Genomic DNA, 57,671 nt, shown 5'->3' with positions numbered 1-57,671 from the left:
TAATTATTAGTAATAACTCCCCATGAAGAAGCTTCCGTATCTCCTAAAATATAGGCACCACCTTCTCCCCAATTATAAACCACATTATTGACAAACTGATTCAATCCTTTTACTTTAGGATTACGAGTTTTATTATCAATATAAAGATTACGATACAAAGTAACTCCCCCATTTGTTTGGATAAGACCTCCGCATGCATGTACCATAATTCCTTGCCCAATGATAGAATTCTGAATAGTAATATTATAAGGCTCAAAACCTTTACTATCCCAGTTTATTGAGAAGTTCTCATCCAATCCCCATGTAGCAGATACATGATCAAATATCATATTACCACCATTAGCAATGCCAGCAGCATCGGCTCCACTGGTACCACCAATGCCCATTCGTATACGCAAATAACGAACAATGATATTCTCGGCAGCAGAAAAGGAAACTCCATTACCATAAACCACCACTCCTTCTCCTGGAGCCGTTTGTCCGGCAATTGTAAGATTCTTTGAAAATACCAGACGAGATTTCAGTTTTATCACTCCTGCCACATCAAATACGATAATGCGATTGGGTTGACTTACAGCATCACGTAAGGAACCTTTACCTGAATCATCAAGATTGGTTACATGGTATATTTCCGGAGATTCACTGGCTCTTGCCCCTTTGGCAAAACGTCCATAGCCTTCAGCACCAGGAAAGGCCAACTGTTGTGCATACATTGTTCCCATACAAAGAGGGAAGAGCAATGTGATAACAAGTCTCTTATATAACATAGTTTTATCAATAATTATTTGAAGAATAATACGCAGGAAAGAAATAACATGTTTCTCATTAGTACGTAATAATATTTCCAAGGTTACAAAAAATAAGTATCAGAAATAAGAATAAAAAGAGGAGACGGTTCTATTTTCACAACCGCCTCTCTTTACCCTTTAAACAAAAGACTTATAACACAATCTTTTTAACAACTATACCTTTATTTGTTTTCACTTTTACAAGATACATTCCATTTTTCATTGCATTTACCGGAATAAGTGTCGAATCGGAGTTTGCAACCGGCATACCTTGGTTGTTTAATACTGTCACATATTCAATCCCTGTACCATTCACTACAATATTACCATCTTGTACATAAACAGATACTTCGTTAGCAACTTCAGAAGCTTCAATACCTGTACCGGACCCGGAACCACTTGCTGTCAATACTATTTTATAACCCATAACCGGAACTTCTACGGCATCGTCGCCTTCACCTTCTGTTTTTGTACCTGATTGGTATTCTACCTTTTCAGCAGTAAAAGTCAAGCTGGCCGGAAATCCCTGATACTCGATCTTATATGTGTCGTCAGCCGGATTAACGGCAGCATCCAAAATAGTAAATGTATCACCGTTCTTCACATCTAAAGACTCAGCTGCTTTCACTACAATTGTATTGCCATTGAATGTAGCAGTACTATTGGTAGTCAATTTATCATAACTTGTTACTGAAGATATCTCAAACTCAACCACACCATCATTCTTCACTGTCAATGGAGATTTCTGAGTACCATTATTAATATCAGCCAACATCAGTTCTCCGATACCCATATAGCCAACCTCAAGCTTACCACCTTCGACAACAATACCTCCGACAAGGCGTCCATTACCACCTCCTACTGCATTTGAATAAATAGTCATTGCAGCAGGTCCTTTCGTTACTCTATCAAGTGCCACACCAGTTTCGGTAATAGGGATGTTTATGTAAGCACAACCTTTATTTATAAACAAACCTTTAAATACAGCCGACGGTTTCTCATTCACACCTGTAAAAGTATAAGTACCTGTACCCATTTTTATTAAGCGAACCCAGTTGTAAGCCTTTGCTCCTGGATCAAAAATTGTAACCGGAAGTGTCACATCCGTATTAGAATATCCCAATGCATAAGTAATATCCGGAGAATTAGAATTCTTCACATATCCACCTAGCCAAGCACCTTCTTCTGCATTCAATTCACCAATTGCATAACAACGGTTACCACTGCCACTTGTAAAGCCAGCTCCCTCCAACAAAGTAACTTTCGTATTTACAAAAGTAGAATCCACTCCATACAAATCTCCACTAAAGTCTCCTGCCGCAATAAAATCATCAAATTTCTTTGTAGAGTTCAAAAATAGAGCTCTATAAGAAGGTGCAAGAGCAGCATCATGATTCGCCCCAACCAATAATTCACCTTCAAAACCATCCAGACCTACCATATTGGTTTTTCCTGCAAAGTCTTCGGTAAAACCGACACGTTCACCACCTGAATTAATGGTCAATTTCCCTTTACCAGAAAACTCATTTAACAAATATACATAGCGTCCAGCTGTTATACTTCCCGTCTTTTCCTCTGGAACAATAATAGGAGCAGCAGAATATTTAAGAGTATTCTTATTATCACTCATAGCTAAACCTATTGTACCACCTTCAAGTGAAACTTTACTTCCAAAAGCATTAGGAGAGTCAGCTTTATCCATAATAACACGTCCGTTGCGTACAACAGTACCACCCTTTAATTCATTTAAAATATTTAAAACAAAGTCTCCTGTACCTTCTTTCAAAAGCATACCTTCACCCACTATTTTATCAGTAGTCTTTTCTGCCTGATAAGAAATAGAGTAATTCTTATCTCCACTAACTTTTATATCAGCAACTTCCATTTCACCATTCAACTTAATAGACTCTGTTGCTACAGAATTCCCTTCTTCATCAGTAAATTTTCCACTACCATTAAAAATAGCCGTAGAACCATTATCCCATCCGTTAGGAAGGAGAAAGCCACCTCCGTAATCTTTTCCCCACTCTGACGATGAAACTCCCCAAACACCTGTCCCATACGAATTTTGCCAAACAAGTTCCTGCGCATTGACAATTGATACAGACGCTACTAAAAGCGCTACACTAAGAAAAGTATTCTTTCTCATAGTTTTTAAATTATTAGTTTAACAATAGCTCAATATTAGTTATATTGATACCGCTACAAAAATACGCAGTTATCGAACACGGCACCATGTAAATTTTGGCTGAATTGATACAAAAATTGATTTTTATGATTTAAAATTAAGAAGGAAGATATCAAACCACTCAAAATTCCTAAAACTTCTTAATGAGTTTTCAGCAACAACAAAAACCGTTTTATACAGGAATAGATAGTTCTAATACAGATTAGTATGAAAGTTGTGCTTCCAGCACGGGAGAAAGAGAAAGTTGTATCCACCAGCTATTTTGCAACATCCCCTCACACCATGATAAAACATCCATATGCAGGAGATACATAGCATGAGGGGAGGAAAATAAAAGTAAACGGCATCAGAAATAGAATGATTGTTAATCTATAGGGTATACTTTGTTTTATACCGGAGTACATTTTATGCCTTAAAACACCGGATATCCTAAAGATACAGTCTACTTTCCTACAGAATATTGTCTTATTTATTTTTGAGTACCTCCCGTACGGGAAGACACAATAAGCAATGATTGTTATTGAAACGTAAGATCAATATGGATTTTCGTAAAAAGTAACACAAATTATATACCCTTCGAATTATCATTCTACTTTAAATCTTTATCGGAGATTCCGATTCCGGTAAAAATAACCCGAGTAAATCAATAAGTAAAACATCTTATTTTTTCAAAGCTGTTTTACTCATTATACCTGTAGAAGTTTCTACAGATACAACATAAATACCACCAGCCAATTCATTCAACTCACCGATATAAGCTGTACCATTATCAGCTTTTACTTCACGGGATAATGCCAGCCGACCAGAAGCGTCATATAGGCACACCTTTACCAAAACCTCTTCTTGCGGAACTACTACATAGAAGTGATTGAAGAACGGAGAAGGATAAATGCCCAGCTCACCGTTTGTAGCGAGTTCCTGGTTAATACCGGTAGGAATACCTGCTGTATTTCCTGTTTCAAACAGATTGGCAGCTTCCTCTGCTATCAAAGTTCCACGGAACAGCTTTAGTTCGTCTAATGTTCCGGCAAACGGTTCATTGAGGTTTTCCATCACATTACCAAAAACAATACCCACTTCAGAATTCATATAAGCACGATTGGAATCTCTTTTTCCCAAGAGTTTGCCATCACAATAAGCAATCAATGCCTGATCTTCATGGCTACGTACAAATACTAAATGATGCCACTCATTATTAAAGATATTTTTGAATACATCACCTGATGCCAACTTTACCTCATGCTTTGTTCCATTCTGACTAACTGCAAAGTAAAGTTCATTGTTACGTATTTCCGCACCACACCATCTTGCCTTGCCTTTACTATCTTTAAATGTACCTTTATGGAATAAGAATCCTTTTCCATCTACGGGACAAAAACCGTCAGACTTCACCCACATAGATACAGAGAACGAAGCTGCCGGGTCTGCCGTGCCACTACCTCCTTCAAATTTCATTCCTTCATAATAGGGTACGGAGATACAAGAGCCAGTCACCACGTTTTCCAACAAAAGTCCCTGTTCATTTTTTCCTGCTACGTAAGTTGGCTCCAGTTCAACCAATTCGGCATCTTTTGCTCCGGTAACATCTGCAGAATTCTTTAATGTCCCGTCTAATGATAAATACATGACCGGTTCTTTTGCATCCAATGTTTGAGTCATGAAACTCCAAACTGTGCCTGTTGTTACTTCATTTTTCACATTAAGAGCATCAACACGCCAATAATAAGTCTTTGAAGGATCAGCTTTCAATGTAAATGAAGCAGCTTCCTGTGCTTCTGCACCAGAGATACATTCCAATTTATTCTTGTCTGTGCCGACATATACCTTATAAGTAGTAACACCATTATCAGGATGCGTTTCGTTCTTCCAGGAAAGTGTGATATCTTTCGAAGCATTAAAAGAAAGGATAGCATCTATCTCCGGAGACGGTTCAATACATTGATCAGGTGCTACAAGCAAACGTTTTGTTGTTATCTCCAACACATCGGAATATACTGACTCCATTGTAGTATTATATGCTTTAAGACGAAATGCATACAGTACGCCCGGTGTCAGATCTGAAACAGTATGAGAAGTAGTATTAGCCGGTAATTTTGCCACTTCGACGAAAGTACCCTGCGTGTCACGTTGCTCCAATATATAGCCCTCTTCTTCATCTGAATAATCTTTCCAAGAAAGTGTAATAGTAGTATGATCTGCTATTGCTTCCATCGTTGAAGGACATGCCAGGAAAGGCATCGGCGCATCAATACTATTAATGTAATTTTCAATATTGGCATAACCGTTAGTTGCAATCTTCATAGCGTCTGTCGGGTCATTCTTGTCAAGACCATTCTGCTCTTCCCAAGCATCAGGTATACCGTCATTATCGGTATCCGGGAGTTTTTCACCTCTCAAGATTTCACCCGGGCCACGGGTTGGCAATGACATTTCCGTATCTATTATCTGCCCCTTAATACCTAAAGACGTCAATTCATCAATCATATATGCATCTACTTCGTCACGTACAGGAAGGGTTGCTCCGACGTTACCAACAATCCAATGATAAGCTTCTTCAGCGGTCATTTTAGCACCAATTACCGGATGTTTCTCTGAGGGTTCATCCAAAAATGTAGGTGTAAGTTGCTGACCTCCTTCAGGAATAGCACTATCCGGCTGATAACGGTTACAATCCTCACGCGTCAGTAAACGTCCATCCAATTTACCATCTCTGTTATTGTCAAAGTAATTACCTGCAAAATAAGTTACAAAAGCAGGTTTGGCACGTGTAAAAGGGACAGTCGGCTTAAAAGACTGGGTAACGGGATTTTCAGGAGTCCCTCCATTATAACGTACCAGATAGCGTTCACTCTTACCTTCAATAAAATAATTATTCTGAATATCAGCAAGTGAAGCCGCGTCTGTATCACCCATAATATAAGCGCCACCATCGCCCCAGTTATAGACTACATTATTGACGAACTGGTTAAGCCCTTTCACTTTATTATTACGTGTTTTGTTATCAATATAAAGGTTACGGAAAAGTGTAATACCATTCTCATCAGAGGTCTGCATCAAGCCACCGCAAGAGTGATCCCACAACCCCTGCCCCATAATTGAGTTCTGAATGGTGATATTACGGGGCTGATCCTCCGGACGTTTAGAATCACCATTGATAGAGAAACATTCATCAGTACCCCAGGTCACCGACAAATGGTCAAAAATCATATTTGAACCAAAAGCAACCCCAGCTGCATCTACATATCCACCCGGAGATTCCTCGTAACCATAGCGTACTCGCAGATAACGGCAAATAATGTTGTCTGCTCCCGAAAAAGAGACACGATTTCCATAGATCACAATACCATTGCCAGGAGCTGTCTGAGCTGCAATAGTCAAATTCTTAGCAAAAGGAATAACTGATTTGGCATGGATTACACCCGACACATCGAAAACCACAATTCGATTAGGTTGACTCACTGCATCACGCAAAGAACCTTCACCCGAGTCATTCAGGTTAGTCACGTGATAAACTTCGCCATAACGACCACCAACAGCATAACGGCCAAATCCTTCTGCACCGGGAAAAGCTAATTGTGGTTCGGTAACAGACTGTGCCGCCACAGGCAAGAGAGGAAAAAGAGCCAAAGCAAAGGCTCCCACGATTGAAGTAAAGTTTTTCATATTATTATATATTAAATGACGAGGCAAAAATAGGCAATGAGAGAAAAGAGCATATTATTGTTTTTGGCACTTTAGATATAAATTTTGATTATCACCACACAGACACTAAATTCAAAACCAAAACAACACAATAAACAATAATAAATAAATACAATATTACCCCCTTCCTACAAGTATATCATACTTATAAAAAGAGGGTAATAAATAAAAAATAAAGAACTATATATTTAAAATATATATTACTTTTTTAATACTATTTTATCATACTGTTCTTCTGCCTTTATTTCAGTATATTTCGGTGCATCAATCATTTCAATCAGCGCACGAAGTACGGGGCCTTCTCCCATCGGATCATTCTCTTGAGTTGGACGATTGTAATAATAAGAGATAGAAGGCATAATACCTGTACCTACACAAATTGCAGTTACATCCCCCTCATCCGTTATCTTCTTCATCATACCTTTCAATCCCTGCTCTGCTACATAAATAAAGTCAGGATGTAACCAACCTTCTTTTACACCACGGGCAATACCAAAAACAAACATGGCTGTCCCAGTGATCTCTTCGTAAGAATCTTCTTTATCAAGTAGCTGATGCCACAAACCATTTTTCCCCTGATAGCGGGCAACACCACTAGCCTGTTGGCGGAAATTCTCAATAACCGCCTCCCGCATCGGATGATCTTTCGGCATCATACTAAGCAAATCGGCCTGTGCCATAAACACCCACCCATTGGCACGACTCCAGTGAGCAACACCATGTTCCTTGTTATCGGTATGGTAACAATGATAATAGATATTCTTTTCCGGACACCACAAATAACGGGTATAGTTCAGCACCTGATTGGCAGCATCATTAAAATACTTTTCATCACCAGTCATTTTCCCCATACGGGCCAGGAAAGAGATAGCCATGAAAGCATCATCTGCCCAAATTGTATTGACGTGCGGCCAAAGACGGGCAATCGTTCCATCTACCAGGCGAGGCTCGGCATAATTCAAATGATCTGCCGTTTCATTCACATAGTTAAGAAAAGCCTCGTTAGGGTGACGCATCTGTAAATCAATCAAACTGGCACCCATCGGCCCATTATCATCCAAACGTTTAGCACGGAAAATCATATGCCAGCTTAGCTTGCGAATTGCATTCCAACCTCCTTCTTTGAAAGCCTGATCATACTGGCGACGGAAAAAGTCAAGATTACCTTCATTGAAGACAAAATTCATATTCTTCAATACGTACTTGTCATACTTCTGATCACCTACTTTATCGGCAAGTTCCATCAATGCGATATTAGTAACCCCATTCGTGTAATGCCAATTATTGTATTTACAAGCCACTTTCACATCCATTGACAGAGGAAGTTTCTTCACTGATTTATAAACCTCTCCAGTCTTAGTGTTCTTAAATTCGTACGTAGTACTATTAAGTATCCGATCGGCAATTTTCACTGCAGCCTCTCTTGCCGTCATTTTAGTCTGAGCGGAAAGAGAAATAGTACACAAGAAAAGAGCACAAGATATAAAGATTCGTTTCATGGATATAACTGCTTTGATGATTATTTAGGTAAATTGAACGCTGTTGTCATTTCACGCATTTGTTCCTGACTCATACCATCGGGAACAAAGCCCATATTGCGTGCATTAATATAGATCTGAGCCGATTTACTTAATACATCAATCTGATCAAACGCATCCATAATATCTTCACCAACCGCACAGGCACCATGTTTTTCCCACATCACTACATCATAATCGTCTAACTCTTTGATTGTGGCCTCAGCCAATGCTACAGAGCTTGGCAATGCATACGGAATAATACCCAAACCACGCGGACAGAAAGCCTTTGTTTCGGGTATCATACTCCAAAGCAGATTGGTCAGCACGTCCTTCTTCAGGAAAGGTTCATGATGCGTCATAGCAATTAGCTCAATAGGATGCGTATGAAGAGATGCTTTATAGGTAGATCCTTTACTAATCAGATAATTGTGCATGCACAAATGTGACGGAAGTTCCGAAGTCGGTTGTACAGGTTGGTCGGCTATAATGACATAGCTGGCACAATCATCGAGAATACGAATGACAGAACCGTGCTCCATTGGCCAACGAGCCAAATCACGCATACGCTTGTTGGTTCCTTTACAATAAAAATAGCACCCCTTCAAATAAGGAAGTACAGTACCAATAGCCTTCACTTCACTAATAGGAGCCAGAGCGCGGATTTCATCATCTACAAATTCTGTAATATTCACTACAATATTACCACCATTACGTTCGGCCCATCCTTTTTGCCAAAGGTATCCGGCTACCTCAGCGGCTTTGTTCACTTCATTTGTAAGAGCCGGACGATTTTCTAAAATTGATTTCATCTTTATTATTTACGATTTAACGATTTACGATTGAAAAAACAAAATGATTTACGATTTGACGATTTACGATTTGACGATTGAAGTTACCTGATTTATTATTGGTTACAGACATTTTTCAATCGTAAATAGTAAATAGTAAAATCGTAAATTCCTTTAGGCTTGTGCCATAGCAACCACTATAATGGAAGAGATGAGTATCACCAACCCTAAAATCAATGTTCCGATTGTTGAACTGCTTGCCCCTTTCCATTCTTTGAGAATAATCCCCCAAACATTACTGAAAGTAACATTTAAAGACATTAGGATACTCCAGGAGAATGCCAGCAAAACAGGACTATCTGTCAGAAAACTCTTTCCCATTTCCAAACCAAAGAACTGAGAATACCATAGTACTCCAGCCAACGCACAAAATAACAAATTATTAATCAGCTGACCTCCTTTAACAGAGAAATATTCTTTACCCGTTTTATTTTTAATATTCTGTTGAATACAATATACAGCATTTGTACAAAAGCCACCCAAAGTAACAAGGAAAATAACAGGCAATCCTGCATACAGAGCTTCTACACCACCGGTAAGAGCCGCTTCTTTGATAGGAGTTCCCGCATCCAGCCCGAGAGCAAAACAAGCACTCATTACACCTGCCAACAAAGCAACCAGCAGACCTTTTGTTAATGCAAAGTCCTTTACAGCCGCTTTTTTCTCTTCCTCAGTCATATTTTTGGAACGCAAACTACCGGCATAACCGATTACTGCAATACCGGCTAATGTAATACATACACCGATAAGTAACATCAGTCCATCACCATGAAACAAATCCTTTCCGGCAAAAATAGCAGGGAAAAGAGTACCGAAGCCGGCACAAGTCCCTAACGCAATACTCTGCCCGAGAGCTACACCAAGATAACGCATACTAAGTCCGAACGTAAGTCCTCCAACACCCCACAATACTCCGTAGATAATAGCAGGAAGAGCTCCTCCTGAGCCCCATAACTCAATCAGGTTACTCCCCTCAGGAACAGCTAGCAAAGCCCCTAACAAAGGAAATACAAGCCATGCAAAAATCCCCTGCACCAGCCAAAAACTTTCCCAAGACCAGTTTTTTACTTTATTTATAGGCACATACGAGCTACTTTGTCCGAAGCTTCCAATGGCAATAATAATGAGTCCTATCAGTGTATTCATGTATATTAGTGATTAGTTGATTAGTGATTAGCGATAAATAAGTGACGAGTGGTAAGTGATAAGTGATAAGTAACAGCGAAGCCCGCTAATCACTCATCACTTACCACTAACCACTAATTCACTACGCCCCTCTTTTTGAAGTTACTTCTACCTCATATTTCTCTATTTCTGCGATAAAATCTTCACCTACAGGAACATTATTCTTCAAGCAGAACATATCCCAAACAGCATTCCACGGAAGTGATTTCGATTCTTCGAGCAGAGCAAGACGCTGGAATAATTTATCGTCAGCTTCGTATTCGCGAAGTTTAGCAATCGGTTCAAGTAAACCTTGCAGAAAACATTTCTGTGTGGCACGGCTACCAATAACATATGCTCCGATACGGTTAATGCTGGCATCAAAGTAGTCCAGACCGATATGTACACGATCAAGTGCATTGCAACGTACAACTTCTTTTGCCAGATCCAGTGTTTCATCGTTCATGATAGTCACATGATCACTATCCCAACGAACAGGACGACTAACATGCAACATAATTTCGGGTGTATAAAGCAACAAAGACGAAATCTTGTCGGCTACACTCTCAGTAGGATGGAAATGACCCGTATCCAGTGTTACCATTTTATTACGACTTGCCCCGTAACCAATATAGAAGTCATTAGAACCTACTGTATAACTTTCCAGACCAATACCAAATACTTTTGATTCAATACAGTCCTTCATATGCTTATAATCAATGGCAAAAATCTGATCCAAAGAATCTTTCAACAATTCACGATAACGTAAACGGTTCACAGTGATATCTTTACTACCATCGTGTACCCACAGGTTCATAATACAAGGATCACCCTGACGTTTACCCATCTCCTCAGCTATAGCACGACAACGTTTAGTATGCTCTATCCAGAAGTCACGAATTTCTTTATTCGGATTTGACAAGGAAAGGTTTCCACTTTTTGGATGAGAGAAAGAGGTGGAATTGAAATCCAATTTCATTCCGTGTTCTGCTCCCCACTGTATCCAACTTTCAAAATGTTTCGGTTCTACCTGATCACGGTCCACAAACTGTCCTCCAAAATCGCCATAAATTTCGTGCAGATTCAGACGATGTGTACCAGGTATATATGAAGCAGCTTTCAGAATATCTTGTCTAACTTCCTCTATATTACGTGCTTTACCCGGATAATTACCAGTAGCCTGGATACCTCCGCTCAATGATCCGTTTGACTCGAAGCCAGCCACATCATCTGCCTGCCAGCAATGCAAAGACAATGAAATTTTCTGTAAATCTTCAAGAGCTTTATTAGTATCAACACCCACAGCCGCATAGCGTTCAACGGCTACGTCATAAGCTTTTTTAATCAATTCTTCTTTCATGATATTATATGTTTAAAGTGAATATAAGCCGTATCCCAATTCTCTGATTTTTGCGGTTGATAAGTTTTCAAAGGAATAGAGTTGTGAATAAGTTGTCGCATTCCTTTTATATCTTCCGCCTCACCTGCTGTCATAGCCTGTATCATAACATTTCCAATGGCAGTAGCTTCCGAAGGACCGGCTATAACCGGAATGCCGATTGCATTGGCAGTAAACTGGTTCAATAGTTCATTCCGGCTTCCTCCGCCGATTACATGAAGCGTCTCTATCGGCATAGGAGACAAATTACATAGATTCTCCAATACCTGACGATAGCGAAGCGCCAGACTCTCAAAAATACAACGTACAATTTGTCCGCGTGTTTCTGGTACAGGCTGATTGGTTTCTGCACAGTACCGGCAAATCGCCTCCTGCATATCAGCAGGGTTGGCAAAACAAGCGTCATCCGGATTAATCAGACTACGGAAAGGTTCAGCTTCCTCGGCTTCAGCTATCAATTCCGGATAAGAAATATTTTCCCAACCTGTACGACAACGCTCGAGTAGCCACATACCACATATGTTTTTCAACAGACGAATCGTACCTGCTACTCCACCTTCATTGGTGAAGTTCAAGCGTTCTGTCTCTTCTGTGATTACCGGAGCATCCGTTTCTACTCCCATAAGTGACCACGTGCCGCTACTTAAATAAGCAAAATTACGATTCAGTGCCGGAACGGCAGCTACAGCAGAAGCAGTATCATGTCCTGCTACAGCGATAACCGGAATAGCTCCCAGCCCGGTAAGCTTCTGTATCTCTTTTGTCAACACTCCTACTTGTTCACCCGGATAAACGAAACGTCCGAAATGTTCTTCAGTCAGTCCGACCACTTCCAACAATTCCGGCTCTAACTTCCGGGTTTGGGCATTGACCAGCTGTGCCGTACTGGCAATAGTGTATTCTGTCACCATTTCGCCTGTCAACATATAACTCAAAGCATCCGGAATAAATAATATTTTATCGGCAACAGCCAATGCACTGTCACTATTGCCGCGTAGCGTATCAAGTTGAAACAGAGAATTAAAATTCATCACTTGAATACCTGTCAGACCATACACCCGGCTGCGGGGAACGCGGGTAAAGAGAGCTTCTGGTGCTCCGTCCGTATGAGGGTCACGATAAGCATAAGGTTGACGCAACAAATGTCCATCTTTACCTACACAGACAAAATCAACACCCCAGGTATCAATGCCAATGGAAGTAATAGATACATTCCGTTTCGCTACCAATTTCAGTCCATCTATAACCGACTGATAAAGAGCATAAATATCCCAATAATAATGTCCTCTTACTTCAATAAGCTGATTGGGAAAACGATTTATCTCTTCCAGCTCCAATCCCTTATCCGAAAAAGAGCCTAAAATAGTACGTCCGCTGGTAGCCCCCAGATCGACCGCAAAAAAATAGTTCTTCATGTCTGTATTACGTGTTTATTTTGTGATATCTACATTCTTGTTATGTTCAAGTTTCAGTTTACTTTTAGCATTTACAGAAAAGTTATTCACCTTCCAGTCTTTTGCCCATGAAATGGTTCCTGCACTCTCTCCACTGAAATGTACATTATCAAAATCGAATCCATCAATTGTGCTGTTCTCTATACCGGACACTTTGATACAAGTTTGTGCGTTGGTAGCAGTTACATTTATAAAATGTACATTACGGAATTTGGGAGTTCCTTGTTTAGGATCTACCGGGGTCAACATCTTAATCCAATGTGCCGGAACACTTTTTTCATCGTACCCTTCAGGTAACTTTGAAGTACTATAAGCCGGATGCCAGTTCAGATCGACCACAAACGGATCGCGTACTCCAATCATTTCAATGTTGCAAAGATAGATGTCTTCTATTACACCGCCACGCTGACAGGTACTCTTGAAACGTAATCCATATTTTGTGCCCATACCTGTCATATTATAAGCCACAATGTTGCTGATACCACCCGAAGTTTCACTACCACAAGTAAATAATCCGTCTCCATGTCCGGCAATGCAATCACGAATCACGACGTAACGGCAAGGACGATTCACCCGTAGACCATCACTGTCACGGCCTGCTTTCAGACAAAAATTATCATCATTGCAATTGATATTCGAGTTTTGTACCAATATATATTCTGAAGAATCGATGTCTATACCATCTGTACTGGGACCACGACCTTCAATATTATTACTAATAATAATTCCGTCGACAGTAACATACTTACTATACAAAATGTGTAAGCTCCAGAAACCCGGCTGATAAAGCACTATGTTTTCTACTGTTACATTCTCACATTCGGCGATAAGAATACCCCGCGGACGTTCACAATCATAGTCAACAATCCAGCGTAATCCTTTCGGATCGTATTCTTTCCGCATCGAACGATACTTGTCCCAGAAAACTTTGCCGCAACCGTTAATTACTCCATCACCGGAAATCGCAGCATTCTTCTTACCTATTATATTAACCAATGCCGAAGGCCAGTTCATTTCTACACCGGCCACACGTGTATCTATTTTCTTATAATCATTAATGTCCTGCGAACCGATAAGCGTAGTTCCTTTGGGGATATTAAAATTGACATTATTACCAACAAAGAGAGCACCGGTCAGATAAATTCCCGGACTAAAAGTAACAATACCTCCTCCTGCCTGCTCAGCAGCGTCAATCGCTTTCTGAATAGCAGCGGTATTCATTTCCAATGCATCTCCTTTGGCACCGTAATCGGCTACGTTATAAATGGTTTGTTGTACAGGAAAAGTCTTAGCACCAACCTCCTTCATCCAAGGGAAATCAGGGATATTGGCAGTTTGTGCTGTAACGGTGAAACTTATAACAGACAGGAATACTCCTATCAGGCAAGTCAGGTTCTTCATGGTATACATTCAATTATTGTGAGTAATACTTTTAATGATACAAAAATAGGGGATTCCTCCCCTATTTGCGCTGCACATTTTGATATAAAGGGTGTCTTATTTGACAATTTGGCTCACCCCCTCACAAAAGCGGGTAATGAACTTTTCACCTTCTTTATTATGTATTGTCACATTCTTCAAAGTAATATTGCGACTATAAATAAATTCGGCTCCTATCTGAGAAGTAATATCCAGATTCTCAAGCGTTATACCATCAATTGGCATCTCTGGTATACCATTAAAAAACAGCGCCCGGCGTGCATTGGAACATACCAGATTCGAAATATGAATATTACGAAAACAAGGAGTAGTATCGTCTATCGGTAACGGGTCAACTTTTGCAGGAATCTTCTCACCGCTCTCTAATACTTCAACAGCAGACTTACCTCCATAGTAAAGATTGAAAGTCACAGGTTCCGTCGGGATATCCATCATAGAAACATTACGTATCCAGATATTCTCAACAACTCCCCCGCGTCCCCGCTTACTCTTGAAACGCAGTCCGACATCCGTCCCCAAAAACTGACAATTACTAACGGAAACATTACGTACTCCACCACTCATCTCGCTGCCTACAACAAAACCACCATGTCCTTTAAATACCGTACAGCCATCTACTACAACGTTCTCACAAGGACGGGCGCGACGACGTCCGTCTTCATCCTTTCCACTTTTCAAACAGATACCATCATCTCCTACATCAAATGTAGAATTCACAATCAGTGCATTTTTACAGGATTCCAAATCAAGCCCGTCACCATTCTGAGCATAACTCGGGTTACGTACTTGTATATCCTCTACCAAAACATTCTCACACATCAGAGGGTGTAGATTCCATGCCGGAGAATTTTGAAAGATCACCCCCTGAAACCAGACATTTTTACACTCTATCAGACTTACCATCACCGGACGCAGGAAATGACGTACGCTCTGCCACTCTTCCTCCGTCTTTAAATTCTGAGGAACATTCATATTACTGATAGTATCTCCTTTAAGTGTTTGCGGATATGGAAACCAATAAGTAGGACGCTTATAAACCCCACCCCGGGCAATGGTTTGTTTCCAGACACTTTCTGTCACTTTCTCACGTTTCAAAGGACGCCAGTAATGACCGTTTCCATCTATTGCTCCTTGTCCGGTAATAGCCACATTAGTCAGATTACGTCCTGAAACAGGTGACTGACAACGGCGGGTGTCTAATCCTTCAAACACCGTTTCTACCAACGGATAAAGTTCAACATCCGGAGAGAAAAGAATCACAGCTCCTTTCTCAATATGAAGATTAATATTACTTTTCAAAACAATCGGTCCGGTCAGCCAGATACCGGCAGGTACTATCAGACGTCCACCTCCTTTGGCAGAAAGTGCATCTATCGCTTTAGCAAATGCTTCCGTACAGAGGTCCACCCCATTACCAACAGCACCAAAGTCCTTCAAAGAAACCTTGCGGTCAGGAAACTGAGGTGCTTTCACTTCAGGCATAGCAAAAGGGAGATCTTTATAAATTTCCTTATACTTATAGGTCTGTGCCAAAAGCGGCAAAGCCACCCATACACAAAGAAACAACATAATTGAAATTCGCTTCATTCGGTAGTATTTTTATTATATAACAAAACTTTTATTCTCCAAGATAATAAGATGGTACTGGTGCCTGCGGATATCCCATACTGCGATGAGCCACATAGCTACGATAGAGTGGATCCTGCATAAGCGTAATACGACGATCCTTTGCCGGAATAACAGTATGGTAAATGCGTAACTCCCCCGGAAGTGCAGTAATTAACTCTTCACGCCAATCTCCTTCCATATCGGCCATCATCAGAATATCTCCCTCAATACCTCTGGTCAGATCTTCACCTTTCCACTTCCAGATACTCTGTTTCTTACCATTGGAAGAAGAGCCTGCTCCCCAACGATTATCATCGCCACGAAAGGTTTCACGAAGCAGATCGGCATCCCACCAGATCCAATTACGACAGCCCGGAATCTCTTCACGGGTCACATTCAGTTTCTTTCCGTCTGAAGTCAACAAGTACTTATCAGTACTCCCTCCTTTACGGTCTTCACTGGCAAAGCACTCTAATCCGGGATATTCCGGATCAAAATCGGCTACCATGCCATCACCGACGTGATAAGTTGTATGCCCAATGTCCCATATTAATTCTCCGGTACGAGCATTCACTACAGATACCCCACGTCCATCTTCTTTTTTGGGTTCACTCACCATGAATACCTGTAATCCTTCCATATCCGGATGTAATTTACACAAATAAGCCTTATCACTATGTCCTAATCCCGATGACCAGAGTAAAGTCCCATTATCATCAAGCATACAAGAACCCAACAGTATCTCATCACGCCCATCACCGTCTACATCTCCCGTCACCATACTATGAGCTCCCATGCTACGCACAACCGGATTTTCTTCGTCTCCATCCCAACGCCACATACGTTGCAGCTTGCCATCTTTTAATTGCCAGGCGTCTACCACCATCAACTTATAAGTACCACGGGCAGCGAGTATACAAGGCGTTTTCCCATCCAGATAAGCCACTCCCATCTGGTTACGGTTCTGTCGGATCAGATTGCCATAACGATCATTCCGCTCGGGCCAGTCTACACGATCAATTTCTTTGCCAGTCATTCCATCCAGCACAGACAGATATTCACTACCACCACAAACACGTCCTTTCTCATTTTTTACAAAATCAGAACCGGCTGTTTTTATAGCAATTTCAGCTTTACCATCCCCATTAAAATCATAAACAATAAAAGGAGAATACCAGATACCAGGCTCAATACCAGGGCCCATATCGTAGGTCCAAAGCCAGGTACCATCATTCAGATAGGCAGATATCTTATACGTTTTTCCGGTAGTATCTCCCGGCATACCCGGATCTACATTGGTTTCAGGTGTACGGATAATGTAATCATAAGCGCCATCGCCATTCAAATCGGCTAAAGCAATTTTACCAGCCTTCGCATTATCTTTCAGCCGGATAGAAGTATAATTAGTACATTTCCCAGCTTCAACCTCTACTCTTTCGGATGCAACAGGTGTAAGCCCTTTTACCACGGGTACTACCCAATAAACCGCCTTTTCCTGTACAGGAGCATTATCAATAAAGTCGCAGGTTTGCATCACAGGTTTGTTAGTGAGACGGCGTTTCTTGCCATTTACTTCCCGATAAACATGAAAGGCGGTAGCAGGAGTATCTGTATTCAATAGCCGCCAACTAAGGTAAACCCCTTTCCCGTCCCGGGAAGGAGCGACATAAAGTCCGCGATTCAAATGTTCCGTAATCCGCTCTTTAGCAAAACCCTCCACCAGTGGTTTGGGCTCATGCCGCGGATCAAGTATCTCATACATATATTGCCGCTCGCGAGGGTCCTGTGCATAAACAGCAACTACAGCAGACAAGAAAAATATCAAAGCAAAATATTTATTCATAATAAAAAGTCCCTTTCTTCATTGGAATTACTTTCACCGGGCCAATCAATCCACTTGGCACAGGTTCCCAGCCTCCATATCCAGTTTTTTTATAATCCAGACTTACAATATTGGCATCTTTAAAAATACGCCAGGGTATTTCTTTCCGGTCCATATCCGCAATGCGGTTGGCAGGTAAATTAGTCACTTCTACCTCCAGGATATTTTCACCGGGACAAAGATATTTACCTACCAGGCAACGATAAGGAACTGACCACAATGTGGCAACGTCCTTTCCATTAATACGAATACGAGCGCTCTCACGCACATCACCCAAATCGAGCCTCCATTCAGGAATCGAAAGATCGTTCAGATTAAATTTGAATGAATAAGAGGCTGTTCCCATTGTATTCTTTACTTCTGCTACCGGAAGTTCAGTCCATGAACCCAACGTTACCGAATCAGGAGCAGCCGAAACAGCCGGAATGCTTTCTACGAAGCGAAAACCCCATTTACCCGTCAAAGTCAATCCATCGGCTTTTGGCTCGTAATATCCCCATGCAGAAGCCTGTACATCGGCATTCGTAAACGTTTTCAGCAGGATTGATTCTCCGGATGCTACCTGTAAATACACCTCCGTACATCCATTCTTCTGACGCAAAAGGGCCTTTCCACTCTCTCCGTTCACAGGATTATAGATCAGGGCAGATGTAGCCTGAACTCCCAAAGGTATCCATCCTTCCGTATCTTCTCCTTTCAAGGCAGAAATAAAATAATGATATCCATCTTCGTTTGTACGACGGATGCAGCTCAAACCATAAGCTGTTTTCATCTTTTCAGGTTGTACACCTGTTTCCGCCAATGTATGGTCATAATCCGTTCCAAACAGAATACGCCCTTTACGTAATTTGTCTTTTTGTGCCATCAATTTCTTAAAAGCAGCACGACGTTCATTCAACCGGGCATATCCAGGAACATCTTCCGGATATTGCTCCAGAAACACAATAGTAGCTCCCTCATCTGCCAACCGGAATAATTTGGCAAGTACATCATCCGGCATCAGTCTCGCGCCCGGAATGAGTAACGCCTGATACGCGGTACCTGCGGAAGTAACTAATTTCCCACCCATACAAGTAAGACTGCGTATGAAGTTATCGGAAATATAATCCAAATCATAACCTGCATTATAAATACGATGAACTGCATCGATAAAACGGGGCGCACGCTTTACCATTTTATGAATATCAAACATCAAGAGACGTCCGTCCTGCTCCTGCCACATATCATATACAGGCAGATATACCAGAAAATCATTATCAGGTTTCCCCATCTGCAGAAAACTCTGACAACGGGTTATATAATCAAAAAATGCCGGAGCATCCCGCCAGATATTATTTGTAGGACTCATATCAACGGAAGCATAGAACTTCCATCCCGGCCATACAGCCTCAACAGGCGAATAAGTGGTCCCATGAAAATAGGTGTGATTTACCCCTGAGATAAACATCAGATCAATATCCGGCTTACACTGAGAAAGTGACGTACGAAAATGTTCCGTCAGCCAGGTAAATGTTTCAGATGAAGTAAATGGTTTGCCGGCAATATGAGCAGCCGAAGAAGCATATTTCAGCATCGACAAGTCTGAATCGTTAGGACGTGTTAATGAATCACGGCGTAAACCACGGATTCCAAAATCAGAAATACCGAAGCCCTCGCATTCGGGAACATCTACAGTGGTATACAGATCTATAAGATTACCAGGTGAGCCATGTGCCTGATTACGTGTTTTGGAGCCGTGTGAATGTGCCCATTCTGTCCATTGCCGGGTAAAGTTCTCTAAAAGTAATTCGGCAATCGTCTCCCGGTAGTCAGAAATAATCCGGGAAACCATATCCGTACGTTTATCCGACAAGAATTCCGGAAGATGCTCTTCCAGTTTATATCCGCGCCGTGCAGCAAATTCGTCAAAAAGATTTTCAGTCCAATCTGCCTTATATACTTCGTAAGAATCATTGAAGAAGTTATGCGGATAAGGTGTTCCTGATGCTTCAAAGGCACGTTCAAAACGATTCAGATAATTTTTCACAGCCCGGCCGGACAAATGATCCATCACGTATCCCTCTCCTCCGGGAGCAGCACGCTTCACTTTCTGGAATGTCTTTCCGCAAAAGGCAGCTATCAATTGCCAGTTTCCTTTGGGAGCTTTCCATTGCAAAATACCGTCTTTCACTTTAGACGTCAGGTTTATGCATTTCCCTTTATCTGAAAAAGCCATCAAACGGCTTAGCTTAGCATAGGCACGTTGCTTCTCGTCAGCAACTTCTATTTTCTCTTTCAGTTGTTCACCACCCTGCAATGTATATTCCGATACGAAAAGCTTGCAGGCAGCGTCTTCTATGGTTACCTCCGGGCCTCCGAAAGGCCACCCGGTACCGGTATTCATATCAATCTGCATACCCAGGCGATTCGCTTCACCCTCAGTATATTGCAGCATCTCCATCCAGTGAGAAGTAAGAAATGGAATATCATTTTCATCATTTCCTTTTACTCCATAGATAGGAGTTATCTCCATCGTTCCCATTCCCGCTTTCGCATAAGCATTCAGATTATGAGTCAGATTTTCTTTATCTACTGCGCTTCCCATCCACCACCAACGGGCAGCAGGCTTCGATTCAGTGGTTATCTCCGGCCAACTTATTGTTTGTGCCGCTGCAAAAGGGCACAATAACCAAGCCAGTAACACTATTCTTATTTTTTTATCCATCATCCTAAGTAATGCATCACAATTAAATGATTATTTAGCGGGTATTATTTATACTAATTTTAAATCAGTACTCATCTTATTTTTATCACCTACTCTCCCAGTTCGATACATCCCATGATAAAAGGACCCGTAGCTTTGGCATCGTTATCACGCATTTTCTCACCGATATAATATTCAAAACTACCATCCCGGTACGGATGTCCTCCCAGACCACCTACCTGACAACAACGCGTCAACGTAAGTGTACCATCAGGATTCTCAATAAGCAGTTTGTCTTTCAATCCCTTAAAAGCTTTCTCCGCTACCTCTCTGTATTTCGCATCAATATATCCTTTATTTACCGCTTTTGCATAAGCATACATACACTGTGAAGTTACAGATGCTTCCGGAAAATTGCCTTCACGCTTCGGTTGATCAATCACCTGGTACCACAAGCCGGCCTTATCCTGGTATTTAGGAAGTGTATCGGCAAGCCCTTGTATCCAGCTTATCATATCGGCACGTCCGGGATGATTCTCCGGAATATAGTCCAGAGCATCCACCAAAGCCATAAACCACCAGCCGATACTGCGCCCCCAGAAGTTAGGTGAATGTCCCGTTTCCGGATCTGCCCAACGCTGGCTTTTACTCTCGTCCCAAGCATGATGATACAAACCCGTTTTAGCATCATAAGTATGCTTGTGACAAAGTGTAAATTGTTTCACTGCCTCATCTATCCACATCGGTTGATTGAACTCCGCCCCATATTGTGCCAGAAAAGGTGAAGCCATATACAAACCATCCAACCATATTTGGTGCTGATAAATCAATTTATGCCAATATGCACCCTCCAGTGTACGGGGATGGTTCTTCAACTGTTTTATTAAAAGGTCCATTGCCATTTTATACTTTTCCTTACCTGTCTCACGATAAAGATCAAATAGCACTTTACCCGAATTAATGTAATCAAGATTATAAGTAGACACATCATACAGATGGATTTGCCCTGTTTCATTTATCAGCGAATCCGCCCATGCCTCTACATAATCAAAATAGCGTTTCTCGCCTGTCTGTTTCCACATTCTTAGCATAGCGCAACAACCTACTCCCTGTGCATAGCCAAAAAACAAACGCTTTCCATGATCCAGTTGATAAGCCTTCGGGAACCGGCGCATCTCAGAATCAGCAAACCAGCGGGCATACGTATCCGGAGCAAAATGATCCGTACGGAAAGGTACGGCCGGGAAACCGGCTTTATTATAAAGATTCACACGGAAAAAGTTTCCGTAACCATAACGCACGGCTGTAGGCTGAGGAACCTCAGGAGCATAGAGTTCTACCTTATTCCCCTGGATCATTGCCGTTGCCGGATAAAAACGAGCATCTGGACCTGAAATAAAGAAACCTTTTACAGGGGTATCATCAGGGGGCTGCAATCCACTTTCTGCATAATCAAAAGTAAGTGTAACTTTTCCCTCTTTCACTTTCATATTCTTATAAAGCGGACCGGAATAAGCCCCCTTTTTACCATATTGTTTAGCCAAAGCCCAAGCTGCCAGACGTTCCCCTGTCACCTTTTTATTACGCGGATGAATATCGGTAGAATCAGCAGCATCTGTAATTACCGCCATACCCACATTGCGCAAACCACTCTGCCAGGTATTCAATTGTGCTTCACGAATGCCAGCAGGTTGTTTATAATGTGGAGCAATCTGCACAAAATAGAAAGGCATATCGGCCTGTCCCCATTCCTTACGCCAACTATTGATAAGGTTTGTAAATACCTCCTGATACTTTTCATAACGAATGGAATTAGATTCTCCCTGATACCAGATATTCCCTTTTATTGTATAACCCAGAATCGGAGCAATCATACCATTCCACAGGGTAGCCGGTACTTTACATTTATCTTTTTCACGTTTCACATTTTGCACAGCAAAATCTTCCAGAACATCAGAATATAATGGGTTATTTTTCATAACCTCCATCTTCGTCCATGACTCAGCATGTGTACCTCCCCAGGTAGACTGGATCAACCCAACCGGAATTTGTAATTCTTTATAAAGTTTACGCCCGAATGTGAATCCAACAGCCGAGAAATCTTTTAAATTCTCCGGATTACAAATCACCCACTGCCCCACACAATCCTCTTTTTCATCCTCAGGCGCAAGTTGGTGCTCTACATGAAAAAGTCGAATAGAAGGATAATCAGCATCTTTCATTTCTTCTGCTTCATTTATCATCCCCGTTTTCCATTTAACTTTAGGATCACGTGCCACCGGAAATTCCATATTAGACTGTCCCGTACAAAGCCATACTTCACCTATTAATATATTATGTATGGTAATCGTGTTTTCTCCTTTCACAATCAGTGTCTGATTATCCATCACACCAGGAGTTTTCAACTGTAGCTCCCAACGTCCGTCAGCAGATGCCTGCACCGTATAATTTCTTTTATCCCAGGAAGGAGAAACAGTCACCTGTTCACCCGGACGGGCTTTTCCCCAGATATTCACCTGAGTTTTTTGTTGCAACACCATATTGTCTGAGAAAATAGAAGGAAGCGTTACTTTACCTTGTACCGGAAACGAAACAACATATAAGAATAGAAGTATAAAGTACCAAAACTGCTTTTTCATGTGCTTTTGATAGTTTAAGAAAATTAATGGATTTATTGATGATGCAAAAATAGGCAGAATCATCCAAAGTATTGATCTGTTTTTTGACTGTAATCTTAACCTTTTTGTCGTTTCATCTCAAAAATTACTTGTCCGTAGAATATCTCTACTACATATTCATTTTTCTATAAATCAACCGATAGGCTTTATTTAAAATACAAAAAAAGTTAAAGGCCATAAGAAATCTAAGTAAATAAAGTTACCTTTGAAAAATCCTTAAAACAAATGCTATGATTAAGGTGGTTTTACATAAAATAATTTATTGGAGTATAATATTAATCCCAATACTCCGAGCAAATTCTTTGTTTGCCCAAGTTCCAGTGATATCAATTCCTCAACCGGCAGAAATAGGTCGTTTCGATAACTTCCACCAAACTTCTCCCCAAAAGACACCTGGCATATCATCTTCCTGTGATGCCTTGATTCAAAGGCAAAATGAGGCCATCATACGTGAGGTAAAAGAAAACGAACGTAGAAGAGCAGCCATCAACCGCAAATATGCTATTCAGAAATACATGAAATCCAACTCGATCCCTTTACCGGATTTTTCCTCAGTTCCCGGTTCAGAATGTTTTCAAAGTGCCCGTGAAGAGATACTTGAAATGCTTGAAGGCAAAAAGGAGATGAGTCTGAAAAGAGCCGTATTCGTGACGGAAAACGCTTTTTTCGGGAATAAAATGAAATATAAGAGTTTGATGCAGCCATTCAGAATCTAAAACACATTTGTCTGCTGAAAATGCAGGAAGAAAAATTAGATAAGAATGACGGGTTAGCAAAATTAATGATGATCTTTCGTATTCTGTCGGAAGTTATCGAAGTCAAAGAACCCGGTAGTGAAAAAACAATCATTCATCACCCGATGAAATATGACTTTGAAGATTATCGCGCAGATGTTAACACCAGTAATTACATGGTATCAAAGCTTTTAGCCCAAAATACAGGACAGTGCCATTCCATGCCTTTATTGTTTTTGATTCTTGCCGAAGAGTTGGAAACAGAAGCTTTCTGGTGTTTTTCACCGAGCCACTCTTTTATAAAATTCCAAGACAAGCAAAACCGTTGGCATAACATAGAGCTAACTCAAGGTGCTGTTGTCACAGATGATTTCTATATGAATAGCGGTTTCATTAAATCCAAAGCTATACAGACAGGTATTTATCTGAATCCACGGACTATGAAACAGACTATTGCCCATATTCTCAATGACTTGTCTGCTTATTACATTTCCCGTTATGGCTATGATCATTTTATAGAAGAAAACAGCAATTTAGTTTTGCGCTATTCTCCTTCTGATTTAACGGCTTATCAACATTATGCAAACATCTGTGCTGTACAAGCTCTATATGTTATTAATAATTCGGCCAATGCGGGGTATAGTAGAGATCTTGTAGAACCTCGTGCTGTAAGTTTTGGAAATTATTTGCGAAGTACCTACTCATTGTCACCATTGAGAGAACAATATGGTTACATAAAAGGAAATTTCCACCAATTTGGAGGAAATGAAAAAATATCAGGCTTTGCTACACTAAGCAATAATTCCGATAAAACAAGTTACGGTTTTAGTTATACAAAAACCACAACAATTGTTAAGAGTTACAAGAAAAATTTCCAGGGTTTAAGAGTACCTGATAAGACAAGAAAGGAAACTACTACTCATTATATGATTGTGTCTAGAGATAAAAACAATAATGTCTCTTTTCAGACATATAATAGTGAAGAAGAATACAGAAACGCAACCTCCAATTGGTAGATTATGAAAAGATATGAAACAAATAAGATACTCGGATTGATAACAATATGTATTAATGTACTGTTGTTTTTCAAATCTCTCTATTTGCATTTTGCATATAATTTCACTGACAAATTGTTTTTGTTTATGTATCCGAATTGGGTCTTATTGATAAACGCTTTGCTTGGGATTATTGGAGCTTATATAGCACTACTTCTATTCAAGAATATGATTGGAATTAAATTGTTTTTGATTGTAACATTAGTATTGTGGTTTATTTCTTTATCGAATTATTTTCTCTCAATGTATTGGAAAAAGTAGCAAGTTTGTGCTTTGGTCTGCCCAAAACTGATTGAATAGTTTAAATCCCGTTGGTCTAAAAGTGGCTAACCGGATTTTTTACTGTATTTTAGGAATACGCCTGCAGGACAGGCAGCATGGTCTTCTATTCCTACCCATGGAGGAAGAAACCCTACAGGATATCTACAAAACCTTCCTGGCTAAAGAACCGGGTCATCCGTATAAGAAACTTCTGTACCAACGGAACAGTGTAATGTTAGGGCTGATGGTCTTCTAGGGATTAGACAGCGGTGATCTGGAACGATTGACGGTCAAAGACATCAACCTGAGGGAAGGCATTGTTTACATTGCAACATCGAAGAATAATGCGGCAAAAACGCTCAGACTGAAATCTGTTCAGATACTCTCTATTAACCACTACATGACCCATACAAGGCTCAGCTGAATAAAAAACAGGAAACTACAGAACGGTTCTTTATCAAAAGCAAAGTCAATGACCTGGTATCAACTCTTGTAACCAGGCTTAAACAACAGCATCCTGAAATCCGCAATCCAAGGCACATCCGTTCGTCGGTCATTATGAACTGGCTGAAGAAGTACCACATCCGTCAGGTGCAATACATGGCCGGGCATAAAAGGGTTTGTTCCACCGAACGTTACAAGCGGGAGGACCTGCACGATTGGACATTGCAACTTCAAAAGTACCATCCGATCAGACAAATCGGCCATACAATCTGACAAACTCCTGCTTTTTTTCTTTCAAATGAAATCAATTGAAAAGAAAAAATCTTATCTTTGGAAGTCAGAGAGAGTTAACGGGTTATGTTTTCATATCGAAAGACAGATTAAGAAAAATACGTTTTGATATCAACTCCACATGGGGATGCTCCCCATATTCATTTAGAAATCTTTAAAAATAGAAAAATGCAATACCAGGAACTCATCGTATATACCCTCAATAAATTTAATAAGATCAAAAAACATGAAAGCTATTTATAATAACATGAAATTTATAATCAAAAATGATTTTCCAGAAATAGGTACATATTTATATGTTTTTGAAAAAGGTAAATGCATTGCGGATTACTTACAGGACGACAGTTTATCATGTAAAGAATTTGCACTAGAAAAATATGGAGTTCCTATGGATATTTGGCAAGAAAATGAAGACGATTAAAATCCAAGATATTTTCCACTCAATCAAACAGGCTTTATTTTGCACTCAAAATCATTTTTGTTTTATGTTAAGATGTGTTTCAATGACACCTTTTGTTTTTCGGTCGGGATTTTTTTTGATTTGACGACACATCGTATATATCCCTAATCAATAATTCAATAAAATTGAAAATATAGAAGCTGTTTCCAAGAAGCCTAAGACAACTTTGCAATCTTCTATATTAGTTATATCGCTATACTCCCCCCTCCCTTCCAGTGTTTATTAAAACCATTTTTGAATAAATTCTGCTTTCATGTATAAAAAGAATAAAAAAGTTTGGTTTTATGCATCAAATCTCCAAAATATTGCATACTTTTGCGCCATTCTTAGAATAATTATACAAGATGAAAAAGAAAGCAAACCGATTAGATGCTATTAAAATGATTATCTCGAGCAAAGAGGTAGGGTCACAGGAAGAACTTCTGCAAGCACTTGCCGCTGAAGGTTTTGAATTGACTCAGGCTACTCTTTCTCGCGACCTGAAACAATTAAAGGTAGCCAAGGCAGCCAGCATGAATGGTAAATATGTGTATGTATTGCCCAATGACATCATGTATAAACGCGTAGGTGACCAAAGTGCCACTGAGATGTTAATGAACAATGGTTTCATTTCCCTACAGTTCTCTGGCAATATTGCTGTTATCAAAACACGTCCCGGATATGCCAGCAGTATGGCTTATGACATTGATAACCGTGAGTTCGGAGATATTTTAGGTACCATTGCAGGAGATGATACTATCATGTTAGTACTGCGTGAAGGAGCTGAACCTAAAATGGTGCAGAACTTTTTGTCGCTCATCTTCCCGAATATACAATAATCATATAACAATATACTCGACACACGAATTAAAGAAATGGAGACTCAAAAAATAGATGTGATGGTAGCCGACGCCTCACATGAGGTTTACGTTGACACTATTTTGGAGACAATTAAAAACGCAGCGAAAGTGCGCGGAACAGGGATTGCAGAACGTACACATGAATATGTTGCTACCAAAATGAAGGAAGGCAAAGCTATTATCGCCCTTGAAGGAGAAAAATTTGCAGGCTTTACTTATATTGAGTCATGGGGTAACAAACAATATGTAGCAACGTCAGGACTTATTGTACATCCCGACTACCGTGGATTGGGACTGGCAAAACGTATCAAACAAGCCTCTTTCAAACTGGCTCGCTTACGTTGGCCATGGGCTAAGATATTCAGTCTGACCAGCGGTGCTGCTGTAATGAAAATGAATACAGAACTTGGTTATGTACCTGTAACATTCAACGAGCTGACTGATGATGAATCATTTTGGCGCGGTTGCGAAGGTTGTATCAATCATGACATACTGGTGGCAAAAAACCGTAAGTTCTGCATCTGTACAGCTATGCTTTACGACCCCGAAAAACATAAAGAAGATATTATATAAATAAGGAGATATATCATGGAACAGAAAAAGAAAGTGGTAGTTGCATTCAGCGGAGGATTGGATACCTCATATACTGTAATGTACCTGGCCAAAGAAAAAGGCTATGAAGTATATGCAGCATGTGCCAATACAGGAGGTTTCAGTGACGAACAACTGAAACAGAATGAAGAAAACGCCTATAAATTGGGTGCTGTGAAATATGTTACACTCGACGTAACACAAGAGTACTACGAAAAGAGCTTAAAATACATGATATTCGGAAATGTATTGCGTAATGGTACTTATCCCATCTCTGTCAGTTCAGAGCGTATTTTCCAGGCACTTGCCATTGCCCGTTATGCAAATGAAATCGGTGCGGATGCTATCGCTCATGGTTCTACCGGAGCCGGAAACGATCAGATTCGTTTTGATATGACTTTCTTGGTACTTGCACCGGGTGTGGAAATCATTACACTAACCCGTGATATGGCATTGAGCCGTCAGGAAGAGATTGACTATCTGAACAAAAATGGTTTCAGTGCCGATTTTACAAAACTCAAATACTCTTATAACGTAGGCCTATGGGGAACCTCCATCTGTGGTGGTGAGATACTGGATTCTGCACAAGGATTGCCCGAAACAGCTTACCTGAAGCAAGTTGAAAAAGAAGGTAGCGAACAGTTACGCCTTGAATTCAAACAAGGAGAACTTCATGCCGTAAACGGAGAAGTATTTGAAGACAAGATTGCCGCTATTCAGAAAGTGGAAGAAATTGGTGCCGCTTATGGTATTGGACGTGACATGCACGTTGGCGACACAATCATCGGTATTAAAGGCCGTGTTGGTTTTGAAGCTGCCGCTCCTATGCTGATCATCGGTGCTCATCGTTTCCTTGAAAAATATACATTGAGCAAATGGCAACAATACTGGAAAGATCAGGTAGCCAACTGGTATGGCATGTTCCTTCATGAAAGCCAGTATCTGGAACCTGTGATGAGAGATATTGAAGCTATGCTACAGGAATCACAACGCAATGTGAACGGTACGGCTATCCTTGAACTCCGTCCGCTCTCTTTCTCTACCATCGGAGTAGAATCTGAAGATGATCTTGTAAAAACAAAGTTTGGTGAGTACGGTGAAATGCAAAAAGGCTGGACAGCCGAAGATGCAAAAGGTTTCATAAAAGTAACTTCCACCCCACTACGCGTTTATTACGCAAACCATAAGGACGAAGAAATTTAGTCCCTGATGAGTAACGAACGTAAACTTACACGCTCACGTAGTGATAGAATGCTTGCAGGTGTTTGCGGCGGGTTGGCCCAATTCTTCGGATTGGATACCTCTCTCGTACGCATCGCCTATGCTATATTAACAATATTCACCGCATTTGCCGGTGTCCCTGTATATATTTTAATGTGGATTATCATTCCCGAAGAAAAAAACAGATATTCAAATGATTAAAGTAGGAATAATAGGCGGAGCCGGATATACCGCAGGTGAATTAATACGCCTGCTTCTGAATCATCCTGAAGCCGAAATTGTATTCATTAATAGTAGTAGTAACGCCGGAAATAAAATAACCGACGTACACGAAGGACTTTACGGAGAGTGCGATCTGACTTTTACAGACGAACTTCCATTGGATGACATTGATGTACTTTTCTTTTGCACTGCTCATGGCGATACCAAAAAATTTATAGAGAGCCACAACCTCCCGGAAGAATTGAAAATCATCGATCTCTCTATGGATTATCGCATTGCTTCTCCGGATCATGACTTTATCTACGGATTACCCGAACTGAATCGGCGCGCCACTTGTTCTGCCAAGCATGTAGCCAATCCCGGCTGTTTCGCAACTTGCATTCAGTTAGGACTGCTTCCACTTGCCAAACATTTGATGCTGAATGACGACATCATGGTGAATGCCATAACCGGAAGCACAGGAGCCGGAGTAAAACCCGGTGCAACCAGCCATTTCAGTTGGCGCAATAACAATATGAGCGTATACAAGGCTTTTGATCATCAGCATGTGCCTGAAATCAAACAGTCACTGAAGCAGCTGCAAAATAGTTTTGCATCAGAGATAGATTTCATCCCTTACCGGGGAGATTTTCCACGCGGCATCTTCACTACAATTGTCGTAAAAACAAAAGTTGCTCTGGAAGAGATCGTACGCATGTATGAGGAGTATTATGCCAAAGACTCTTTTGTGCACATCGTAGAAAAGAATATCGATTTGAAGCAGGTTGTCAACACCAACAAGTGTCTGATACATCTGGAGAAACACGGTGATAAGCTACTCATCATCTCCTGTATCGACAACTTACTGAAAGGTGCCAGTGGGCAAGCTGTCCACAACATGAATCTAATGTTTAATCTCGAAGAAACGGTAGGTCTCCGACTAAAACCATCGGCCTTTTAGATTGACGATTGGACGATTTACAATTAGACGATTGGGGTTACTTCAATTGTAAATCGTAAATCAATAAAAGTAACTTCAATTGTAAATCGTAAAATTGTAAATATCATGATGAATTTATTCGATGTATATCCTCTTTTCGATATAAATATAGTCAAAGGAAAAGGCTGCCATGTATGGGACGAAAACGGTACAGAATATCTCGACCTTTATGGGGGGCATGCCGTTATTTCCATCGGGCATGCTCATCCACACTATGTTGAAATGATTAGCAATCAGGTTGCAAAACTTGGCTTCTATTCAAACTCAGTGATCAACAAACTACAACAAGAAGTAGCAGCACGTTTGGGAAAGACTTCAGGTTATGATAATTATTCGCTTTTCCTTATTAATAGTGGAGCAGAAGCGAATGAGAATGCCCTTAAACTGGCTTCATTTCACAATGGAAGAACAAAAGTAATCTCTTTCAGCAAAGCTTTTCACGGACGTACTTCATTAGCAGTAGAAGCTACGGACAATCCAAAAATCATTGCTCCAATCAATGCCAATGAACATGTAACCTATCTCCCATTGAATGATACGGAAGCAATGAAAGCCGAACTGGCTAAAGGTGACGTTTGTGCCGTTATTATCGAAGGTATCCAGGGAGTAGGCGGAATCAAGCTACCTACTACAGAATTCATGCAGGAACTTCGCAAAGCATGTACCGAGAATGGTACGATACTTATTCTGGATGAAATTCAAAGTGGTTACGGACGTAGCGGTAAATTCTTTGCTCATCAATATACAGGTATCAAACCCGATATCATTACTGTAGCCAAAGGTATTGCCAATGGTTTTCCTATGGCAGGAGTACTTATCAGCCCGATGTTTACACCGGTTTACGGTATGTTAGGTACCACTTTCGGAGGTAACCACCTTGCTTGTGCCGCTGCACTTGCCGTATTGGATGTTATAGAACAAGAACAACTGATAGAAAATGCTGCTACAGTAGGTACTTATCTGATAGAAGAGTTAAAGAAGTTCCCGCAAATTAAAGAAGTACGCGGTGAAGGATTAATGATTGGTATGGAATTTGAAACTCCGATCAAAGAACTACGTACAAAATTGCTGAAAGAACAAAAAGTATTCACTGGGGTAAGTGGTACAAATGTTATTCGCCTCCTGCCACCTCTCTGCCTCAGTATGGAAGAAGCAACAGAGTTTCTGAACCGATTAAAAAAGATACTTTAGTACTTTACGTTACTAACGTACCCCAAAAGCGCTTTTAGAAAAATAGTTTCTTACGATATCAAAACAATTATTTAGCCGTATTGAAAAAATCAATACGGCTAAATAATTTTAACCGCCCAAGGCCACTCCATCCTTTTTTTATTACAAAGCAACACCTCTCTTTCTCTTTCATTTTATTTCTTTTGTCACATCTTATAAACTTCAACAAGTTTCTCTACGATAATCACTTCGTTTCTCGTAGAGTTTCGACCCGATCTCCGTAGAGAAACGGAGCGATTCTCGTAGAGAAAAAAATAGAAAAGATAACACACTGGTTATCAGACTCTTGGTTCAATATCAGAATGTTATATATTTTCAATATCAAAACTTTCTTCTCATCTACTTATTCAGCATTTATATATATCTGAAATCACAACAAATTTCAAATTCTTTTGGTATATACTCCCTACCATAAGACTGTTGCTTGTGAATTTACCATATGTTACTATCCCTTTAAAAACCTTGCGCACAAAAATACGCTGATTATGACCAACCTACAAAGGTACACCATCAATAAAATCTACCTTTGCGCATTTACCAAGTAATGCTTTCTTGCTAAAGATAGCCAAAGGAAGAATCATATCTCTTTCCAATTCCACAAAGCGATTCTAAGATAACCGGTTTAGGGTTTAAATTTTTAGGCGAGAAATACGAAATGAATGAAAAAATGAAGAGCAAATTCCATCAGAAAATGAAATTTGCTCTCCAGTAAAATATAAAAGTAGGACATTTACTGAATATTCCGAATTACTTCCGACTGAAATACCTGTAGCACTTGGGATAAAGGTTATTCCAGCAGCATCAAGACGAATGTACAATTTATAAAATCAGTTATAAGGCCCGATGAGCCATGCAATAACAATAATATAGACATCGAACGAATACTCGTCTTTGAAACATTCAGAAAATTTTCGCATTGCTTTCGATATGTGTTTTTCAACTGCTGTAGTCGATATCTGTAGCTTTTCGGCTATTTCCCGGTTCTTAAGTCCCTCGAAGCGACTCAATATAAACACTTCCCGGCAGCGTTCAGGCAATTGGTCCACAACCTGAGTAATCTTTTCTTTCAACTCTTCGTACAGTAGTTTGTGTTCCACTTCCAATCCGAAATCTATATGATACAGCCTTTCTTCACCTTCGGCAAAGGACTGATACTCTATCTCGTATCTCTGAATAACCTGTTCGTGCTTAATATGATTCAGGCAACCATTACGTACCATAGCAAACAAGAATGAAGAAATGGAAACAGAAAGGACGGAAACGGAAGAATGCTTTTCCCATAAAACAGCAAAACAATCCTGAACAATATCCTGTACTACCTCTGTATCCTGAATATATCGCCTACCAAAGCCTGTCAACCTCTGATAATATCGTTTAAAAATATATTCAAATGCATCCTTATTCCCGCAACTGATTGCTTTTATCAATGTTTTTTCATCATTATACACATCCATATGACAAACTACCTGTCCATTGCCTCACAAGCCGATTAGTGGTTAAACAAATTAATGTACAAAATTAGCATATTAATTCATAAAACCAACTCCCATAAAAAAGAAATTCTATTCAAACCTTACATCAGCTTCTCTAAGGTCAAAAACAGGATCGGAGGTATCCGAAATAGTTCTACCTTTGTACTTTAATCCCGAGAATACAACGTTTTTAATACTACCGGTAGAGTTCTTCTGAATAAGGATTGGTACATCTTCACCATTGGTATATTCCAAATTCTCGAAACGAACACCATCAATGGACCCGCCACCACTGCCCCACTCACCATAAGCCGGACGAAGCTCCATCCAAATAAGATGTTCAAAGGCCGATTCCATACGAATATCCTTATAAAGAACATCGGAAATAGTGGAATTGCCACATTGATGAATAGACATGATACCACGATACCACTTATGATCGCTAGACTCTTTACGAATCACATCCATATTTTCAAAACGGATATGGCGCAGATAGGCTCCATCCAGTTCCCAACCGATTTCCATACAATTACCGAGATTACCTCCCCAAAGTACAGAGTTCTTTACTGTAATGTTCTCCACATTGCCCGAAAAACCAAACTTATTGGTCTTAATCGCAATGCAGTCGTCTTCATTCCGGATAAATACATCATTCACTTCTACATTGGATGAGCCTACCAAGTCGATACCATCCGAATAGACATCAGATCCAAGAATCTTCATATTATCTATTTTAACGCCATCACACTCAAAGAAAGAACTGCACCAACCTGTCCGGCTCATAATCAAGGGGCCATTAATCTCTACATTCTTACACTTTTCGACACGTATAGCCTTCTGCGCCAAACGCCCATCAATCACTCCATATCCTAAGATACGAATATTTTGCTTACCATTAGCATAAATAAAACCAGTGATCACCGCTCCCTCTTCCAGAAAGATAGTAACATCATCCTGATCAAATGTGGGATTGACCGTATGAGTGCCTTTGGTATAACGGATCGTGTTAGCCGGTAAATTATTCCATTCCTTCGGAGCCTTTCCATCTACAAAAAGATAAATCGGATTCTCGTAGTCTTCATTAATCGTAATAGCAGCCTTACAAGGTTTCACATCAAGCAGAGTTACTTTATTTCCTTTCACTTCACACTGAATGCCAAGAGATGCCGGCTTTACTTCTACCTTATTAATGGTACTCGCAGCAAATTTAAATTCAAGATCTACTTTCTCTTGTGCCATCACGATCCGTGCATATTTACCTAAATCGACCGCATTGACCTTAAAATCTTTATCCTGTTTCAATACGGTTCTGTTAGTCGAAGGATCATCCGTTCCCGAACCATCATCGTCCGAGCTACATCCTGCGTTCAAGACCAGAAAGAGAGCCAAAAAGAACTGAGCAACTAAATTCAAACTCATCATACTACTTTTTTTCATGGTAATTAAATATATAAATAGTTTTTTACTGTTTTATCCCCTTTACTTTCACCTCGGCAACCGAAGCTTCGCCTTCCGTCACCAAAATGCGTATATCACTCACTGTTTTCAAATCCAAAGGATAATAAACCACCTCTCCGGTACGATCAGCAATTCCTTTGTAGACTGTCAGAAACTGTCCGCCTCCACTGGATGCCTGAATTTCAAAACCGGCAGCAGGAGTTTTCCAGCAAATTCCTATTCTATCCGGACCGGCATTAGAATCCATCGGTATGTTAATATAATCTCCCTTTTTACCTGTCCAGTAAGTTTCCATATTACTATCTAATATCGGTAAAAGTACCTCATTAGGAATAATCTTTTTCTGAATATTCAATTCATTGTAAGGCAACACCATAAACGGCTTCTCTAAACGTATATCTTCAGAAGAAGCTCCAATCATCACCTTAAATTCACCGGACTCTACGACCCAGTCATTCTTCAGGTTCAATAGCTCCAGATCGGCAGGAGTAACCATGAAAGAGATTTCTTTGCTTTCACCCGGTTTCAGATGAACGCGTTCAAACCCGCGCAAGTTTTTCTCATAAGTAGTTACGCTGCTCTGCACATCACGTATGTAGAGTTGTACTACTTCATCTCCAGCCTTGCTGCCTGTATTAGTTACCCGACAACGGACAACCAGACTTTGTTCAGGCGTTATCTTTTCCGAAGAGAATGTTAAATCGGAATACTTGAAAGTAGTGTAACTCAAGCCATATCCAAACGGATAAAGTGCACCATTCACCCGGCTCATGTTTCCTGTAAGCCCTGTTTTGTTTCCACCGTCCACCTGTGAAGAGGGTTTGTGAGGAAAATTAAAAGGTATCTGCCCAACAGTTCTCGGAAAGGTAACCGTCAGTTTGCCCCCGGGATTGTAATCGCCAAACAGAATGTCGGCAAGTGCTTTTCCTCCTTGCGAACCCGGATACCATGCTTCAACAATTGCCGGGACATGTTTATCCGCCCAATTCACCGACAGGGGACGCCCATTGACAAGGACCAATACTACCGGTTTGCCACTCTTCACTACTTCTTGCAACAAGCGTAACTGGTGCCCGGGAAGTTCCAGACTGGTACGCGATTTATTTTCGCCACAAGTACGGTTATTGCCTCCAAGTACCACAACAGCCACATCACTTTTACGTGCATTGTCTACTGCTATTTGAATCTCTTTCATTTCTTCCGTATCCGGTTCGGAAGGAAGTATTTCCGATTCCGGCCAGTTTTTGTCAACCAATTCGCAACCTTTGGTATAGAGTATTTGTGCTGTGTTTCCTACTTTATCCTGAATACCTTGCAGCACGGTAGTTACTTCTACTGCCAATGGCCCGTAATGTGTCAATGCATAGCTGGCATCATCTGCATTCGGCCCGCAGACACTAATCGTTTTAATGGTTTCTTTCGACAAAGGTAACAGGCAGTCTGCATTCTTTAAAAGCACGACTGACTCACGGGAAGCCTGCAAAGCCACTGCCTGATTTTCCATGCTGTTCACTTCTACATCGGCTTGTTTCAAATTGGTCTGATAAGGAGCATCAAACAAGCCTACCATGAATTTTACGCGCAGAATATCACGTACGCGCTCGTCAATGGTCTCCATGCTGATAGCTCCTTCGGCTATCAGTTCACGTAAAGGAAGTACATATGAATCGGGAGAGCGGAACGTGCAACGCACATTTAATCCAGCTTGTACTGCCTGCAACACAGCTTCTTTCATATCGGCAGCCGTACCATGTTTAGAATACAGATATTCTACTGCATCACTATCAGATACTACATATCCCCTGAACCTCATTTCTCTACGCAACCGAGTCATCAGCCAGTAATAACTTCCCTGTATCGGGAAACCGTCATAATCATTGTAAGAACTCATTACACCCAGTATACCGGCTTCTTTTATAACTCTTTTCCAAGGATATACATGGATATTTTCCACTTCGCGAGGAGACATCTGAGGATCTACACGAGCCATGCCTTCGCGAGCACCTTTATTATTACTATAAGCTATAAAGTGCTTGGCAGTAGCGGCCACCTGATAATCTTTCTGTAACCCACGAGCCATCTCAACACCCAGTTCCGCCACTAAATAAGGGCTCTCGCCGTATACTTCCTCATAACGTCCCCAACGCTGATCACGCCCTACGTCAAGAATAGGAGCATACACATTGGTATACCCTAAAAGTCGCGCTTCACGACCGGTAATATAGCCTACCTTATGAATCAATTCCCTGTTCCAGGTATGTCCTAATCCCAACTGAGTGGGAAAATTAGTAGCTTTAAAACTCTCTACTCCCCGAATGCCCTCGTTCGTAAAATCCACCGGAATACCCAGACGTGTCTCTTCAATAAAGAAACGTTGCACCTCGTTCAAAGCCCAGGCATGCAGGGAGGCCGGCCAGACAAAAGGATTGTCCGATGGCGGCAACCCCCACTGTTGAAAACCATTCAGATGTTCATCGATAGCTCCCATTCCATCTTTCCATAGTTTCTTCTTCCATTCCGGAGTGGGCAGATCATCGGCCAATACACGTTTATATCCGTACAGAGTAACCATTTGGCATGTCTTCTCTTCTACGTTCATTTGCGACAGTAGATCTTCTATACGTTGTTCCAAAGGTGCATTCGGATTCTCATAGATATCCATTACACCGTTTTTATTAAAATCAATCCACCCTTTTTTATAAATAACATTTCGGGGGAGTTTATAAGTCATCAAATCTTTGGCAGCAGGTACATTCCGTTTTTGGCTACTCAAGGTGCCAACCATCAGTCCCGAGAAAATTACAAATACTGTCAATCGGATATATTTCATAAATCTGAAGTAAATAGGTTATTATTTAAAGTACAAATCAGCAAACCGGATATATTGAGTCTATTCATAAGAGGGTATGACTTCAATCTTTACTTTTTTAAGCTGTCCTTCGTCTGAAGAACCACCCAGCATTATCTCGAACTCACCGGGTTCAACCACCTTTTTCATTTCCCGGTTATAATAAGCCAGTTTATCGGGAGTTATCATAAAAGAGACCTCTCTTTTTTCTCCCGGCTTCAGACTAACCCTCGCAAAGTCTTTCAACTCACGAACCGGACGTGTGGGAGAACTATATAAATCACGAATATACAGTTGAACAACTTCTGTACCTTCCACCTTACCAATATTACTGACTTCAACAGATACCTTAAAAGAATCGCCGGGCTGTAACCGCTGTTTAACAACACTCAAATGGTCGTAAGCAAAAGTAGTATAGCTCAATCCGTGTCCGAAAGGATACAAAGGAGTACTTTCACCATCTTTATATTTCTGAAAATACTGCGATGGTTTATGATTGTAAATCATCTGCAACTGTCCCACAGAACGAGGCATAGTAACAGGCAGTTTACCGGAAGGATTCACTTTACCTATAATCACATTGGCAACCGCTTCTCCTCCCATCGAGCCGGGTTCCCATGCCTGAAGAATAGCCGGAACTGTATTCACCAGTGAAGTAACTGTCAGCGGACGGCCTCCTACCAATACGACAACAACAGGAATTCCGACAGCCTCAATCCGGTGAACCAATGCCTCTTGCATACCTAACAGATCCAAGGTTTGACGGTCTACATTTTCTCCCATCGTCTTACGTTTATCATACCGTAACGGATTCTCACCAAGCACTACAATAGCCAAATCAGAATGCTTTGCCATCTCTCCCGCTTTCTCCAACAAAGTGGAATCCACTGTCCGAACATCATCACCCAAATTTAGAAAATTCAACTTAGAAGCAGGAATCACCTTTTGGAGTCCTTCATAAACAGTCACAATATTTTCTTTGGGCTGAGCAAAAGTCCAATCTCCTAAAATAGCATCACTGTCTGCATTGGGCCCTGTCACAAGAATATTCTTATACTTTGAGACATCCACCGGAAGTATACCCTCATTTTTCAATAACACAATAGATTGTTCTGCCATTTGAAGCGCTGTGGATTTATGAGCTCCGAACAGGGTTTTCAAGCTGTTTTTGTGATGAACCATCACGTTCTCAAACAAACCCAGACGAAATTTAGCTTCGAGAATCTTTCGGCAAGCCTCATCGATCCGTTCTTCCGGAATGCGCCCGGCCTTTACCAATTCAATCATCTTTTCCATGAATCCCGGCCCGTGCATGTGCATATCCATACCAGCAATGACACTCTCATAATAAGCTTCTTTGAGTGAGGGAGTATAATGATGGCTCGAGTAAATACGTTCCATATCCATCCAATCGCTGACCATAAAACCTTTAAACCCGAATTCATTACGGAGGATATCAGTCATCAACCATTTATTGGCATGGCAAGGGATACCATTCAGCTCGTTATGAGCAGCCATTACCGTAAAAACCTGCGCCTCATCAATCAATGCCTGATAAGGAGGTAAATAAACCTCACGCAATGTATGTTCCGAAGCATCCATAGGAGCAGCATTCAATCCGTTTACAGGTTCTCCTCCGGCAACCAAATGTTTCCCACAAGCCAGAACTTTATCTTCTCCATTCAAATCATCGGTTTGAAGCCCCTGCACGGTTGCCACTCCCATTTTAGAGATCAAATAGGTATCTTCGCCGAATGTTTCACCAATTCTTCCCCACCGTGGATCACGAGCAACTTCCACGTTCGGTGCAAAAGCCCAATGAGCTCCGGTAGCTCTTATCTCCAAAGCTGTTTCACGGGCAGCTTTCTTCACTAATTCCGGATTGAAAGTGGAAGCTTGTCCAATCGGAGTGGGATAAATAGTAGCTCCTTCGCACAAACCATTTCCATGAATGGCATCGATACCTATTAATAACGGAATCTGTAGACGGCTCTTCATGGCCAATGTTTGCAGATAATTAGCTTCATCTGCCGAAACAACATGGAGATAAGAACCCACAAGTCCCTGCTCCGTCAGTTTTTGTAATCCGTCAATGGAAAGTGTTTTATACGTAGCGTTGGCATCATCATTTTTCCCGACTTTCCCTTTATATCTGAGTTCCGTATTTTTTATATGTTCTATTCCTACATATTGGCACATCTGTCCCACTTTCTCTTCCAGACTCATACGGCTGAGTAAATCCTCAACCCGTTGTTCCACCGAAAAAGAGGGATTCTTGTAAAGCGGAGTTTTATCACTCTTTGCACAAACGGTAGTAACACTCAGTAAAGTACCTATGATTAAAGCTAAACGCATATAGTTCCTGTTTTTCTGGTTTTAAATATTTTGTCCTTCTTCTTTCAATCTGTGTCGAAGCAAAGAGATATCCATCGCATGTACATCCTTCGTCTTTGTCTTCAATAATAATCCGGCAGCCATACCTGCTGCCTCACCGGTAACCAAGCATGCCGGCATCGTTCCCAATGACTCACAGATATCTGTATCTGCGGAAACAGCCTGCCCGGCAACCAATAAATTTCGTAATCCTACCGGAGTAAGGATACGATAGGGTATTCTGCACCCTATTTCGTCATCAAACGATTTGCATAAATTGAAATCCTCTTTTGTATAAATATAGTCTCCCATAATACGGGACAAGACCGGAAGTTCCAGTTGCGTACCACTATTTATCAGAACAGCAGCAGCAAATGTCTCCGGAAAATATTCTTTTAAAGCTTGTAACACTTGTTGTGCAATAGCTCTTCCACGAACCAATCCTTTCGAATAGGAGTCCGGCTCAGCCGGATCTATCTCATACACCGAACCGGCTCTGAACTTCACAATGGAAGAGTGCATCAGTTGATTTTCAAAATGCGATTCTTTTAGAAGCGGATATTTACCGGAATACACCAACTGCCTTACGATTTCGGCAGTAGCCCTCGGATGTTTCCGAAAGTGATAGTTGTAACTGTAAAAATCGACATTACCAAGTAAAAAACAAAAACCTGCCTCCACGCTATCACCCGTTTTTAGTAACCGGGCACCAGACCTGGTGGCTATACCTGCATTACCAGTACAATCAACAAAAAACTCGGCTTTATATTCTGTCAGCCCGGTATGATTGGCTACAAGTAATGATTCAATCTCTTTATCCGTCTTATTTTTTACCTCCACAACGCGCGAACCCAAAAGCAATTCTACTCCTGCTTCGACCAGCATCTCATCGTACGCCCGTTTCAAAGCCTCTGCATCTACAGGCAATGCCTCTGATTGTTCCGGTTTCGGGTGATATATCTCTTTGCACGAAACCCTGAATACCTTTTCTGCTATACCTCCGTAAGATGTCTTATCCTTGCCTGAAAATGGTGTCCACGTCGGGATTAATCCCGACGTGCCCATTCCTCCTAAAACATGAGTTGCCTCTATCAGCAGCGTTCTGGCTCCTTCACGTGCCGCCGCTATGGCAGCAGCACATCCGGAAGCCCCTCCACCGATGACAATCACTTCCCAACCGGACTTCCCGTGATTACCATACCGGGGCTTTCTTCCTGATTCCTGTCTTTCTAATGCTTCAGCAAAAGTAGTTCCACTCAGAACGAATCCACCTAAAAGACCCATGCTTTTTACAAACTTCCTTCTATCCATTTTTCTACCTCAAAAAGACTTTCTTACAGAATCACACGTTTATTTACAACGCGACCATCTTTCTGCACAACATTCAGAATATAAGCTCCTTTATCCGACAACTGAAGTTCTTTAATATTCGCAGCATTCCGTACTTCGATTCCACTTTGAACCTGATAAACTCTTACTTTATCTACAAATTCGGAGAAAATCACTTTACGTGAAGCCGGATCAGTGGTTACAAATAATTCCTGTTTATCAATCGTATTATTGACAACGCCCACAAGCTTTGTGCTCGTCAAGGCATAACCATACAAACCATTCGGAGATAAAAAATAAACATTGAAACCTGTTGCATTTTTCCAGACAGCAACGCCGGTTGTACCATTGTTATAATCATCACCCATTGTAGCTGTCCTAAACACTTCAATCGGATTCGTCCAACTTGTTACATCGATAATTACCCCTTGAGCGTCACTCATTCCTTTTTGTGCAACCCCAAAATCAACCATCGCAAGATACCTGTGACCATTGAATTCAAATGGATAAGCCGAGTTTCCTGAACCAAATCTCATGTCATTCAGTTGTACTCCTTGCTCCAGAACGTTATAAGACCAGCCTTTTGATGTTGCATCATGTTTGAATACGCGCAAAAAATTACCTTCATCTCTGGAACGTTCAATGTAAGTACCTTCATCAAATCCGGCATAAAAACGTCCATATCCGCCAAATTTAGGGTCAAGTACTCCATATATATCACTTCCTTCTTCCGGCAGGCTATTCTGAAAAGCAACAACCAACGGATTAGGATCAACCACTCCATCGGTTATCGTCCATTCATAACAACGCTCTCGTAAATTATCAATACCGGTGAGAAACTTCCCGGACTGGCTCGTCCCACTAAAAGTAAAACTATCCCCCATACGGAAAGCATTTGTTTTGGCTGTTCCCATGGTTGCTTCCTGTTTCACCGGATCAAAAGACAAAAACAATTCAGGATTTGCATTGGCATTCGTATACTTATAAACTTTAAATGGTACAGTTCCTGCCATATCAACCCATTTTTCATTGGTCTTGTCCCATTTCTGCGAACGTGCATCAGTAGTCATATTCGATACAAAAACGGCACCATCCGATGAAACAGCAATGTCATTAATTACAAAGAGCCCTCCTGTTACGACCTCTTTTCCGTCACTCCCCTTTAAACTCAATTTAGATACAAATTCACCAGTAGTCGCATCTAAACGACACACAAAATTGCCACCCATAGTACTATTACGTACAGGGATATACAAATCATTCCCATATACAGCAACGCCACGCATGCTATTATCAGAAAAAAGAGCAGGCCAACCATCGGAAGGGAAAGTGACATCAGATACTTCAAAAAGTTTTTTAGATGTAAAATCGTCTTTACTTTGTGCACTCAAACTTAGGCTGCAAGCTGCTGCCAATACCAAAAAAGAAGTAATTTTAGTTTTCATAATATATAATATTAAAATGGTTTATAAAAAATATTGTCCTGCCTGTTTCAACCGATCTCTTAGCCGATCGGTATCGATCTGATGTACATCGTGAGGACCTTTAATATACAGATATGCAGCAGCTCCGGCAGCTTCGCCCATTACCAAACAATTAGTCATCACCCGTATACTGCCATATACCATTGGATCGGAAGAGACACAGCGCCCAGCTACCAATAAGTTCTTAAGTCCTTTGGGAGTCAGAATACGGTAAGGTATTCCATGAGATTCTCCCTTTTTATAATGAACACTTTCCGAACCCGGAATATGAACATCTACATAATAACTGTTACGCCCAATTTCATCCTTAAACTGGCGACGTTCTTTAAAATCGCTTAATGTCAGGATGTAATCTCCTATGATCCTACGCCCTTCACGCACCCCCAGCAATTGAGCCGTATTGTTCACAAAAGCATGTCCAAATGCTTGCGGATAATACTCTTTAAGCGCTTCTACATATTGGTTTGCCATTTCACGCCCCTGAAGCATAGCAACACTGAGCTCCCTATCGTTCAAAGTATCAATCGATATGTGTCCGGCATTGAACTGTACTACTCCCGGTCCTACAGGATTCTGGCATAAATGATCGTCTTTAATCAAGGGATACTTATCATCCTTCACCATCTGGTGCACAGGGCTATTCTTATTATCGCCATGCAGACGAATCCCGGTCGAATAATAATACATATCCACACCCGCCAGTGAAAAACAATGGGTAGCCGATTGTATCGTATGATCTTCATTGCCTACCTTGTAAATAGCTCCGGCCCATGCCGCGAGATCTCCATCGCCTGTACAGTCAATATAAACTTTGGCTTTATAAGCAGTAAGTCCCTCTTTAGATGCCAATAACAGAAAATCAACCTCTTCCCGGTTTTTCATTTCGACTCCTGCTAAACGGGTAAAAAACAGAATCTCAGTTCCCGACTCTTTTACAAACCGATCGTAAACCAACTTTAATTGTTCCGGATTAATATCAACCCAACTCATCGCATTTTCCGACTCGTGAGGAACTCCCTTTCGGGCTTCGGTAAAGACTTTTTCTGCAATTCCACGGTATATAATCTTCTCACCATCCGAGAAGTAGCACCATGCAGGTACCATCCCGGCTGTCCCCATACCTCCCAATACACCGGTTGCTTCAACCAATAGTGTCTTGGCGCCGTCGCGTGCAGCAGCAATGGCTGCTGCACATCCGGCGGGTCCACCACCAATAATGATTATATCGTACGAATCGTTTAAGTCAATTACCTTCTTTAAGGTATATTGCTTCATGATTCAATTCCTTATTGCTTAATTATAGCCTTCATTTTGAGGGAAATTTTCAGGTCCCATATTAATAACCTCCGCCTCCGGAATCGGCCATCTCACGAAATGTGGATTCTTAGGTAAGTTTACTCTTCCGGCAATGGAAGTGGAAATACGAGGGTCGCCTGCATATTTCTTCACCTGATCGATCAGAATGCCATGACGTTTCAGGAAATACCAGCGTTGCCCTTCCAATGCCAATTCACGTGCCTGTTCATCAATCACATCCTGCATCGTTACCGTTCCGGTGAATTCCGGATTACCAGCACGCATCCATGTCTTGTTGAAATATTTTTTAGCCAAATCGTTATTCCCCATACGAACCGCTGCTTCTGTTGCCAAAATATACGTTTCAGCCAGACGGTAAACAATAATGTCCTTATAAGAATACTGTTCAGTGGTACTACGTGTCCAAACATCTCCATACTTGGTACATCCCGGACACAGGTTCTTATCTACGGATCCGCCAGTCGTCATTGTTATATATTCACCCGGTTTCACACCGCGGATCGTCTTATTTGTCGAGTTTTTGTACTGATGAATATAAAAAGCCTTGTATCTCTTATCTACCGTTTTATCTTTATACAATGAGAAAAGATAAGGACTCGGATAACAACGTCCCCAACCGTATGACCAGTTTTCAACACAACAGTATTCATCTCCTCCGAAAGTGGTACGATAGGGTGCTATGAACCAGCAAGCATAAAAATGTCCCTTAATTGCTCCGTTATCCGCAAGATTATTACCTCCCGGATTACGACTCCATTGTTGTACAAGCAAAGCTTCACTATGATTCAGGTTATCTCCATTAAATATTTTATCAATATCTACCAGTTCATAACCAGCTCCGGAAGTTTCGATAGCCTCAATCTGGTCGAGCACTGTCTGCCAATCTTCATTCCAAAGTGCAATGTCAGCCATAATATGACGGGCGGCAGCTTGATTAAATCGTCCTATATCTTTTGGTTTCCACTCCAGATATTTGATAGCAAATTCCAAATCTTCATACAAAAGTGTAAAAACCTCTTCTTTGGTAGCCGGTTTAAACTCACGCTTATCGTTCACATTCTCCGGAGTAGTAGAAGAAGTATTCAACCAAATACGGTCAAACGTACGATATAACAGGAAATAAGACTGAGCTCTATAAGCTTTAGCCTGTGCAACCAGATTATTCAGCACATCTGTTTCCGGTAGCTTCTTTGCTGCTTCTATAATGTCATTACACTTACCGATAATGCCGTACATACCCTTCCACATATCAGCCGGTTGAGCAGCAGAGGATTTCAGATAAGTAGGATCATACGCACCATAAAAGTTACCAGTACCTCCATTGGTCACGCTCAGATCGGTAGCACGTCTCAATGCAAGATTAATTGAACCTTCATTTTGATCCTGATATTTACGATCCAATGCATATAGGGACGTTACAGCCAGGCTTAATCCATCCTCTGTCTCAAATACATATTGAGTCGTATATCGAGTCTGGCTCTCTTCTTCCAGAAAATCACAAGCTGTAAAGCCGAGCGTAACCAAACTTGCTATTAATATTTTTGATAAAGTTGTTTTCATCTTCAATGGATTTATATGTTTTTTCTTAGAATGAAAGGTTCACACCAAACAGCAATGTTCTCGGTTCGGGATAACTACCGGTATTCACTTCCGGGCTATAGCTCTGAACTTTTGTCTTAGTCCACAAATTATTGGCAGAAAAATATACCCGCAATTTCTGCACATAGAACTTCCGGCTGATATCCAAAGGCAGGGTGTAACCTACTGTCAGATTTCTCAGACGAATGTAACTTGCATCCTGATAACCCAAAGAAGTGATGTAGGCCGGAACTTGTGTATAGTTTGGAGCAGGAGTCGTATTCGAAGGATTTTCCAGAGTCCAATAATCGCGTTTGATTCCGTTTCGCTTACCAGACAAATCACCTCCCTGTTCCCAACTCGTCAAATAGGTATTGTTTATCACCCCACCATGGGATACATAGAAATCCACACTTAAATCTACCCCATAGGCGTTCAAAGACGTCCCGAAAGAAGAAATCCATTTTGGGTCACGCTGTAACACAACCCGGTCTGCTTCTGTAAGGCTACCATTTTTATCCGTATCTGCTACTTTCACCATACCTGGCTGCGCATTAGGCATGTGTGAGTTTTCAATATCATCACCCGTCTGCCATATTCCATCAAACTTATAGTCATAATACACATTCATCGGTTTACCAATAAACCATTTTGAAGTAACATCGTCCAACGGTTTTCCATCTTCGTCCGTCTCTCCGGTAATCTTCACAATTTTATTCCGATTGGCAGAAATAGAATAGTTCAACGCCCAGGTCAGTATCTTATTACGGATCGGATAACCGGTAATAGAAAATTCCACCCCTTTGTTCTCTACTTCACCCAAATTCATCAATTGACTTGAGTATCCTAAACTCTGGCTAATTTTACGCTTTACAAGCAAATCCGTTGTTTTCGTTTGATATACTTCCAACGTACCACTAATACGTTCTTTGAAAAATCCAAAGTCAAGTCCGATATTAGTAGAAGTAGTAGTTTCCCATTTCAAATCCGGATTCCATAGTTCATCGCCCGGCAGGAAACCTACCTGGACATTATTCTCACCACCAAATTCATTCATGTGTGCCTGCGTCAGTCCCAAAGTAGAATAAGGATCAATAGCCTGGTTTCCCACCTGTCCCCAAGATGCTCTGAGTTTTAAGTTCGATACCCAATCTACACGCTTCATAAAACTCTCTTCGCCAAGTCTCCAGGAGGCTGCAAAAGAAGGGAAATAACCATATTTATTATTCTTTCCAAATACAGATGAACCATCCACACGTAAAGCAACAGAAAAAATATAGCGGTCCATCAGCGTATAGTTCACACGTCCTAAATAAGAAAGAAGCTTTCTCTCGGAAATACCACGAATCGGAGTATTAAAATTCACTGCCGATGAAAGAGCATTATACCCTTTTTCATCACTCGAAAACCCCATAGCTGTTTGTTCCGTTTCTGTTGTCTTCATGGCGTTTACACTCTGCATCAATGTTATGCCAAGACGGTGTATCTTATTGAATTCCTTATTATAATTCAAGATGTTCTCAAACAAAAATTCTGTTCTCAATTTTGTTTTTACGGTTGCTTTGCCGTTAGTATCCCTACCTGTAGTGTGATCCCGATATAAATAACTACCTGTATTTTCATTCCGGTACGTCATACTCCCATTGGCACGGTATGTCAGACCCGGTATGATTTCCCAATCCACATAAAGGTTAGTAAGGAAATTATCTGTTTTCAAATCGTTAATGGCACGATTCATATTCCAAAGCGGATTATAATGATTTTCACCTGCATCTGTTACATCCATACGCAATGAGCCATCATCCTTATAAACTTTTGCTAATGGAGGCATCGTAATAAAACGGTTGAATGTGCCATCGGCACTTTCTGTTTTCGAATGTGAATAGAAAAGATTGGCACCCAAACTCAAGGTCTTAAATATCTTATGGTCTACATTCAATCGACCGGTGATACGGTTGTAACCTGAGTTCATTACCATACCCGATTGATCGTAATATCCTAAAGAGAAAGCCATTTTAGATTTTTCATTACCACTACGTATCGTGATGTCATGCTTTTGCTGCATAGCCGACTTAATCATCAAATCCTCCCAATCCACCCATTCACCAGACTGCATTACCTCACGCATCGTTTCACTGAAACAGTCTTCTTCATTATAATTATCTGTCCCATTTGCGTTTTTCCATGCTTCCCTGCGGTAAGCAGCCCACTCATCACCATTATAGAAATCAAAATTACGATGAATATTCTGACTACCAATATAGAAGTTATAGTCTACACGCGGTTTTCCATCTACGCCCCTCTTTGTGGTAATTAATATAACACCATTGGCAGCACGAGCACCATAAATAGATTGTGAAGAAGCATCTTTCAATACTTCCAGAGAAGCAATATCACTTGAATTTATCTCATCAATTGACTGCATCGGAACACCATCGACTATATAAAGAGGAGCATTATCACCTGATAAAGAACGGCGTCCACGAATATAGATATTTGAACTACCACCCGGTTTTGCATTCGTCATATTTACCTGTATACCGGCAGCTTTACCTCTCAACATTTCGGCCATAGTAGTAGTTGGAGTTGTATTCAAATCGTCGGCACTTACTGAAGCTATGGCACCGGTCAAGTCACTCTTCCGTTGTACACCATATCCTACAACAATCACTTCATCCAGTTTCCTGGTATCTTCATACAATCTTACATTCAACGATTTAGCATCTGTAGCTTTTATTTGTGCCGAAGTATATCCTATATATGAAATATCAATCATTCCCCCTTCAGGAACCGTCATAGAAAAGTTACCATCCAAATCTGTTGTTGTACCGATATTGGATGCCTTATTTATAACAGTAGCTCCAATGATAGGTTCTCCATTTTCATCCATTACTATACCCCGAACTTTTACCTGTCCTTTGGAGTGCGCATTCTGCTGCTTGACAGATTTGCTTACATACACGTTTTTACCATCTATACGATAAGCACAATCCATATTCTTAAATAAAAGATCTAAAACCTTATCAATAGACTGATTTTTCACATCTATAGTTACATGTTTCTTTACATTCAGCTCATTAGTCGGGATTACAAAAGAGTAGCCTGCGTTCTTTGTTATTTCATTTAGAACAGCCGAAATAGGCTTGTCAACCATCTTTAATGTTACTCCTGTACCGGTTTGAGCCATAGCTAAACCTATTACATAGAGAAACACTAATAAACATAGTAATTTTCTCATAAATATTAAACTTTTAATTAACGCTATTTTTATCTATAATCCCTCAACGCTTCCCCGGGTAAATGAATGTAGGATTAATATATTTCTATTTGATTATCTTTCTTTTTTATATGTAGTATCGCATCTTCTTTCATTTTATCTAAAATCTGGTCAATCGTCTCGCTGTTGACAAATGTCAGATAATATCTCCTGGATTTCAGTGCCTCCGTCTTAATCGTTATATTGACGTTAAAGCGACGTTCCAGTTTTTTAGCAATTTCCCAAAGCGGTTCGTCACAGAATGCCAATATTCCATCGTGCCATGATAAATGTGAATCAATTTCAAAACGTTCCTTCTTTGCCCGCTTCTTCACCGTATTAATAATCAGGCGTTCGCCCGGAACTAAATTAGTGGATTGCGATGCAAACAGACAGGTGACGGAGACAGAACCTCGCAACAATTCAACAGTTGAAATACTATCTTCTTTAAATGATTTCACATTGAATACCGTTCCATGAACCATTACGGCCATCTTTTCATTTTTCACGATGAAAGGAAGCTCTTTATTTTTAGTAACGTCAAACATTCCTTCACCTTCTACATATACAGTACGTGTTTCTCTGCCGAAGGAACGGTCATAGCGCAAAGTAGAACCTGCATTCAACCAAACAACCGAACTATCCGGCAGTAATATTCTGGACTGCGAACCTCTTGGTACAAAAAACTCCGATTGCGTAAATAAAGCGTCATCCTGCCGGGATAACTCATATATGCCCCAAAAAACAGCCGTACTGAACAAACCCAATAAAAAAATTGCAGCATATGGAAGTAACCTTTTCCCGATAGAATATATTTTTTTTGTTTTCGGCATATCAAAAGCTTGCATATGCAATCTACCGGACAAACGATTCCATTTATTATCTATATACGAAGTATTCTGATTAGAGACAAACCATTCTTCTTCCCACTCCCGGAATAGCTGCATATTTTGCTCTTCTTTACGAAGAAAACCAAACAGTTCTTTCTCCTCTTCCGGAAGTAAGTTGCCTTCAAAATACTTAAATGCAAGACGGCGCATATAATCAGTTTCTTGTTCTTTCATAATGTTATTTGTTATAATTGAGACAATCTCATTGATATTTACCCAACCTCAAATACGAAAAAAAATAAAATTATTTTCAACTACGACTCACTATTTCATTCATTCCATCAGCCATTTCACTAATTAGTAGTTTATTACGGGAGATAAAATCATTAAATATCAAGCTATTTCCCACCAAAGTTAATAAAATACATGCCTTATTTATTAATATTTTCACTTTTTACATTTACCTTTGTCTCCAACGTACTAAATAACATCAAATTATGAAAGTAGCTATCATTGGTGCAGGAAATATGGGTTCTGCCATTGCACGTGGCTTAGCCCAGGGATATCTGATTCAAGGACACGAAATTATTGTTTCTAATCCAAGTAATGGAAAACTGGAGAAGCTAAAAGCCGACTTTCCCAATATTAAAACAACAAACGATAACATAGATGCAGCAGCTAATGCCGATATCGTAATTGTTGCAGTAAAGCCTTGGCTGATAGAAGAAATACTCAATCCACTCCGCTTGAAACGTACACAGATACTTGTTTCATTAGCTGCCGGGATCTGTTTTGACGATCTGGCACATTTTTGTGGCGAACCGGAGATGCCCATCTTCCGTGTCATCCCCAATACTGCTATAGCCGAACGTGCCAGTATGACGTTGATCTCTGCGCGGAACGCTTCGGATAAACAGAAAAAAATATTAACGGATATATTCAACGAAATGGGATTGACAATGATTATACCGGAAAGTAAAATAGCAGCGGCTACAGCTCTCACTTCATGTGGCATTGCATACGTGCTTAAGTATGTACAAGCCGCTATGCAGGCAGGTATTGAAATGGGAATCGCCCCGAAAGATGCTATGAAAATGGTAGCACAATCTTTGGAAGGAGCAGCAGAGTTGTTGCTAAATAAAGAAACACATCCCAGTGTTGAAATAGATAAAGTAACCACTCCCGGCGGGATCACCATTAAAGGAATTAACGAACTGGAACATGCCGGATTCACCTCTGCGGTGATTAAGGCGATGAAGGCATCGAAATAATGTTCAATGATGAATTGTCATTTTTTTTAGAACTTATAAAAATAATTACTGCAAACATTAAAACCGCCAAGCTAAATATTACATTAACAATTAAACATTAAATACATGGACGACCAAATCAGACAAATTGCCGAACGATTGCGCGGATTGCGTGACGTATTGGAACTTACCTCAGAAGATATCGCCCGCGATTGTGATATCTCCGCAGAAGAATATCGCCTGGCAGAAACAGGACAATACGACATCTCAGTAGGTATGCTACAAAAAATCGCACATAAATATGGTATCTCTCTGGATGCACTTATGTTTGGCGAAGAACCTAAAATGAGTAGTTACTTTCTGACCCGTGCCGGAAAAGGAATAAGTATTGAACGCACCAAAGCCTATAAATACCAGTCTTTAGCTGCCGGATTCATAAATCGCAGTGCCGACCCGTTTATTGTAACGGCTGAGCCAAAACCAGACGATGAACCGATACATTACAACAGTCATAGCGGACAGGAATTCAATTTAGTACTCGAAGGCCGTATGTTGGTCAACATCGAAGGTAAAGATCTGATACTGAACGAAGGTGACAGTCTCTATTTCAACGCTAAACTCCCACATGGCATGAAAGCACTTGACGGAAAGCCAGTGCGTTTCCTCGCCGTTATCATGTAATATTATTATGGTAGAAAGATTTTTATCACAGACAACATTCTCTTCGCAGGAAGATTTTATCAAAAACTTAAAAATCAACGTACCCGAAAATTTCAATTTCGGGTATGATGTAGTAGATACCTGGGCTGCCGAACAGCCGGATAAACCCGCACTGTTGTGGACGAACGATAAGGGTGAACATATCCAGTTCACATTTGCTGACATGAAACGTTATACAGACATGACAGCCTCTTATTTCCAATCACTCGGCATCGGCCGTGGGGATATGGTAATGCTTATCCTGAAACGCCGTTATGAATTCTGGTTCAGCATCATCGCCCTGCACAAACTGGGTGCTACGGTTATTCCCGCCACTCATCTGCTGACAAAGAAAGATATTGTATACCGCTGTAATGCCGCAGACATCAAAATGATTGTTGCTGCCGGCGAAGAAGAGATCACGAAACATATTATTGAAGCAATACCCGAGTGCCCTTCTGTACATAAACTGGTAAGCGTAGGTCCTGAGATGCCGGAAGGATTTGAAAACTTCCACAAAGGCATTGAATCTGCCACTCCATTTGTCAAACCGGAACATCCGAATACAAATGATGACATCTCACTGATGTACTTCACTTCGGGTACTACCGGTGAACCGAAAATGGTAGCACACGACTTTACCTACCCACTGGGACATATCGTAACAGGTAGTTTCTGGCATAATCTCACGGAAAACAGCCTCCATCTCACCATTGCGGATACAGGTTGGGGAAAAGCGGTATGGGGAAAACTTTACGGACAATGGATTGCCGGAGCAAACATCTTCGTATATGACCATGAGAAATTTACTCCGGGTGATATCTTGACAAAGATACAGGATTATCATGTCACTTCACTCTGTGCCCCTCCAACAATTTTCCGTTTCCTGATTCATGAGGATCTGACCAAGTATGATCTCTCCTCACTACAATACTGTACGATTGCAGGCGAAGCACTGAACCCGGCCGTATTTGATACTTTCAAAAAGCTGACAGGAATCAAATTGATGGAAGGTTTCGGACAGACTGAAACCACTTTGACTGTAGCCACTTTCCCCTGGATGGAACCCAAACCGGGAAGTATGGGTGTGCCCAACCCACAATATGATGTTGATCTCATAGATAATGAGGGCCGTTCTGTGGAAGCAGGTGAACAAGGGCAAATCATCATTCGTACTACCCAGGGAAAGCCATTAGGACTGTTTAAAGAGTATTACCGGGATGCAGACCGTACCCATGAAGCATGGAATAACGGCATTTATTATACAGGAGATGTAGCCTGGAAAGATGAAGACGGTTATCTTTGGTTCGTAGGGCGTGCAGATGATGTGATCAAAAGCTCCGGTTACCGGATCGGCCCGTTTGAGGTGGAAAGTGCTTTGATGACACACCCTGCTGTTATTGAGTGTGCTATCACGGGAGTACCCGATGAGATTCGTGGTCAAGTGGTAAAAGCTACCATCGTTCTGTCTAAGGAATATAAAGCACAAGCAGGTGAAGCATTAATAAAAGAGCTTCAAAACCATGTCAAAAAGGTTACTGCACCTTATAAATATCCACGTGTCATTGAATTCGTCGATGAACTGCCCAAAACTATCAGCGGAAAGATACGCCGCGTGGAAATTCGTAAGAACGATGAAAAATAAGATACATTAATAGATAAGCGTTCTAAAACACAGATTAGCATTGACTCTTCGTAAATTTATTCCTCATTCAGGCATTTACTCCACGAAGATCAGTGCTAATTTGCATTTTATATTCCGGGTCATTGTTTTGTTCATTTTCCGAAACTCTAATCATCCACAATGACGGAAATGGAAAAGAAACGTTAATTGTATCAGTTTATATCATGCCTGCTAACGTTTGCAACAAATCTTATAAAGATTGAACGATAAGTTATAATCCATATTAGAAACATGCTCTATATTTGCAATATCAAATACAATAAAAACCAAAACTAATGATTACAAGTAGAAAGATTTCCCAAATTGATGTTTTTGCCGGTAGCCCATGGGAAGTTGCCAGCGTAAAAAGACTTCTGAATGCAGCTTACATTGAAGTTTCAATAAAAGATAAAGGTACTAACCGTATTTTACTATCCGTACCTTGTGAGTTTTATACAGCCGCTATGCGTGTTATAGAAAACAGAAAGATTTCATAGGTTTTCAAAATATACCAGATTAAGATTAAGTTAGATTGGAGCCGGCCCGATGCGAAATCGGAACCGGCTTTTTTATTATTATCTTTCTTCAGATTTGTTATCTTTGTATCTTTATAATAAAGTGTAGTACAAGCTCAGTACAAATTAACAATGTTAACGAGTAAATCCAAACATCCTTTTTCTATGAAATAAAAGTACGTACTCTTCAGGCATAAAAGTACGTACTCTTAAACAGTAAAAATACGTACTTAACACACACTTAAATACGTACTTTTATAAACTGAAAATATCACATTATTCAATGCATATTCTTTATCCCATAATTGATATAGAAAAGTCTTCTTCTACCTTCTGCTTTCACAAGTGGTACACAACCTGAAACCATAATAAAATATAAATATGAACAATACCGGCACAGGATTGTCTATTATCATTATATTTGCAGAGTAAATTACTATACTCTGCAAAAGAGTATCACTAAATATAGACAATCTTAACTATCACATAAACAATACATAATATAATGAAAAAGCTCCTGAAAAAGAATGCTTCTTACACTGTAAGTATAAGTATAGTCCAAAACCCTTTTAAGTTGATAAAGAATAAAATGCTCTATTTCACATTATTAATAGGAGCACTTGCTTTTACATCTTGTACTAACAATGATCCACAACCCGAGCCACCAGCTCCTACCGGGGAATTATATACTTTAAAATACAAATCGCAAGAAATACTGGAGCTAAAACAAATGAAAACAGAACAGGAAGTACAGAATCTCCCTGTCGAAGAATCAAGTAAGTATTTTGGAAAACGTTTATCACTCACTAGCCCAACCGAATTGCAATTAAAAGATGATTCTCTCTTCATCATCAAAAACTACGGAATCACTGAAAAATATAAAATGAAATCCCACAATAATGAAGTATTTCTTTATAATGACCTATCGGACACATGGGAGTATTGCGGAACAAGAGAAGATAAAAACAGTTTTACACTTAACATAGGTTTCTATATTCAGGAAAGAGTAAACAACCAACGAACTTTGTATGCCATCGGACAGGAGTATTCACTAAAATCTTTTTCCGACTTAATGGAATATATAGGTAAAGACGGGCTATCATCTGTTATCTGGTTGAAGCAGCAAATTGTTTTTGAATAAATATAAATCTATAAAAGCAACGAAAGATGAAAACAAAAATAAGATATGCCATATTGCTTCTTTTAGTGATTCAAACTGGTTATGCACAAGAAGCGAGTAACTTTACCGTAAAGGCTCCCGACAAAACATTTATAGGAGCCATATTAGAGCCCGGCAGTATCAACAGTGATGCACATCAATTTCTAGATGTTTCCCTCAATCCTATTACAATCAGTTATAGCCTTCCAATGAAAAGTCAGGAAATAACACCGGGTTATGACAATATGATGAAAGCGATCCGGGAAAGATTGCAACAAAACAATGTCTTGAAACCAAACTATCAATTCAACAGTTCAATTGACGAAATAAAATCTTATGAAGAATTAGCCATCTATTTCGGACAGAAAATCAATCCGTCCCTTTTCTTCGGTACTTCACGCCAGAAGCAGAAAAAGACAATTGTTGTATTAAGTATCAGTCAAAGTTTCTTTTCTGTAGACATGGACTTTCCTGAATCGCTAAGTGACGATCCTACTGTGCTTGAGCAAAAAGACAAACTTATTTATGTCAGTTCTATTCAGTTTGGCCGTAAAGCAGTCGCAATCATCGAATCGGATTTTGATTCTCAAACAGTAAAAGCAGCGATTAAAGATATTATCAGTAAGACAGAAAACGATGAAGCAAGTATACTTGGCGAAAGTATGGCTGTCATTGCAAATGCCACTGTAAGATGTATGACTATAGGCAATGATAACATGGAAGAAACTGATCCGGACAATCCATTAAAAAATCTGATAAATTACCTGAACAAAAAAATGACACCGGAAGATTTTGGTATGCCCATTACCTTCTCAGCCGCTTATCTAAAAGATAATTCGGTATTTGTCAATAAATTCACAAAATAATATTTCTGAATTAGTACGCAACAATCTTTTGATCGAAACGCAGATAAACGCGGATTCTCGCAAAGAATCAATGACAAAGTTATCTGATCTGTGAAAATTTGAGTTAATCTGCGTTTCAACTATTATAGAAAGGTTACAATAATACATTCAGAGAGATGGACCTCTTTTTTTAATAGGCTTCTATTCTTTACTCCAAATACGAGTATTCAGATTGAGATCATCAACAATTGAGATTAGTGCACTAATTGTCTCTATTTCAGCACTGAGAGATTGTATATTAGTAATAGGATTCCATATACTGGCCTCAAAATGATTCTTAGAATCCGGGATAGCAATCAGAATGGTGGAGTCCCGGAAACTAATGGTAACTCCTTGCCCGAATTTACGATCCAGCTCCAGCAAACGCTCCATCATGGAAGGTGTAATAAGATAGCGGGCTTCAACCTGATCGGTAGAGTAAACATCAAATGTATTCTCAAAATCGGGATTTTCCATCTTAACCCTTGACTCCCCAAACCTTAGTTTAAAAAAACAATCCCGAAGAATCGTTGTCTTTCCTTTAAAGTCTTTATGAAAATCGGCCATAAACAGAAACCCTCTGAAAATATTCACATAGTATTGCCGCGTCTGCCCTTTAGCTCCCACCTGCGTCCTTCTTTCTTCGGCACGTACCTCTGCACAAAGAAATTCGGTTTTATCCACATACCCATGAATCAAATCTTCGGTGTGATAGCGATCCGGAGCACAAGGGAATAGTCCACAGTTAGAAAACACCTCTTCATTAATCCCCTCATTGGGAGAATATGTGGCATTATCACAAAATGCACCAATCACCCGGGCAATCACTTCGTTTTTGTAGTGCAAAGAAAAATCCTTCGATTTACTATTTACACAAGCATAATAAATGAGAGCAGAGACAATTCCAACAAATAATAAAAGGATTACCGGATAACCGGATAGAATTAATAGTATCCCCCCAGCAATAAAAAAGAGAATGCCTCCCCACAATCCCGCTTTATGACCTTGAGATTTAAGTTCCCGGCGTTTATCTTCCAAAGCCTGCAAAACAGAAGGTAATTCCTGCGACAATGATTCAAAGCGTGACTGTCCCATAGTAAGCCCTTTATGAATTAAGTAATTCTTTTACATCAGGAGTAGTACGTTCCGATTCCTGAATAGCCCATGTCCCTTTACGGTTAAACCCAAAGACACCAGCCAATAAGTTAGATGGGAAGGTCTGCACTGCATTATTATAATCAGTGACACAGGCATTATATGTACGCCTTGCAGCAGCCAGTTGCTCTTCAGTTTCATTAATAGAACGCTGTAATTGCATAAAATTACCAGAAGCCTTTAGTTCCGGATAACTCTCCGCTATTGCCAATAAACCGGTATGGGCATGAGTGAAAATATCGTCCAGATTTGCTTTTTCACTATTTGAAAGAGCAACATAAGATTTGCTCCTCATTTCGGCCAGTTTTGTAAATACTCCCTCCTCATATTTAGCATACTGCCGAACCGTTGCTACCAAATTAGGAATAAGATCATATCTCTTCTTCAACATAACGTCAATCGTAGCAAAAGCATTTTCCGCTTGGTTCTTTTTCCTCACAAGGGAGTTATAAACAACTCCAACAAAAATAATCAGAAGTACAAGAATAATCACTATGACCATAAACTAATAGTAACGGCATCCTTTTGCCGGAATTAAACTCAATTGCCGTGAAATAGATTGAATTCCCAATAGTAAAACAAAAAAAGCTCTGTAAATTTCTTACAGAGCTTTTTCACAAAGAACACTCGTACTCGAAGCGGGACTTGAACCCGCACAGCCGCAATGGCCAAAGGATTTTAAGTCCTTCGTGTCTACCATTCCACCATTCGAGCATCCTT

General features: G+C 40.5%; 40 protein-coding genes and 1 tRNA gene (1 of these 41 running past the window's edge). 15 read left to right on the top strand and 26 right to left on the bottom strand.

Translation table 11 applies throughout. The annotated features are described in order from the left end of the window. The 13 genes from QX565_RS10635 to QX565_RS10575 form a co-directional block, all read right to left on the bottom strand. Nucleotides 1-767 carry the start of a LamG-like jellyroll fold domain-containing protein gene (locus QX565_RS10635; protein ID WP_289292742.1) on the bottom strand. 2,149 nt of this gene lie to the left of the window's left edge, so 767 of the gene's 2,916 nt are visible here — the first part of the coding sequence; its start codon is at nt 765-767; its stop codon lies beyond the left edge, outside the window. Between the two features lie 172 nt (nt 768-939). Next, nucleotides 940-2,937, bottom strand: a complete 1,998-nt coding sequence (locus QX565_RS10630; protein WP_289292741.1) for a T9SS type A sorting domain-containing protein — start codon at nt 2,935-2,937, stop codon at nt 940-942. A gap of 699 nt (nt 2,938-3,636) precedes the next feature. Then, nucleotides 3,637-6,639: a LamG-like jellyroll fold domain-containing protein gene (locus tag QX565_RS10625; RefSeq protein WP_289292740.1), complete on the bottom strand. Its 3,003-nt coding sequence runs from the start codon at nt 6,637-6,639 to the stop codon at nt 3,637-3,639. Between the two features lie 239 nt (nt 6,640-6,878). After that, nucleotides 6,879-8,177 carry a glycoside hydrolase family 88/105 protein gene (locus QX565_RS10620; RefSeq protein ID WP_289292739.1) on the bottom strand — a complete coding sequence of 433 codons (1,299 nt, stop codon included), beginning with the start codon at nt 8,175-8,177 and terminating at the stop codon, nt 6,879-6,881. A 20-nt stretch (nt 8,178-8,197) separates the two neighbouring features. After that, the gene (gene rhaD / locus QX565_RS10615) at nt 8,198-9,007 is read right to left on the bottom strand and encodes a rhamnulose-1-phosphate aldolase (protein ID WP_002559058.1); all 810 of its coding nucleotides are present in this window, start codon (nt 9,005-9,007) and stop codon (nt 8,198-8,200) included. 153 nt (nt 9,008-9,160) lie between these two features. Beyond that, nucleotides 9,161-10,192 (bottom strand): L-rhamnose/proton symporter RhaT, encoded by a 1,032-nt coding sequence (gene rhaT / locus QX565_RS10610; protein WP_289292738.1) that lies wholly within the window; start codon nt 10,190-10,192, stop codon nt 9,161-9,163. A gap of 121 nt (nt 10,193-10,313) precedes the next feature. Further along, entirely contained in the window at nt 10,314-11,573 is a 1,260-nt protein-coding gene (locus QX565_RS10605) for an L-rhamnose isomerase (protein WP_289292789.1), read from the bottom strand. Beyond that, the gene (rhaB, locus tag QX565_RS10600) at nt 11,567-13,024 is read right to left on the bottom strand and encodes a rhamnulokinase (RefSeq protein ID WP_289292737.1); all 1,458 of its coding nucleotides are present in this window, start codon (nt 13,022-13,024) and stop codon (nt 11,567-11,569) included. The genes QX565_RS10605 and rhaB overlap by 7 nt, the downstream gene beginning before the upstream one ends. Nucleotides 13,025-13,039: 15 nt before the next feature. Continuing rightward, nucleotides 13,040-14,464 carry a glycoside hydrolase family 28 protein gene (locus QX565_RS10595; protein ID WP_289292736.1) on the bottom strand — a complete coding sequence of 475 codons (1,425 nt, stop codon included), beginning with the start codon at nt 14,462-14,464 and terminating at the stop codon, nt 13,040-13,042. Nucleotides 14,465-14,560: 96 nt separating this feature from the next. After that, entirely contained in the window at nt 14,561-16,090 is a 1,530-nt protein-coding gene (locus QX565_RS10590; protein WP_289292735.1) for a glycoside hydrolase family 28 protein, read from the bottom strand. A 31-nt stretch (nt 16,091-16,121) separates the two neighbouring features. Beyond that, nucleotides 16,122-17,954 (bottom strand): rhamnogalacturonan lyase family protein, encoded by a 1,833-nt coding sequence (locus QX565_RS10585; protein WP_289292734.1) that lies wholly within the window; start codon nt 17,952-17,954, stop codon nt 16,122-16,124. Further along, nucleotides 17,947-20,700 (bottom strand): alpha-L-rhamnosidase, encoded by a 2,754-nt coding sequence (locus tag QX565_RS10580; RefSeq protein ID WP_289292733.1) that lies wholly within the window; start codon nt 20,698-20,700, stop codon nt 17,947-17,949. The genes QX565_RS10585 and QX565_RS10580 overlap by 8 nt, the downstream gene beginning before the upstream one ends. Before the next feature lie 86 nt (nt 20,701-20,786). Next, on the bottom strand, nt 20,787-23,315 hold the full coding sequence (locus QX565_RS10575; RefSeq protein WP_289292732.1) for a glycoside hydrolase family 88 protein: 2,529 nt from the start codon (nt 23,313-23,315) through the stop codon (nt 20,787-20,789). Nucleotides 23,316-23,674: 359 nt separating this feature from the next. Here QX565_RS10575 and QX565_RS10570 point away from each other — a divergent pair, with 359 nt between their 5' ends. From QX565_RS10570 to QX565_RS10530, 9 genes are all read left to right on the top strand, one after another. Then, nucleotides 23,675-24,070 carry a hypothetical protein gene (locus QX565_RS10570; protein ID WP_255586231.1) on the top strand — a complete coding sequence of 132 codons (396 nt, stop codon included), beginning with the start codon at nt 23,675-23,677 and terminating at the stop codon, nt 24,068-24,070. Between the two features lie 65 nt (nt 24,071-24,135). Further along, complete coding sequence (locus tag QX565_RS10565) at nt 24,136-25,104, top strand: hypothetical protein (RefSeq protein WP_289292731.1); 969 nt, start codon at nt 24,136-24,138, stop codon at nt 25,102-25,104. 1,261 nt (nt 25,105-26,365) lie between these two features. Continuing rightward, complete coding sequence (locus QX565_RS10560) at nt 26,366-26,560, top strand: hypothetical protein (RefSeq protein ID WP_195660559.1); 195 nt, start codon at nt 26,366-26,368, stop codon at nt 26,558-26,560. A gap of 383 nt (nt 26,561-26,943) precedes the next feature. After that, nucleotides 26,944-27,417 carry an arginine repressor gene (argR, locus tag QX565_RS10555; RefSeq protein ID WP_221651168.1) on the top strand — a complete coding sequence of 158 codons (474 nt, stop codon included), beginning with the start codon at nt 26,944-26,946 and terminating at the stop codon, nt 27,415-27,417. Nucleotides 27,418-27,453: 36 nt separating this feature from the next. Beyond that, nucleotides 27,454-28,011: a GNAT family N-acetyltransferase gene (locus QX565_RS10550; RefSeq protein ID WP_002559039.1), complete on the top strand. Its 558-nt coding sequence runs from the start codon at nt 27,454-27,456 to the stop codon at nt 28,009-28,011. A 15-nt stretch (nt 28,012-28,026) separates the two neighbouring features. Further along, nucleotides 28,027-29,232: an argininosuccinate synthase gene (locus QX565_RS10545; protein ID WP_221651169.1), complete on the top strand. Its 1,206-nt coding sequence runs from the start codon at nt 28,027-28,029 to the stop codon at nt 29,230-29,232. A gap of 6 nt (nt 29,233-29,238) precedes the next feature. Continuing rightward, nucleotides 29,239-29,451: a PspC domain-containing protein gene (locus tag QX565_RS10540; RefSeq protein ID WP_221651170.1), complete on the top strand. Its 213-nt coding sequence runs from the start codon at nt 29,239-29,241 to the stop codon at nt 29,449-29,451. Continuing rightward, a complete protein-coding gene (gene argC / locus QX565_RS10535; RefSeq protein ID WP_221651171.1) occupies nt 29,444-30,412 on the top strand; it encodes an N-acetyl-gamma-glutamyl-phosphate reductase in 969 nt (322 codons plus the stop codon). Before QX565_RS10540 ends, argC begins: the two co-directional genes overlap by 8 nt. Nucleotides 30,413-30,520: 108 nt before the next feature. After that, nucleotides 30,521-31,642 carry an aspartate aminotransferase family protein gene (locus QX565_RS10530; protein ID WP_289292788.1) on the top strand — a complete coding sequence of 374 codons (1,122 nt, stop codon included), beginning with the start codon at nt 30,521-30,523 and terminating at the stop codon, nt 31,640-31,642. Nucleotides 31,643-32,508: 866 nt separating this feature from the next. On the opposite strand, the gene QX565_RS10525 is transcribed toward QX565_RS10530, so the two are convergent. The 10 genes from QX565_RS10525 to QX565_RS10480 all read right to left on the bottom strand — a co-directional run bounded on the left by QX565_RS10525 (nt 32,509) and on the right by QX565_RS10480 (nt 49,860). After that, nucleotides 32,509-33,135, bottom strand: coding sequence for an RNA polymerase sigma-70 factor (locus tag QX565_RS10525; protein WP_289292730.1), 627 nt, complete (start codon nt 33,133-33,135; stop codon nt 32,509-32,511). A 108-nt stretch (nt 33,136-33,243) separates the two neighbouring features. Then, nucleotides 33,244-34,590, bottom strand: a complete 1,347-nt coding sequence (locus QX565_RS10520) for a glycosyl hydrolase family 28 protein (RefSeq protein ID WP_289292729.1) — start codon at nt 34,588-34,590, stop codon at nt 33,244-33,246. Between the two features lie 25 nt (nt 34,591-34,615). Further along, the gene (locus tag QX565_RS10515) at nt 34,616-37,396 is read right to left on the bottom strand and encodes a glycoside hydrolase family 3 C-terminal domain-containing protein (RefSeq protein ID WP_289292787.1); all 2,781 of its coding nucleotides are present in this window, start codon (nt 37,394-37,396) and stop codon (nt 34,616-34,618) included. 105 nt (nt 37,397-37,501) lie between these two features. After that, complete coding sequence (locus tag QX565_RS10510; RefSeq protein ID WP_289292728.1) at nt 37,502-39,814, bottom strand: glycoside hydrolase family 3 N-terminal domain-containing protein; 2,313 nt, start codon at nt 39,812-39,814, stop codon at nt 37,502-37,504. 21 nt (nt 39,815-39,835) lie between these two features. Further along, nucleotides 39,836-41,143 carry an FAD-dependent oxidoreductase gene (locus tag QX565_RS10505; RefSeq protein WP_289292727.1) on the bottom strand — a complete coding sequence of 436 codons (1,308 nt, stop codon included), beginning with the start codon at nt 41,141-41,143 and terminating at the stop codon, nt 39,836-39,838. 23 nt (nt 41,144-41,166) lie between these two features. After that, a complete protein-coding gene (locus tag QX565_RS10500) occupies nt 41,167-42,606 on the bottom strand; it encodes a hypothetical protein (protein ID WP_289292726.1) in 1,440 nt (479 codons plus the stop codon). A gap of 21 nt (nt 42,607-42,627) precedes the next feature. After that, the gene (locus tag QX565_RS10495) at nt 42,628-43,920 is read right to left on the bottom strand and encodes an FAD-dependent oxidoreductase (protein WP_289292725.1); all 1,293 of its coding nucleotides are present in this window, start codon (nt 43,918-43,920) and stop codon (nt 42,628-42,630) included. A gap of 18 nt (nt 43,921-43,938) precedes the next feature. Then, nucleotides 43,939-45,522 carry a RagB/SusD family nutrient uptake outer membrane protein gene (locus tag QX565_RS10490; protein WP_289292724.1) on the bottom strand — a complete coding sequence of 528 codons (1,584 nt, stop codon included), beginning with the start codon at nt 45,520-45,522 and terminating at the stop codon, nt 43,939-43,941. Between the two features lie 25 nt (nt 45,523-45,547). Then, nucleotides 45,548-48,778 carry a TonB-dependent receptor gene (locus QX565_RS10485; protein WP_289292723.1) on the bottom strand — a complete coding sequence of 1,077 codons (3,231 nt, stop codon included), beginning with the start codon at nt 48,776-48,778 and terminating at the stop codon, nt 45,548-45,550. Between the two features lie 74 nt (nt 48,779-48,852). Continuing rightward, nucleotides 48,853-49,860, bottom strand: a complete 1,008-nt coding sequence (locus tag QX565_RS10480; RefSeq protein WP_289292722.1) for a FecR family protein — start codon at nt 49,858-49,860, stop codon at nt 48,853-48,855. A 263-nt stretch (nt 49,861-50,123) separates the two neighbouring features. Here QX565_RS10480 and proC point away from each other — a divergent pair, with 263 nt between their 5' ends. From proC to QX565_RS10450, 6 genes are all read left to right on the top strand, one after another. Beyond that, complete coding sequence (proC, locus tag QX565_RS10475) at nt 50,124-50,897, top strand: pyrroline-5-carboxylate reductase (protein WP_221650276.1); 774 nt, start codon at nt 50,124-50,126, stop codon at nt 50,895-50,897. 105 nt (nt 50,898-51,002) lie between these two features. Then, nucleotides 51,003-51,557, top strand: a complete 555-nt coding sequence (locus QX565_RS10470) for a helix-turn-helix domain-containing protein (RefSeq protein ID WP_195660556.1) — start codon at nt 51,003-51,005, stop codon at nt 51,555-51,557. A gap of 7 nt (nt 51,558-51,564) precedes the next feature. Then, nucleotides 51,565-53,220 carry an AMP-binding protein gene (locus QX565_RS10465; protein WP_289292721.1) on the top strand — a complete coding sequence of 552 codons (1,656 nt, stop codon included), beginning with the start codon at nt 51,565-51,567 and terminating at the stop codon, nt 53,218-53,220. Nucleotides 53,221-53,534: 314 nt separating this feature from the next. Next, nucleotides 53,535-53,735 (top strand): DUF2007-related protein, encoded by a 201-nt coding sequence (locus tag QX565_RS10460; RefSeq protein ID WP_289292720.1) that lies wholly within the window; start codon nt 53,535-53,537, stop codon nt 53,733-53,735. A 523-nt stretch (nt 53,736-54,258) separates the two neighbouring features. After that, the gene (locus QX565_RS10455; RefSeq protein ID WP_221650273.1) at nt 54,259-54,894 is read left to right on the top strand and encodes a hypothetical protein; all 636 of its coding nucleotides are present in this window, start codon (nt 54,259-54,261) and stop codon (nt 54,892-54,894) included. Nucleotides 54,895-54,920: 26 nt separating this feature from the next. After that, nucleotides 54,921-55,778 carry a thiol-activated cytolysin family protein gene (locus QX565_RS10450; RefSeq protein WP_289292719.1) on the top strand — a complete coding sequence of 286 codons (858 nt, stop codon included), beginning with the start codon at nt 54,921-54,923 and terminating at the stop codon, nt 55,776-55,778. A 180-nt stretch (nt 55,779-55,958) separates the two neighbouring features. On the opposite strand, the gene QX565_RS10445 is transcribed toward QX565_RS10450, so the two are convergent. From QX565_RS10445 to QX565_RS10435, 3 genes are all read right to left on the bottom strand, one after another. Then, nucleotides 55,959-56,891, bottom strand: a complete 933-nt coding sequence (locus tag QX565_RS10445) for a DUF3137 domain-containing protein (protein WP_289292718.1) — start codon at nt 56,889-56,891, stop codon at nt 55,959-55,961. A gap of 10 nt (nt 56,892-56,901) precedes the next feature. Beyond that, complete coding sequence (locus tag QX565_RS10440) at nt 56,902-57,453, bottom strand: LemA family protein (RefSeq protein WP_221650270.1); 552 nt, start codon at nt 57,451-57,453, stop codon at nt 56,902-56,904. Between the two features lie 128 nt (nt 57,454-57,581). Then, nucleotides 57,582-57,665, bottom strand: a tRNA-Leu gene (locus QX565_RS10435). Between the last annotated feature and the right edge of the window lie 6 nt (nt 57,666-57,671).

The sequence above is a fragment of the Bacteroides sp. 41_26 genome, from assembly GCF_949740115.1.
Lineage (GTDB): Bacteria > Bacteroidota > Bacteroidia > Bacteroidales > Bacteroidaceae > Bacteroides > Bacteroides nordii.
This window is presented reverse-complemented; position numbering and strand designations above follow the sequence as displayed.

Excerpts from the sequence above, each read along its gene's own strand:
- QX565_RS10465 (WP_289292721.1), top strand. The coding sequence starts at position 51,565 with ATGGTAGAAAGATTTTTATCACAGACAACATTCTCTTCGCAGGAAGAT.
- QX565_RS10575 (WP_289292732.1), bottom strand. The coding sequence starts at position 23,315 with ATGAAAAAGCAGTTTTGGTACTTTATACTTCTATTCTTATATGTTGTT.
- QX565_RS10630 (WP_289292741.1), bottom strand. The coding sequence starts at position 2,937 with ATGAGAAAGAATACTTTTCTTAGTGTAGCGCTTTTAGTAGCGTCTGTA.
- QX565_RS10480 (WP_289292722.1), bottom strand. The coding sequence starts at position 49,860 with ATGAAAGAACAAGAAACTGATTATATGCGCCGTCTTGCATTTAAGTAT.
- QX565_RS10510 (WP_289292728.1), bottom strand. The coding sequence starts at position 39,814 with ATGCGTTTAGCTTTAATCATAGGTACTTTACTGAGTGTTACTACCGTT.
- argC (WP_221651171.1), top strand. The coding sequence starts at position 29,444 with ATGATTAAAGTAGGAATAATAGGCGGAGCCGGATATACCGCAGGTGAA.
- QX565_RS10515 (WP_289292787.1), bottom strand. The coding sequence starts at position 37,396 with ATGGTTGGCACCTTGAGTAGCCAAAAACGGAATGTACCTGCTGCCAAA.
- QX565_RS10445 (WP_289292718.1), bottom strand. The coding sequence starts at position 56,891 with ATGGGACAGTCACGCTTTGAATCATTGTCGCAGGAATTACCTTCTGTT.
- QX565_RS10505 (WP_289292727.1), bottom strand. The coding sequence starts at position 41,143 with ATGGATAGAAGGAAGTTTGTAAAAAGCATGGGTCTTTTAGGTGGATTC.
- argR (WP_221651168.1), top strand. The coding sequence starts at position 26,944 with ATGAAAAAGAAAGCAAACCGATTAGATGCTATTAAAATGATTATCTCG.
- QX565_RS10485 (WP_289292723.1), bottom strand. The coding sequence starts at position 48,778 with ATGAGAAAATTACTATGTTTATTAGTGTTTCTCTATGTAATAGGTTTA.
- QX565_RS10590 (WP_289292735.1), bottom strand. The coding sequence starts at position 16,090 with ATGAAGCGAATTTCAATTATGTTGTTTCTTTGTGTATGGGTGGCTTTG.
- QX565_RS10565 (WP_289292731.1), top strand. The coding sequence starts at position 24,136 with ATGATGATCTTTCGTATTCTGTCGGAAGTTATCGAAGTCAAAGAACCC.
- QX565_RS10595 (WP_289292736.1), bottom strand. The coding sequence starts at position 14,464 with ATGAAGAACCTGACTTGCCTGATAGGAGTATTCCTGTCTGTTATAAGT.
- QX565_RS10525 (WP_289292730.1), bottom strand. The coding sequence starts at position 33,135 with ATGGATGTGTATAATGATGAAAAAACATTGATAAAAGCAATCAGTTGC.
- proC (WP_221650276.1), top strand. The coding sequence starts at position 50,124 with ATGAAAGTAGCTATCATTGGTGCAGGAAATATGGGTTCTGCCATTGCA.
- QX565_RS10550 (WP_002559039.1), top strand. The coding sequence starts at position 27,454 with ATGGAGACTCAAAAAATAGATGTGATGGTAGCCGACGCCTCACATGAG.
- QX565_RS10470 (WP_195660556.1), top strand. The coding sequence starts at position 51,003 with ATGGACGACCAAATCAGACAAATTGCCGAACGATTGCGCGGATTGCGT.
- QX565_RS10500 (WP_289292726.1), bottom strand. The coding sequence starts at position 42,606 with ATGAAAACTAAAATTACTTCTTTTTTGGTATTGGCAGCAGCTTGCAGC.
- QX565_RS10495 (WP_289292725.1), bottom strand. The coding sequence starts at position 43,920 with ATGAAGCAATATACCTTAAAGAAGGTAATTGACTTAAACGATTCGTAC.
- QX565_RS10620 (WP_289292739.1), bottom strand. The coding sequence starts at position 8,177 with ATGAAACGAATCTTTATATCTTGTGCTCTTTTCTTGTGTACTATTTCT.
- rhaD (WP_002559058.1), bottom strand. The coding sequence starts at position 9,007 with ATGAAATCAATTTTAGAAAATCGTCCGGCTCTTACAAATGAAGTGAAC.
- rhaB (WP_289292737.1), bottom strand. The coding sequence starts at position 13,024 with ATGAAGAACTATTTTTTTGCGGTCGATCTGGGGGCTACCAGCGGACGT.
- rhaT (WP_289292738.1), bottom strand. The coding sequence starts at position 10,192 with ATGAATACACTGATAGGACTCATTATTATTGCCATTGGAAGCTTCGGA.
- QX565_RS10560 (WP_195660559.1), top strand. The coding sequence starts at position 26,366 with ATGAAAGCTATTTATAATAACATGAAATTTATAATCAAAAATGATTTT.
- QX565_RS10440 (WP_221650270.1), bottom strand. The coding sequence starts at position 57,453 with ATGGTCATAGTGATTATTCTTGTACTTCTGATTATTTTTGTTGGAGTT.
- QX565_RS10460 (WP_289292720.1), top strand. The coding sequence starts at position 53,535 with ATGATTACAAGTAGAAAGATTTCCCAAATTGATGTTTTTGCCGGTAGC.
- QX565_RS10585 (WP_289292734.1), bottom strand. The coding sequence starts at position 17,954 with ATGAATAAATATTTTGCTTTGATATTTTTCTTGTCTGCTGTAGTTGCT.
- QX565_RS10540 (WP_221651170.1), top strand. The coding sequence starts at position 29,239 with ATGAGTAACGAACGTAAACTTACACGCTCACGTAGTGATAGAATGCTT.
- QX565_RS10455 (WP_221650273.1), top strand. The coding sequence starts at position 54,259 with ATGAAAAAGCTCCTGAAAAAGAATGCTTCTTACACTGTAAGTATAAGT.
- QX565_RS10490 (WP_289292724.1), bottom strand. The coding sequence starts at position 45,522 with ATGAAAACAACTTTATCAAAAATATTAATAGCAAGTTTGGTTACGCTC.
- QX565_RS10545 (WP_221651169.1), top strand. The coding sequence starts at position 28,027 with ATGGAACAGAAAAAGAAAGTGGTAGTTGCATTCAGCGGAGGATTGGAT.
- QX565_RS10530 (WP_289292788.1), top strand. The coding sequence starts at position 30,521 with ATGAATTTATTCGATGTATATCCTCTTTTCGATATAAATATAGTCAAA.
- QX565_RS10625 (WP_289292740.1), bottom strand. The coding sequence starts at position 6,639 with ATGAAAAACTTTACTTCAATCGTGGGAGCCTTTGCTTTGGCTCTTTTT.
- QX565_RS10580 (WP_289292733.1), bottom strand. The coding sequence starts at position 20,700 with ATGATGGATAAAAAAATAAGAATAGTGTTACTGGCTTGGTTATTGTGC.
- QX565_RS10520 (WP_289292729.1), bottom strand. The coding sequence starts at position 34,590 with ATGAAAAAAAGTAGTATGATGAGTTTGAATTTAGTTGCTCAGTTCTTT.
- QX565_RS10450 (WP_289292719.1), top strand. The coding sequence starts at position 54,921 with ATGAAAACAAAAATAAGATATGCCATATTGCTTCTTTTAGTGATTCAA.